Below are 57,671 nucleotides of genomic sequence, written 5' to 3'. Positions count from 1 at the left end.
CTTTTTGCACCGGACAGGAGCTGGTGGAGCGGTTGCAGCAGCAAATCTCCCCCTTCAAGCCCACGCTGCACTTGGGCCAACAAGTCAGCCAAATTGAACGCCAAGCCGACCAGCGCTTGGCCGTCACGACCGATTCAGGTCAACGCTTTCTCACCTCGACCCTGTTGATCGCCGCTGGCGTCGGTGCTTTCGTGCCTCGCCGCATGGTGCTGGACGGCCTGAGTGCTTTTGAGGGAACGCAAGTTTTTGCCGAACATCCTGCCCCCGAACGCTGGGCAGGCTTGCACCTCGTGGTGGCAGGCGACGGCGACGAAGCCCTGCAAACTTGCCTCAATGCCTGCCAAGGCCCACAAGCCGCTGCCAGCGTCACGCTGCTGCACCGCCGCGATCAGTTCAGTGCAGCACCCGAATCGGTCGAAAAAATGCGCCAAGCCTGTTCCGAAGGCCGCATGCGCTTTGTGGCGGGTCAGCCCACGGGCCTTAGGACTAAACAAGGCCAATTGCAAGCGCTGGAGCTGCTCAACCCACAAGGCGAAACCGAGTGGCTGAGTCTCGAGGTCCTGCAAACTTGCTTGGGCCTGTCCCCCAAGTTGGGGCCTGTGGCGCAATGGGGCCTGGCCATGGAGCGTAAGCAATTGGTGGTCAACACCGAAAACTTCGCCACCTCAGAGCCCGGCATTTTTGCGGTGGGTGACATCAATACCTATCCCGGCAAAAAGAAGCTCATCCTCTGCGGCTTTCACGAAGCCACCTTGGCAGCCTTCGGTGCAGTGACCCTGCTGCGCCCCGCAGAAAAGACCCTGCTGCAGTACACGACAACCTCCACATTGCTGCAACAGCGCTTGGGCATCGCCTAAAATGCAAACCGCACCGTTCGTTGATCGGTGCATTCGCTAGGGGTGTTGAGGACCGTGAGGCCCTCGACTGAGAAAGTCCCTTTGAACCTGATTGAGGTAATCCTCGCGCAGGGAAGCTTGTCAAAAGAACCGAGCCCCACTCCGGGCTCATCACGTTCCCAGCCAGCCGACCTGCCATTTCGTTGAAGGAAAAACGTCATGGCATTTTTTTCGCCATTTTCACGCCGGTCCACTGAGCGCAGAACATTTCGCGCCAGTCACATCGCAAGCGCCATTACCCTGCTGATACTGGGCAGCGCCCATGCACAAAGCCTGACTGAAATCACCATCACCGATACCGCCCCCTCGCAGGTCAGTGGTTTTGGCGATGTACCGCTCGGCAAAGCGCCCTTCAGCGCCGTCAGCATTGACCAGCAAACCCTGCAAGACATCGGGGCTCAGCGTGTCTCTGACGCCCTGCGGCTCGACGCGAGTGTGGCCGACAGCTACAACTCCCCCGCTTATTGGGACAGCCTGAGCGTGCGCGGCTACACGCTGGACAACCGCTACAACTACCGCCGCGAAGGCCTACCGATCTCGGCCGAGACCATGATCCCCATGGACAACAAAGAACGCATCGAATTGTTCAAAGGCACCAGCGGCATTCAAGCTGGCACCAGCGCCCCGGGCGGCTTGGTCAACTACGTGGTCAAACGCCCGCCTTCGGCCAAGGACGAAACCATTCGCTCGGTCAGCGCCAGCTATGGCCCGGGCCATAGCAGCAGCACCGCTCTGGACTTGGGAGGTCGCTTTGGTCAAGACCAGTCCTTGGGCTACCGCTTCAATGCCGCTTACGAAGACCTGAACCCTTACATCCGAAACACGCAAGGCCACCGCACATTGTTGGCCTTGGCGATGGACTGGCGCATCAGCCCTGACACCAAACTGGAATGGGAGATCGAGCGCAGCGAACGCCAGCAATTGGGGGTGAATGGCTACAGCCTGTGGGAAGGCGCAGCAGGTCTGCCGCCTGTTGTGGATCCCAAAACCAACCTCACTCGGCAATCGTGGTCCGTGCCCGCCATTTTTGGTGCGACCACCGGCTCCATCCGAGTCAAACAAACCTTGGGGCAAGGCTGGTTATGGAGCACGCAGTATGGCGCGCAACACCTGCGCACCGATGACCGCCTTTCCTATGCTTTCGGTTGCGGGGGCAACTGTGACCGCTTTTATGCCGACGGCAGCTTCGACATCTACGACTACCGCAGCGACAACGAACGCCGCCTGACCGAGTCCCTGCAGACCAGCCTGACTGGACAGATGAAAGTGGCAGGTCTCACGCACAACCTGACATTCAGCGCAGCGCGAAGCCGCCAACTTGACCGACTTCAAGCCACCCAGCTCTACAGCTACGCGGGCACCAGCGCAGCCACCGGCAGCGCAGTCCCTGCACAAGTGATCGATCAAACCTACCCCAACGTCAACCGCAGCGAATACAGCACCGAACTGTCCTTGACGGACCGCATCGAACTGTCTGACAAAACGTCTGCATGGTTCGGCCTGCGCCACACCCAAAGTGATCGCAGCACCGTTTCGCTGGATGCCGCCAACCCCAACCCCCAACACCAAAAAACCGGATTCACCACGCCTTGGATTGCGCTTTCTCACGAATACAGCAACGGGTCGACCGCTTATGCCTCTTATGGCGAAGGCGTCGAATTGTTCGCAGCACCCAACAACGCCAACTATGCCAACGCGGGACAGTTTTTAGGTGTTCAGAGAAGCAAACAGGTCGAACTGGGGGCCAAAGGCAAAGTTGGCAACAGCTTGAGCTGGAACACAGCGCTGTTCCACATCGAGCGCCCCGCAGCTTATGACTTCGCGGGCGAACGCGTCGTCGATGGCACCCAAACCCACAAGGGCCTGGACGCAGGTCTTCAATGGCGCCATCAGCAGTGGCAACTTGCAGGTCAGGCGCAATGGCTTGACGCACGCCTCTCGGGTGCGTTGCTCAACACAGCCTTGAACGGGTCCAAGCCATTGAACGTCCCTGCACTGACCTTGCGCGCCTTGGCCCAGTACCGATTCGCCGATGTCCCAGGGCTGCGCACCAGCCTGCGTCTGAGCCATGAAGGCGCACGCCGCGTGACCGAAGACGGCAGCATCCACCTGCCCAGCTGGACCACACTGGATTTCGCCGCACATTACGACACGCGCATCAGTGGCACGCGCGCACAATGGACGCTGGCCATCGACAACCTGGCCGATCGCCATTACTGGCGCGAATCGCCCAAGCAATTTGGCCACTACTACCTGTACCCCGGCGCACCTCGAACTCTGCGCTTGGGTGTGAAAGCCAGCTTCTAAAAGGATGTCACGAGATTTTCAAAAAATCTTCGCCTCCCTCTCAAAACAGGCCAAAAACACCTCTATAATTCAAAGCTATTCCTCGATAGCTCAGTCGGTAGAGCGCCGGACTGTTAATCCGTAGGTCCCTGGTTCGAGCCCAGGTCGAGGAGCCAAAAAGTAAAGCCCCTGCAAGCCATTGCAGGGGCTTTTTCTTTGGGGTTTTCTTCGTCGTTAGAGAACGAAATCAGTAGACACGAGTTTCTGAATACCCATCACCTCAATCTGAAACTCGGCGTCCAAGTCCCGGTCATTGCTGCCGTAAACGATGCCGTTTTCGAACCAAACAGCGCCGTTGGCATTGGCCGAACTGAGCTCCGCAGCACTGCCGATGAACACAAATGCATCGTTGAATCGGGTGCCCAATTTGGCATCGACATTGGACAAATCAATCTTGTCGCCCGTTTCGAAATCAAAGATACGGTCACGGCTGGCCATGTTCGCACCAGATTCGGTGACGCTGTTGATCTTGAAAACATCATCTCCCAAGCCCCCATACAGATCGTCGGAACCAGATCCACCGGTTAGAACGTCATCTCCGTCACCGCCGTGCAGGTCGTCTGAACCCACATCGCCGGACAAGCGGTCATTGCCCTCTGCACCATACAAATCATCGTTGCCCGCGCCGCCGACCAGTTCGTCATGGCCCGAACCCGCGTCAAAATGGTCGTCCCGGCTGCTGCCTTTCCAGTGGTCATTTTGGTCGGGGTCGGAACGACCAGCCCACACGGCACCATCAACCGCTGCGGTGACCTTGGACACTTTCAAAAACAAGCCATCACCGTCGACATCGCTGTAAGTGGTCGTCTCCAAGCGACCGTGCTCCATCTCAGTTTTGATGACGTTGCCGTCTTGCACGGACCAAGACTCATCACGTTCCATGCGTTCTAACTTGGCGCGGCCATTTTTGACCTCATAAACAGCGACCACAACACCGTTCACGATGTTGAATTGGTAAGCTTTGCTGGCATTGTTGCTCATAGGAACCTTTGAAGAGGGGTTGAAGAAAACCCTAATCTAAGGTGCCCAGATGAGTGGGAGCTGAAGAACGGCGTTCTCGGGCCCAGTGTTCAGCTCAACACCTTCACATCAACGCCCCTGCACACAGCCACCAATTCGGCCAAGTCGGGCGTCTGCATTTTTTGCAAGACGATGGCACGGTGCTTCTTGGCAGTGTCGGGCAGGATGTTGAGACGCTCGGCAATCCCCTTGTTGGTGAATCCATCCAACATCAATAGGCAAACATCTCGCTCACGGGCAGACAAGGTCTGCCATTTGCGGCGGATGTCGTTGTGGCGAATGAAGTTCTCCCGATTCATGCCGTCGCGTACCAAGCCCTTGTCAATCGCGTCAATCAAGCTCTGAATTTGAAATGGCTTGAGTAAAAACTCAATCGGTTGGCCTTTCATGGCCAGAATGATTTCTTCTGAGTGGCTTTCGCCGCTGATGAAAATGATGGGCGTTTGGCGTCCCAAGGACCGCATCTCTTGCTGCAGCTCAATGCCCGACATCTGGGGCATGCGCACATCCAGCACCAAAACGGCAGGAAAGATATCCAAAGACTGCTTCAAAAACGATTGGGCGCTCTCAAAACTCTCTACGGTGTAACCCATTTGCTGCAACAAGTCGGTCAAATAAACACGAATGTCCGGGTTGTCATCGACCACAAAAACATGGCCAATGGACAAAGGTTTTTGAGCGCCCATCAACGCTCTCGCAAGGCTTGGGTCACGTTTTGCAGAGGCCGGAACAAGTAAGCCAGCACGCTTTTGCTGCCCGTCTTGATTTCCACCGAAGCCGTCATGCCCGGCAAGGGTTGCAAACGCAAGCCGTTACGCTCCCAGTCGGTTTCGGTGATGCGCACCATCAGGCGGTAATAGCCCTCCTCCAGTTCCATTGCCACACCGGGACGGCGTTGTTTTTCATCGCGCATCGTGTCCGGGCTGATGTGCTCCAGCACGCCCTCCAGCCCACCAAAGCGGTTGTAGTCGTAGGCCGTGAGCTTGACGGTCACTTTCTGCTCAGGCTTCAAAAAAGCCACCTCGGCAGGTTTCACATAGGCCTCGACCAACATTTGATCTTGGGTCGGAACGATCTCCAAAATGGGCATGCCCGCCTGAACCACACCGCCAATGGTGGTGATTTGCACGTTTTTCACAATGCCATCCATCGGCGCCTTGATCACGGTGCGGATGAACGCATCTTCCCGGGCCGAAGCGTTTTCTCGGGTCTGCGACAACTCAGAGTCCACCCGTACCAGCTCGTTGGCCGCATCGGTGGCGTAGCGGTTGCGCCGCTCGGACAACTGCCCGTTCAAGTCAGACTGCTGCCGCTTCAGGCGCAACAACTCCACCTCAGACACCACGCCCTGCTTGGTCAGCGGTTCAGTCATCGCAATTTCGCGGTTCAGCGCCTCCAAAGACCGCCTGAAGCTCGACAACGCCTCATCCAAAGACTGGCGACGGGCCGCATACGCTTGGCGTTCGCGTGCGGCCAACTCTTTCGGAATGTCTTTGCCAAAATCCAAATTGCGGCCATAAGCCTCTGCACGCAAGCGCACAGCCAAGGCTTCAAGGGCCAGTTTTTTCTCTTTGGCCTCACGGAACACGGGGCCCGATCGCTTGTCATCCAAACGGATCAGCACATCGCCTTTTTTAACCACCGCCCCCTCGCGCACAAGAATCTGGCTCACCACACCCGAGTCTAGGCTCTGAACCACCTGCTCACGGCTGGCCGGAATCACCTTGCCCTGGCCCTTGGTCACCTCGTCCAACTCAAACCAAGCGGCCCAAGACAAGGCCACCACCAAAGTCAACACGGTGGACCACAGCAGCCACTGGCTGGCGCGGCGTTCCTCTTCGTCCACCGTCAGGATGCCAAATTCTTTACGGCTCATGCTGCACCTCCAGGTGTGGCAGGGGCTTTCGCAGCAACCGAAATGCCCTTGCTCAGTTTTTCAATCATCTCAGCCTTGGGGCCTTCCACCACACACTGGCCTGCGTCGATCACGGCAATGCGGTCCACCCACTCCAGCAACTGCGTGCGGTGGGTCGACAACACCAACGTACGGCCCTGCAGCCACTGGCCCAGCACGGCAATCACACGGGCCTCGGTGTTCTGGTCCATGTTGGCAGTCGGCTCGTCCATGAACACAATGGCCGGGTCGCGCAACATCAAACGGGCCAAAGTCACCAACTGGCGCTGACCGCCCGACAAACCACCCCCTGCTTCGGTCAAAGGCATGTCCAGGCCTTTGGGGTGCGCCGCCACCATGTTGTACATGTCCAGGGTCTGCAACACCTGCACGATCTTCGCGTCCGAAATCCAGCTGTCCGACAGAATCAAGTTCTCACGCAAAGTGCCCATGAACAACTGCGGGTCCTGCGACACATAGCCAATGCGCGCACGCAACTCGGCCGGGTCCAACTGGCGCATGTCAATGCCGTCCACCCGCACACTGCCGCCCAGCGGGTCGTACAAACCTGCCATCAATCGAATCAAGGTGCTCTTGCCGCTGCCCACACGGCCCAGCAAGGCCAAATGCGAGCCTGCCTCAAGGCCCAAATTCAAACGGCGGATCACCGGCATGCGCGACTCACCCGGATAGGCGAACTCCAAGTCCAAAGCCTCGATGCGCCCTTGCACCTGCTCGGGCACCACATACCTTTTGCCCACCTCGCGGTCGCGTGGCCGCTTGATCAAGCCATCCAAAGTCTCCAGCGCCGTGCGGGCTTGCTGAAAGCGCGAAGCCAGTCCCATGACACTGCCCAGCGGCGAAATCGCACGACCCAGCAAAATCACGCAGGCAATCAAGCCGCCCAGCGTCAACTGGTTGGCGTGGATCAGGTACACGCCCCACACCACCATGGCCACCGTGGCCACCTGCGAGAGCGTGCTGATGAAACCGGTCACCGCGTTCGAGAGCGACCGGATCTTGCGGTACGAATCGGCTCCGGCCAGGTTCGACTGCTCCCAGCGGCGCTGCAAATAGCCTTCAGCGTTGTGTGCCTTGAGCAACTCCAAGTTCAGGACAGCCTCGACCAACACGCTTTGCTTGTCGCCCGACTCCTTCATGTTTTCGCGCATGGCCACCATCAAAGGCTTTTGCACCCACCATGCCAGCAGCAACACCACGGGCACTGCCAAAGCCGGAATCCAGGCCAAAGGTCCGCCCACGATGGCGATCAACAAAATAAACACCAGAACAAAAGGCAAATCGGCCAGCACCACCAAAGACGCTGACGAGAAGAAATCGCGCAGCGCTTCAAAGTCCTTCATTGAGCTGGAAAAAATGCCGATCGACTGCGGCCTGTGCTCCAAGCGGATCGACATGATCTCGCGCAGCAACGTGGCATTGATCGCCAAGTCTGCCCGCTTGCCGCCCAAATCCACCAAGCGCGCCTTGAGCCAACGCATCACATATTCCAGCACGGCCGCCACCAGCGTGCCAATGGCCAAGGTCCAGAGCGAGGCATACGCCTGCGTGGGCACCACACGGTCGTACACGTTCATCGTGAAAAACACGCTGGCCAGCGCCAGAATGTTTGCCACCACCGTGGCCAACATGGACTCGACATAAAAATGCCGAAAGCGCCACAGCGTGCCCCAAAACCAGTCAAACGCCGCGCCCTGCATGGGTGTCAATGTTTGGTCGGCGCGTTGCGGCGGTAGCTTGACCACCAGCACCTCGCCTGTGGCCAGCGCATCCAACTCGGCCACCGGCATCACCAATTCTTGCTGCCCGGTCTCGGGCGACAAAATTTGGGCTTGGCCCTGCTCGATGGTGCGCAGCACACAAGCCCGTCCGTCTTGCAGCGGCACGATGACCGGCAACACATAGCCTGGCACAGCACTGGGTTTGACGCGGGACCAAGCCGCCAACAAGCCATGCTGGCGGGCCAAGTCGGGCATCGACGCCGCAGGCACATGGCCGTTGTCGTCTACCGCAAAGCCCACCCGCAAAGCGGACACGTGCACAGGCAATCCCAACAAATGGGATGCCAAAGACAGGCAATGCAGCAAAGGATCTGCTCCCATTGGGGCCGACGCTGCCAGCGTTTGTTGAGGTATGGCACTCATTGTCATTTTTTTCCCTTCGAAACCATCCAAACAGGCAAGTCGAGCACGACCTGCGCCCCACCGCCATGCGCACGATTGCGCCACAGCAAAGTCCCGCCGTGTTGCACCGCAATGCGGCGAGAAATGGCCAAGCCAATCCCCATGCCGTCTTTTTTCGTGCTCGAAAACGCCACATCGTTGCTGCCAAGCAACTGCGCTGAAAACCCAGGGCCGTCGTCCTCCACCACGACCTGGAGTCGCTCATCCACGGCCAGCACATGAATGCGGATGTGCACAGGCTTGCCCGGCACTTGTGCCTGCACCGCGTTGCGCAAAACATTCAGCAACACCTGGGACAACTGCACAGAATCTCCCATCACCATGGGCGACAGCACGTCGGTGCGCACCTGAATGTCTGCCGCATCTTGGCGCTCATGGGCGGGCAACAGTTGCAGAACATCCTGCACCACGACCAACAAGTTCACAGGTTTGAAATCAGGTTCTGCAGGTCGAATGAAATTGCGAATGCCCTTGAGCACGTTCGAAACACGCTCAATATGAGCCAGGATCTGTTCAACTTGGCTCTGCCTCGAATCATCCACTGCACGCATTTCATGCCGCAACAAACCCAGCTCCACAGTGACCACTGTCAACGGCTGGGCCATCTCGTGGGCCATGGCCCCCGCCAGCTCACCCATGCTGCGCTGACGGTCCAAATTGGCAATTTGCTGACCCAACAACTGACTGGTTTGCTGTGAGCGCATCGCCACTTCGTTGGCCACATACCGCCGCGTAGACCGCTCCAGGTACAAACCCAAAATGGCCACACTGCCAAACACCGACATCACAAACAAACTGGAAGTCGTGAGCACACTGTCCCAATTGACACCCAAGGGATCGGTCGAGCTCATCCCCAGCAACACACGGGCGGCGCGCACCAAAGTGGCCAGGGCACCAAAAACATAAACCTGCGTCAACCACCTGGCGCTGCTGCTGCTTTCCTTCTTGTGTACCTGCCAAGCCAGCCAAGCCGTCCAGGCAAATAAGGTGCCCATGGCCAGCAAAACCCAGCTCAAGCGCAACACCACGCTTTCTAAGCCCAAACGGAAAAACTCCTGAATGCCCAACATCCCCACACCCACCAGCAACGCGATGGGCCATGTAGAGCGCTTTCCCAGCTCCATGCGCAAACCCACCACATGCATCAGGTTACCGCCGTAGAAAAACGCGTTCATCACGCCAAAAGCCACCCACCCCGGCATATCGGGTGTGCGAAACGACAGCAGCAAGGACGCCAATCCCAAACTCAAACTGCCACCACACCAAATACCCGCCGCCAAGGTGCGGCTCTTGCCCATGACCACCCAAGCCGCCAAGGGCATGATCACGTACAAAAAGCCCGCCGCCAAATAGGCCGTTGCAGGGTCAAAAGAAGATGCGTTCATGGTTGGCAATGGTCTGTCCACATGGCACGCAAAGCGCTCTCCATGTCGCGGGTGTATTGGTCCACATCCCAAGCGGGTGCCGCCTGCAAACGCGCACGCAACCCCGCCTTGAGCTGCAACAGCGCTTGACGGTCCGCCGCCATGCGTGCGGCAATCTCCACATAAGCCTCGTCGCTGGCCGCCACCCAATCGGGCAAGCCTGCGGCACGCATGAAGCTCGCCCCCATGCGCGAGACAAAGTTCTGGCCTTCTTTGACCACCACAGGCACACCCATCCACAGCGCTTGCAGCGTGGTTGTGCCGCCGTTGTAGGGCACGGGGTCCAGCGCGATGTCCACATCGGCGTACTCGGCCATCATGTCGGCCAGCCCCACTGGCCCGCGAAACTCAATACGGCTGGCATCAACACCTTGCTGCACAAACCGCTCCCGGAAGATGCGGATCGCCGACTCGTCGCGAAAACTCGGTGCCTTGAGCAGCAAGCGCGAGCCCGGCACCCGCGCCAACACTTTGGCCCACAGAGCGATGGTGTGTGGCGTGAGCTTGGGCACGTTATTGAACGAGCCAAACGTCAGGGGTCGCTGGGCCTGCGCCTGGCCGTACACCGGGTACGGGTAATCGGCTTCTGGCGCGAAGCAAAACACCGTGTTCGGCAAGCGGTGCACGCGCTCGGTGCAGAGCGCATCGTGCGCGGGCGGCACCACCACCGGGTCGGCCAGCAGCCAGTCGATGTTGGGCACACCGGTCGAGCCGGGATAGCCCAAAAACGACACCTGCACCGGTGCGACACGCTGCGACAGCATCAGCAAGCGGTTGTGCGAAGTGTGGCCCGCCAAGTCGATCAGCACATCGATGCCATCGTCACGCATGCGCCGCGCCAGTTGCACCGGCGTCCAACTGGTGGCCTGCACCCAGTGGTCCACGCGGCGTTGCGCCTGCTGCGTCTGGTCGTCGTGGGCCATGCCCACGTTGTAAAGCGTCACCTCAAACTGCGACTTGTCCAGCCGCGCCAGCACCGGCTGCATGAAGATGTTGACCGGGTGCTGGTGGTGAAAATCCGCACTCAGCAACCCCAGTTTGATGCGCTTGCCCGACTCGCGGGCATTGGCAAACTCTGCCACAGGCCGTGCGCCCTTGCCCCAGCCTGCAAACAAGCTTCGGTGCAAATCGGCCACTTCTTGTGCCGTCAGGCTGTCGCTGTAAAGCGCGCTCATGGCCGCGCTGGAGAGCATGGCCGACTCGGGGCCTTCCTCTTCGGCCAGCTCGCGGTACAGCGCAAGCGCCTGGTCGGCATCGCCCAAGCGCCCCGCCACCGAGGCGCGCATCGACTTGGCCCCGGGCTGCGGCGCGATGGCTTCGGCCTGCGCCAGCGTTTGCAGCGCCTCGTCCATCTGCCAGCTCTCCACATAAGAATGGGCCAGGTTCCACAGCGCCAAAGCGCTGCCCGGGTGGAGCGCCACATTGCGTTTGAGCACCGCTTGCGCTTCTTCCCACAGGTTGTGGTGGAACGACTGCATCGCCAGGCGCGTGAGCACCTCCTCGCTGGTGGCGGCCGATGCGCGCTCGAACGCGCGGTGTGCGGCTTCGGTCAGGCCCAGACGCATCAGCGCATCGCCCAGGTCAATTTGCAAAGCCGCCGTCACGTTCACATCGGGCTCAGGCTTTTCTACCCGCATCAAGCCCAGCGCCTGGCGCAGCGACTCCAGCGCCCGCGCCGCGTCGCCCCGCTCCAAGCGGATCTTGGCCATCGAGGCATGCACGCGGCTGACCGGCACCGCCTCGCCCTCGGTGGCCTGCGTGGCCAAGGGCAAAGCGCGGTGGTAGCAAGCCGCAGCCTCGTCCCACTGGCCTGCGGCCTCCAGCGCTCCGGCCAACGTCAACCAGCCTTCCCAATGCGTGGGCGCCACCTGCGTGGCCATGCGGTAGAAATGCATCACCTCTGCTTGTCGGCCCAGCTGGCGCGACAAATGACCCGCCTCCAGCCAGCCCCTGAAATGTGTGGGGTGCTGACGCAGCAGCGCCGCAAAACGCTCACGCGCCGTGCGCACCTCGCCCCGCCGCACCGCACACTGCGCCCACAACAAAGCCACCTCGGGCGAATCGGGGTCTTGCTCTGCGGCTTGCGCCAACGCGGCTTCAGCTGCAGCCAGGTCACCGGTTTGCAAAGCTTGTTTGCCCGCTTCGAGCGGGTTGGTTGTTTGAAGGGTCATGGCATGGACATTGACAAAGCGGCTTGGCGGTTTGTCTCGATGACGCCCCCCATCCGCTCAATGAGTGATTTCTCGTCTGCGCTCAGCAGGTATTGGCGGGTGGCCGTGGCCACCGTTTTGTCCCAAGACTTGCGGACATCTTGGGCCATTTTTCTGAACAGGGCCAGGGTCGGCTTCAAGCCAAAACCACAGTCCTCACACAACGCCTCCCATGAATGCGCGCCGACCGCGGCAAACGTGCTGTCATCGCCGATGAACAGCGCAAGGTCCTGGTCACCATAGGCTTGCACACACAAAAGGTCATAAAACGGTGCCAAAGCATAGCCTTGGGGGGTGACCATCAGTGAAATATTTTTGGCATGTGCGTCGCTGTTACCGATCAAGTAATTGAACATCACCCAGCGCTGCACAGACAGCAGGTCTTTGCCCGACAACTTCAAATCGCGAAACGCGTTCACTATTTTGGGAAGACTCACGAAACCGCCTTGCCGTTCGTACTTCCAATCGGCCCCCACGCCCAGCAACTGGCAAGCGTCAATCTGGTGCAAGCAAACCACCTTTGCACTGTCCACCCGCCGGTCATAACGCTCCACCACATAAACTTTTTCGGGAACCTGCAGCAAATGAACACGCGGCACCGGCAACTGCATGTCATGCGCCAATTTCATGCACAGATACTCGTTGATGGCGCTCGGTTGGTACCTCTCCAGCCTCGAATCGGGTTTGGCAATATGAGTAGTTGGCGCGCCCCCCACGCTGTCGTACAAAACATCCCGCTGGTCGTCGTAACGCAAACCGACTTTGTCTTGCGCCCCAGCAAGCGACATGCGCGTTTGAACGTTGGAGGTCAACAATGGCTTTTGAAGCGCGCGTGACTTGACCCGTGCACTCAACGCCTCTTTGGACAACACGCTGTATTCGTGCTGGGCATTGGGCTGCTGCCCCTCGGGCAACACGCAGAGCACACCCGGCAAATCGGCCCCCATCTCGCCCACCAGCTCAAAAGTGTTGGCGTTGCGAATGGGCATTTGATTCAAGACCTCAGCCAGCGCAGTGCCCTCTGGCAACAAATTGGCAAAGAAGGTCTTGACCGCATCACCTCTGTAAGGCCCCTCGCGCAAAGCCAAGTGAGGTGCAAGGGGAAAAGCCCCCGCATGCGCGATCCACAGCGCGTCGTATTGGAAAAAATACTGCGCCGCTTCATGACCCAACCACCCCATGGGCTGGGCATTGGCCCACACTCGCAGCCGGATCATGAAGCCTCACCTGTCGCAGGGACGATACGCTCGGCCAGGACGCCAAAATCAACCCGCCCAGCCGCGTGGTCCTGGCCTTGCGCTTGGGGCCATCCGGAAACACTCAGGCTCAGTCCCAAGCCGCTGACCAGCCTGACCAACTTGCCAAGACTGCAGTTTTGGGGATCGGACTCTGCATCGCGAATGAAAGAAGCGCTCACCCCGCAAACAGACGCCGCTTCCTCTCGAGAAAGCTTTTGGCGTTTGCGCTCAACGGCCAGCGCCTTGCCCAATTCAAGCAGGTCCGATGTTTCAATTTTCATTTTGATCTCATGGGGTCAAAAAATAACGAATAACTTTTGATATATCAAAAATTATTCCCATGAGGTCAAATTTTACAGATATTTGATGGAATTCAATTTCAATTGACCTCATGAGGTCGATAATTTCGAAAATTCCTGGGTTTAAAGTGCCAAGCACGCCATGTGCTTCCAAAAAGCTCACGGCTCACCCTTCACCGCACGCGCCAGCTCACCCATGGCCGCGGCCAGGCGGATGCGCGACAGACGGTGATCGAATTGGGTTTGCACGGCAGCGGCTTGGTAGCCGAAAGCTTCGTTTTGCACATTCAGCAAATCCAGCAAGGAGCGGCGGGCCAATCGAAACTGCAGGCGGTAACTCTCCACCAGCTTTTGCCCGGCAAGGGCTTGCTCTTGGTTCAGGTTGGCGCGTTGTTGGGCCAGTGCCCAGTCGGCCCACGCAGCGCTGATTTTTTCGCGCAACACCAGCGTTTGCTCATCGAGCGCGTTTTGTGCGGCCTGCACCTGCTCGGCCGCCGAGCGCACATTGGCCTCGCCTGCACCGCCGTTGAACACTGGCATGTTCACGCTCATTTGCTGCAGCGTACTCGCTTGCAGCGACGTGGGGTTCACTTGGCGCGACAGCGTCCAGTCGACTTTGGGGCGGGTTTGGGCACGCGCCACCGCCACACCGGCTTTGGCCGCGTCCAGCTGCGCTGCGGCTTGCACCAGCAAGGGGTGCCTGGGGCTGGCGGCATCCAAAGCGGTGCCCAGGTTGGCGGGCATGGCCAAAACCAAGCTGTCCAAGCCCACAGGCTGGGCGGGCAGTGCATCGGTGTAACGCGCCAAACGGGCCCGGGCTTGTTGCAATTCCACATCGCGCTGAACCACCGTTAGGGCAGCGGCGTTGACCCGCACTTCGGCTTGCCCCAGGTCCACCGCCCTGCCCGCATCGACCGCCACAATTTTGCGCACGTCGTCGGCCATTTGCGTGAGGGCGTCCAGGTTTTGCTCGGCCAGCGTTTTTTGCGCCATGGCTCTCGCCCACAACACATACGCCTCGGCCGCTTGCTGGGCCACATCGTCCAGCGTGCCACTGGCCTTGCCCTCGGCGGCCCGCACCAGCTGCTGGGCCCGCTGCACACCGGCCTCGATACCGCCGCCCGCATACAGGGTGTAGCTCGCCTGAGGCGTGAGCGCCTGTGTGCTGGCCCCTGTGCTCTGCTGTGTGGCCGAAGCACCCACGCCCAGCACAGGCCAACGGGCGGCAGTGGCTTTGTCCAGATCGGCCACCGCGGCGCTCACCTGCGACCTTGCCGCCAACGCCGCCGGGTAACGCACCAGCGCCTCACGCACCACGGCCAGCAGGGCACCGTCTTGCGCCGCAGCCCCTGTGGCTTGGCTGAGCAGCAGGCCCAAAGCCAAACCACCGAGCCAAGTCCTTGTTGGATGCACTTTGAAACTCATGAACCAGACCTTAATTTTTGAATACTTAAATGAACATTATCGGTGAGCACGCAGCCCATCCACAAACAACAAGGCTGGTAAACACCTTGCGGCATCCACCAGCCCTGCGGCCCAGCAAAAGCCAGGCGGCTCTCTCGCTAGTCACAGCGCGTCAGGTCGCAGAGACCGTCAGTGCCGTGTCGATCAACAACTGCGCCGCCAGGCTGTTGTGGTTGTAGCCCGTGTAGGTGTTGTTGTTGATGGTGATCACTGCTCCCGCAGCCGTCCAATTGGCCAAATCGGTCAGCACCACTGCGTCACCGGCATTGCCCGTCACCATCAGCTGGTTGCGCCTGACGGTGAGCCCGAGGTTGCCAGTGCTGCTGTTGCCAGCGTTCCACACGTCAGCGCTGGTGAAGTTCTCCAGCAAATCGCGGGCGGTCAGCTTCAGCGTGTTGTCGCCCGAACCGGTCAGGTCGACTTTTTCCATGTTTTGCATGGCGACACCCTTGACGTTGGCCAGGTCGAGCGTGAGGCCCGTGCCGACCAACTTCAAGGTGTCGATGCCGCCACCGCCGTCGATGCGCATCACGCTCTGGCTGGTGCCCGTCAAAGCCAGCTTGGCCAGGTTGTCGGCATTGACCTGCATGACATCGTGGCCTGCACCACCGTACAGCACGTCTGCGCCGCCGCCACCGACAAGCGTGTCGTTGCCCAAGCCGCCCACCAACTGGTTGGCCCCAGTGGTGCCGGTCAAGGTGTCTGCAGCGGCCGTGCCGATGCGGTCGCCATTGCTCACTTGGAACACAGTGGACTGCTGGTTGCTCACGCCACCAAACACCACATACACCTTGCCAACGTCGGCCAAGGTGGTGTCACCCAAATGGTTGCCGATGATCACATCGTCAAAACCATCGCCGTTGATGTCGCCACCACCGGAGACAGAAACGCCCATGCGTTCGTTCATATACGGGTTGACGATGCGGAAGCCCTCACTGCCATCCAGGCTGGTGACCTGCACAGTGCCGGTGCCGGTTTTGCCAAACACAATGTAAGCCGCACCTGCAGACGCGTTGGTCACTCCGTTGTTGACGTAAGGCGCATTGGCGTGGGTGACGATGACGTCCGTCAAACCGTCGCCGTTGAAGTCACCCGCGCTGCTCACCGCATACGCACCGTAGTTGGTGGTGTCCAAGCCCAAGCCAATGGCAAAGCCCCCCACACCGGCCTCGATGGACGAGACGTTGATCGGGTTGTTGTCGGTTTTGCCAAACGCCACCCAGGCGGCGCCTTTGAGCGTGGTGTTGCCCGCGCCCACCAAGCCCTGGTTGCCTTGCAGCAACACGTCTGCCAAGCCGTCACCGTTCACGTCGCCCACGCCCGCGATGTCGATGCCCGCGTTGCCTTCGCCGATGATCTGGAAGCCCCGGGTGTTGCTACCCGCGGTCAAGGTCGAGATGTCGAGTGAGGTGTTGGTCGCATTGCCGTACACCACATAGGCGCCGCCAGGGCCAACGCCAGTAGAACCCTGGAACCATGCGCCCAATACCAAATCGCTGTAGCCGTCGCCGTTGACGTCACCGCTGGCCATGGTGGTCAATGCAGGGTTGTTGCTGGGCTGGTCGGCCGTGACCATGAAGCCCACGCTGTTGCTAGCGCCAATGGCGGGCAGGCTGCTCACCTCCACCGCCGCGCCCGAGGCCTTGCCGTAAATCAGGTAAGCCCGGCCGTCGCGTGAACCGTAGTTGGGGTTGGCCACCAGCATGTCGTCCAAACCGTCGCCGTTCACGTCGCCTGCATTGCTCACACTCCAACCTGCCGGTGTGGTGCCGCTGGTGTTGATCTTGAAGCCCAAAGCGCTGGCCGTGTTGGTCAGGTTGGTGGCCGCTGTCAGGGCCGTGAGGTTGACCGCCGTGGTGTTGGTTTTGCCAAACACCACATAAGTTTCGCTCGTGGTTCCACTGCTGGCGTATTCCATCGGGTACCAACCGGCACTGATGGTGTAGTTGGCCCTGCTGGCCACCACCAGGTCGGCCAGGCCGTCCCCGTTGATGTCGCCTCCCCCTGTCACGGTAGCGCCGCTCATGCCATCGCCCGGCACGCCGGTGATGACAAAGCCCCGCGTGTTGCCCACTACGGTCAGCTGCGACAGCTGCAAGGAGTTGATCGCTTGGCTGCCACCAAACACCACATAGCTGCGACCCGCGTAGCCTGCAGCTCCGGGAGCCCCCACGATGAAGTCGTCATAACCGTCGCCGTTGACATCGCCTGCGTTCGACACGGCATATCCCGCGTTGTGGTTGGCGGCCTCTCCCACCAGGGTGAAGCCCCGTGTGGCGTCTGTGGTGCCCTCGTTGGCCTGCATGTCAAAGGCGTAACGCACGCCGGTGACCGTGTTGGCCGCGCTGATGGCCGTGCCGCTCACGGCATCGGCCTTGAACTGCTGGACCGACACGTTGAAGGTGCCAAAGCCCTGCGCGTCTACCACCGAGTAAGGAACGGTGATGGTGGTTGGCGTGTTGATTGCCACCGCAGCAGTGAACTTGTAGGTGTACTCCTGGTTACCCCAGGTGAACTTGAGCCAGTCGCCAGCAGCAGCCGCGGTCTTGAGCACCACGTTGACCTGCACACCGTCGAGCGCAGCGCTGCGGTAAATGACGTTGGTGTTGACCACCTCGCTCAAGCCCGTCATGACGCTGGTGGAGCCGTTCACGTTGGAGATGATCGGGGCGTTCAGGGGTGGCGCTGTGGGTGCGGTCACAAAGTCGACCGCTGCGCTGCCCACACCCACAGTGGTGAGTGGCACACCCACAGCGTTGAACACTTGGGCGGTGATGCCCACCGTTTCTTTGGTGCCCGCAGCCGTAGCGGCCAGCAGGGCCGAGGCAGGCACCGCCACGCGGGCTACACCAGCAGCCACGTCTGCGGCCGTGAGGGTGTAGAGCACAGCGGTCTGGTTTTCCCAGTTCACACGCACCTCGTCGCCCACGGCCGCGCCCAGGCCAGCCAGAGACACCAGCACTGGCGTGCCCGCCACGCTGCTGGTGCTGTTGGCGTTGCCCGTGTCTTGCGCCTCGGCCAGCGACAAGAAGCCAAAGCTCGAAAGCAAATCAGCCTCGGGCATCGTGATGGCCGCTGCGGGCAAGAGCACCGGCACCACTTGTACACCCTGCTTGACCAGCACTTGGCTGCGCGTGGTGGCGCTGGTGTACACCTCGTAAGCACCGGCCGTGGTGACGCTGCCCGCATAAGTCAAGCTGCCGGTTTCTTTGACAAAGCCTGCGCCCAAGCGCACGGTGTCGGCCGCGGTGCCGTCCACCACCACCTGGTAGTAGTTACTCGAGCCGTCAAAGCCTGTGACAGTACCTGTGACTGTCCAGCCGTTGGTGGTGTTGAAGCGGTTGTAGTCGCCCACCGTGGCGTTCAGATCCAGTCCGGTTTCGATCTGCAAGGTGCCTCCGGTGGCATTCAAGTCGAAACGCTCCAGGTTCTCCAAACGGGTGCGGGCGCTTTGCAAGCTCAGCACCAGGGGCTCGGCAAAGCGCAGCGTGTCCATGCCGCCGCCGCCGTCCACGCGGGCGATGTTTTGCGTGTCCACACCGATGCGCACGGCCAAAGACCGCACGTTGTCGGCGTTGAGAACGAACACGTCGCTGCCCGCACCGCCCGCCAACATGTCAGCACCGCCTGACCCCACCAAGGTATCGTTGCCTTGACCGCCCACGATCTGGTTGTTGCCGCTGGTGCCGGTCAGGGTGTCATTGGCCCCGGTGCCGATCTGGTCACCCCGACTGCCTTGGAAGACCATGGGGTTCAAGATGCTCGGGCCGCCATAGATGATGTAGTCCACACCACCAGCGGTGGTGCCAGAGGCTTGGCCCACCCCGTTGTTGCTGCTGCTGATGGCGTTGGGAGAGGACACGATCAAGTCGGCAAAGCCGTCGCCGTTCACGTCACCACCACCCGAGACAGCGGTCAGGGCCTTGTCGCCCCCCAACACGCCGTCGATGCGGAAGCCCTCGGACACTTTCAGGTCGGTGATGAACACCGTGCTGGAGCTGGTCTTGCCGTAGATCAGGTAGCCACCGCCGGTATTGGCACCGTTGATGGTCATGGTCTGCTGGGCAAACACGAAGTCGTCCAAGCCATCGCCGTTGAAGTCACCCACCACCCTGGCCTGGGTGAACAGGTCGGGCGTGCCCGTTGTCACGCCTTGCACCATGAAGCCATTGCTGCTGGTGCCACTGTTGAGATCTGTGATGTTGTAGTTAGCTGACGTGCTCTTACCAAAATTGACGTACACAGCAGGGCCACTGACCGACATGACCATGTCGGCCTTGCCGTCGCCGTTGATGTCACCGGTGCCAATCATTTGGCCATTCAAACCCCCGAGACCCGAAATTGTGTAACTTTGGCCTGCAGCGGTGGACAAGCCCGAGGCGCTGCCGAAGTATACATAGGCGTAGGTGGTGGTACCGTCTTGGGCATAGGTGCCACGCAATACCAAATCGGTGTAGCCGTCGCCGTTCACATCGGCGCCGGTGGCGTAGTCCTGATAGCCAGTGGTAGTCCCCCCATTGTTATTGAGGCGGAAATTACTGCCCACGCCGTTTTGGATGGTCATGCTGGTAGCGTCGGCCACCCCGTACTGCGCTTGGAATTCTCTCCATTGCGAATACATGGACACGATAAACGCGCTGCCCCAGTCCTGCACGCCGTCGCCGTTGAGATCACCAAGGTTGTTCAGACCAATGCTGGCGTTGACCTTCAGGCCGTTGCTGTTGGCCGTGGTGGTCAAGCTGCTGACCTGCACTGTGGCCGTGCTGTTGGAGCGGCCATAGACGATGTATTGCCCGGAGTCCGTTCCCGCAAAACTGATGTCATCCAGACCATCGCCGTTGAAGTCACCGTGGTCGATGTTCAAACTGACCGAATAAGCAGAAGTCAGACCGGCGACCATGAAACCTTGGGTGGAGTTGCCCAAAGCGATGGCGGAGAGGTCCACGTTTTGCGGTGCAGAACTGCCAAACACCACAAAAGCCGCTGCGCTGGTGTTGTAGGTGGTTTGACCAGCGCCAATCACCATGTCGTCGAAGCCGTCACCGTTCACATCGCCGACCATCACTGTGCCTGGCGCGTTTCCTGCACTCTTGGCTCCGATGTTGTCGCTGGGGCGACCGTTGATGCGGTAGCCAAAGTTATCACCTGCCACACCGCCAGTATTGGCCAGCGGCAAGTCAAAGAAGTAGGTGGCGTTCAAGGTGGCCGAGCTGGCCTCCAAACTGGTACCCGTGACCAAGAGCTTGGCGCTAACGGTGACGCTGCCAAAGCTTTGCGCACTGATCACGCTGTAAGGCACCGTCACATCCACATAGTGGTTGGTGATGTTGGTGGCACTCAGCGTGACCTGCGTGGTGGTGTCAGGGCCCCAGTTCAGTTGGATCACGTCACCGGCCACGGCTGGCACCGCACCTGTGCTGTAAGGCAATTGCACACGCACTACGGTGCCTGCGGTGTTGGTGGGGGTGCTGGCCTCGCTGTACCAGAGGCGGTTGTCAATCACGCCACCAGCAGCGCTGAAAGTGGTGCTGTTTCTGTCGAAATAAGCCTCTTGCACACCGGTCAGGCTGCTGAGGTTGCCAGGGCCAGAGGGTGTCCACAAACTGGCGCTGATGGTCGGTGGCGTCGGCACGATGGAAATTTCCGCGCTGCTCACGTCGCTGCGTGAAAGCGGACTGCCGCCGTTGGGCACGGTGGTGGTCACGTCGACGTTGTAAGAGCCGGCAGTGGTGAACACGTTGGCAGGAATGCCATCGACTCCACCCAACGTCCATGTGCCTGTGGTTTTACTGTAGCTCAGCTCGGTGTTGGCGTTGACGCCTGTACCGCCCGTGCCGGTGGTGACCGCGTTGGGCCCCACGGTCAGGGTGTAGGTGGCCAAGGTCGAACCCGCATTGTTTTTGAGCACCACGGTCAACACATCGCCACCCTCCAGCGCAATGGTGGCATTCGAGTTGTTGATCTTGTTGGCAGTGCCCGTGATGATGGGCACCAAGGTGGTGATGTTTTGCTGGTTGTTCACCGTGGGCACATCGGGCGGTGCGATGTTGACGACCACACCATTGTTGGTGTCGGTGCCGGTGTTGGCGGCGGCATCGGTCACGCTGGCCGTGATGGCGTAGGTGTTGCCGTGGTTGAGCAGCTTGGCGTCGGCGTCGCTCAGGGTGTAAGACCAAGTGCCACCAGTTTGCACGGTGGTGGTGTAGGTCCTGCTGTTGAGCGTGAGGGTGACGGTGCTGCCTACATCGGCGTCGGTGGTGCCGCTGACCACAGGTGGCGTGGCCACCGTGGTGCTGAGCGTGTAGTCGTTGCCGTTGATGCCGCGCTCGCCAATGCTGAAGGTGCCGTTGCCAGAAGCGGCCACGGCATCGCCGGCCACGCTGGTGATGGTGATGGTGCTGGCGGTGTCGATGGTCACAGGCACCGTGGCGGGGCCGGTCACGCTGCCCGAGGGGCTGGTGGCGGTGATGCTCAGGTTCTGCAAGCCTTGCGCCAAGGCGGTGGTGGGCGTGATGACCCAAGAACCGTCGGCCAACACCACGGTGGTGCCCAAAACGGTGGAGCCATTGGCTGCGAAGAGGCGGATGGTGTCACCCGGCTTGCCAGTGCCACTCAAGGTGGGCGTGGTGTCGTTGGTGCGGGCATCGCCGCTGATGCCGCTGTCGCTGCTGGCGTCGAGTCGGCCCGCCAACAAGGAGGTCACGACGCTGATTTCACCGCTGCTGGTGTCGCTGCGGGTGTTACCCGCCAAGTCGGTCACGGTGGCAGTGACGCTGTAGGTCTGGCCCGCCGTGAAGGTGCCCAAAGCGCCACTGACCGGCGTGGCCGACGAGGTGTCGAGCGTCCAGGCGCCGTTGGTCACGGTCACGTTGTAGGTGGCGCCGTTGACGGTCACTTGCAGGGTGTCGCCGTTGGCCATGGTGGCCGTGCCGGTGATGATCGGACGGCTGTCGCCGGTGACCAGCGGGGTGACGACGGGCGCCGCAGGCGGCGTGGTGTCGATGGTGACGGGCACCAAGGTCACCGGGCTGGTGTTGCCAGCCGTGTCGGTGGCGGTGACACGCACGTCGGCCGTGCCGTTGGCCAGGGTTTGTGTGGGCGTCACGCTCCACACGCCCCCTGTGACCGTAGCGGTCAAGACTTCGCCTGTTCCCGGCATGACCACGGTGATGACATCGCCGTCGGTGCCCGTGCCACTGATGGTGGGCGTGGTGTCGTTGGTGATGTTGTCGCCGGTGTTGCTGCCGCTGTCGCTGGCTGTGGCCACATCGGCAGGGGGTGCTGTCGGCGCCGTGGTGTCCACCAGCACTGTTTCGGTGTCGGTGCCGGTCACGCCATACCGGTTGGTGACGCTGGCGGTGGCGGTTTGGGTACCGTCGGCCAAGGCTGCGACAGCCGTGCCAGGCACGGTGACGGTAAAGGTACCGTCGGCTTGCACCACGGTGGTGTAGTTGTTGCCACCGATGTTGACGGTGACCGTGGCCCCCACAGGCGCGTTGGTTGTGCCGCTGATGGGCAGCGCCTGCGTCTCTTCAGCCAAATTGATCGTGCCGCCGCTGATAGTGTTCAGCATGATGGTGGGCGGGCTGTTGTTGATGTGCAGCTCTAATGAACTGATGTCGGTTTTGGTTGCTCCGCCCGTAATGGTGCTACCACTCAAAGTGCCGCCGGTGTTGGCTGTCACGTTGACATGGTGATCTCCAGCGGCGATGCTTGCACCAATGACCAAGGACCACGTCCCGCTGGCATAAGTGAGGCCTGCGGGTGAAGAACTCCCGCCGATGACCAGGCTGTAGGTTTGCCCTGCTACTGCGATTTGCAAGATGTCGCCATTGGCAAGGTTGATGTAATTGGTTCCATCGTATTTTCTAGCGCTGCCAGTGATGGTGGGCGTGCTGCTGTCGGTGTACAACTCGACGACGGTCGGTGTGTCTGGCATAGCAATGTCAACCACTACGCCGTTATCGGTGTCTCTCCCTGTGTTGCCCGCCGCATCACTGACGCTGGCGGTGATGGCGTAGGTGCTGCCATGTTTCAAGGCAATGGCGTCGGCGTCCGACAAGGTGTAGGTCCAAGTATTTGGATTTGCACCGGTGCCAGCTACCACGGTTGTGGTGTAAACCTGACCATTTAACGTCAAGGTGACTGTGCCCCCTGCTTGAGCATCGGTGGTGCCGCTGATCACTGGCGAAGTGGTTGGTGTGACGTTAGGCAAGCCGCGCTCGCTGACGCCAAAGGTGCCGTTTTGCGAACCTGTGACGGCATCGCCAGCGACACTGGTGACGCTGATGGAAGGCGCGGTGGTGTCCAACACCAACGCTTGGGTCGCTTGTGTTGCGGCCGTGCCCACCAGGTTGGTGGCATCGGCGGTCAGGGTGTAGCTGCCGTCAGCAGGCAGGTGCGCTGCCGGGATGTTGAGGGTGTAAGTGCCGTCGGGCTGCACGATAGCGGTGTAGCTGCGCAGTTCGGTGCTGCCCTGCATCAGTTTGACAGTTACCGTCTGACCCGCTTCAACGAAAGTCACGCTGCCGCCCACGGCCACAGCGCCAGATTTTTCGGCTTCATTGACGGTGTCGTCACCCGCCACGTTGCCAATGGTCACGGTGGGGGTGTTGGCCGCCAAGTTGAAACCATCGGTATCGGCGGGGCTGGTGTTGCCTGCCGCATCGGTCAAGGTGGTGCTGGTGGTCCAAGCACCATCCAGGTAGCTGGTTGAAGGATGCAGCGTGCTGTAGGGGATGGTCTCGCTGATGCTGCCGGCGGTGATGTGTCCCGCGTTCAAGGTGGTCGTCAGGGTGATGGTGGCACCACCTGGGCCTGCCACAACCGTGGTGACCACGTCGCCCACAGCGGCCCCTGCGGGCAGCGTGATGCTCAGCGCAACGCCATCGGCGGCTTCAGCAGCAATGACGCCGTCTGTGGCCTCTAGGATGGCGACTGTGGGTGCGGCTGTCGCCGTGGCATCGATGGTGATGGCCAGGCTGGGGCTGGCGGCACTGGTGTTGCCAGCGGTATCGACCAAGGCGTAAGTGATGGTGTGTGCGCCGGCTGGCAAAGGGTCTAGGGGCGTGACTTCGCCGTTGGCGTAAGTGGCGGGAACGGCCAGACCATCGACATAGAGCACCACGTTGCCGCCAGCGGGCGGCGCAGACACAGCAAAGCTGGGCGTGGTGTCGCTGGTCAGGTTGTCGGTGTTGACGCCGCTGTCGGTGGCGGCGGTCATGTCGGGCGCGGCGGGTGTGGCCGGAGCTGCCGTGTCGACGGTGACCGACAGTGCGGCACTGGCGCTGCTGGTGTTGCCAGCGGCGTCCACCAGCTGGTAGCTGATGGCGCGCACGCCGTCGGCCAAGGGGCTGTTGGGCGTGATGGTGCCGGTGTTGGGGTCGTAGGTGGCCGCAACCGCCACACCGTCGACCAACAACACCACACTGCCGCCCGTAGGCGGGGCCGTGACGGCGAAGTCAGGTCGGTTGTTTCCGGTGACGTCGTCGCTGGTGTTGCCACCGCTGTCGGTGGCCGATGTCAGGTCGGGGGCTGGTGGCGTGGCCGGGGCAGCGGTGTCAATGACGATGGCCAATGGACCGCTGGTTTCACTGACAAAGCTGCCCACTTGCACGGCGTAGGTGATGGTGTGCGGGCCATCAGGCAAGGCGCTGTTGGGTGTGAGCACGCCGTTGGCATAAGTGGCCGCAACGGCCACACCATCCACATACAAGATGTGTGTGCCGCCTGCAGGGGGCGCCGTGACGGCGAAGCTGGGCGTGTTGTTGCTGGTGAGGTTGTCGGTATCGCTCGCGCCAGTGTCGGTTGCAGCGGTCAAGTCAGGGTCTGCGGGGGTGGCGGGAAGGCTGGTGTCGATGGACAGTTCGCCCGTGCTGACGTCGCTGGTGCTGTTGCCTGCAGCGTCGGTGGTGGTGGCCGTGACGTTGTAGGTCTGGCCGTTGGCAAACGGGGCCAAAGTGCCGCTGGTGGGCACAGCCGTTTGGGTGTCCACGCGCCACTGGCCCTGGGCGTCGGGCACCACGGTGTAGGTGGCACCGTTGACGGTGACGGTGAGGGTCTCACCAGGCTGCACGCTGGCCGTGCCTCGGAGGACAGGCGTGGTGTCTGAGGTGAGAGAGGTGGTCACCGTTGGCGCAGCGGGCGCTGAGGTGTCAATGGTCAAGTCCACCGTCGAAGCGGGGCTGGTGTTGCCCGCCACGTCGGTCGCGGTGACCGACACACTGGCCACGCCACTGGGCAGGGCCTGGGTGGGTGTGACGCTCCAGCTGCCGTCGCTGGCCACGACGGTGGTGAGCACTTCGCCGGTGGGCAAGGTCACCGTGATGGTGTCGCCTGCACTGCCCGTGCCACGGACGGTCGGGGTGGTGTCGTTGGTCAGGTTGTCGGTGTTGCTGGCGCCGTTGTCGCTTTCTACGGCCACGTCGGCCACAGGCGCTGTGGGCGCGGTGGTGTCAATGGTCACCGGCACCAGGGTGGCGGGGCTCACGTTGCCCGCCGGGTCGGTGGCGGTCACGCTGACTTGGGCGGTGCCGTTGGCCAGAGCTTGAGTGGGTGTGACGTACCAACTGCCGTCTGCAGCCACCAAGGCGGTCAAGACTTCGCCAGTGCCGGGCATGGTGACGGTGATGGTGTCACCAGGCGTGGCTCCACCACCACCGATGGTGGGTGTGTCATCGCGGGTGATGTTGTCGATGTCACTGCGGCCGCTGTCGCTGGTGGCCAGAACATCGGCTGCTGGGGCTGCGGGGGCCTGGGTGTCGATGACAAGCGCCACGTTGGCTGGGGCGCTGGTGTTGCCCGCCAAGTCGGTGGCGGTAACGCTGACGTTGGCGCTGCCCTCGGGCAGGGCTTGCGTGGGTGTGACGCTCCAGGTGCCGTCGCCCGCCACCACGGTGTTGAGCACTTCGCCGGTGGGCAGGGTCACGGTGATGGCATGGCCTGCCGTGCCGGTGCCGCTGAGGGTGGGCGTGGTGTCGCGCGTCAGGTTGTCGGTGCTGCTGGAGCCGGTGTCGCTGAGGGTGGCCACATCGGCCACTGGAGAAGCGGGGGCGGTGGTGTCGATGACCAAGGCCACGGTGGTCGCGGCGCTGGTGTTGCCCATGGGGTCAGTGGCTGTGACCAACACGTTGGCCGCGCCGTCGGGCAAGGCTTGGGTGGGTGTGACGCTCCAGTTGCCATTGGCGGGCACCACCACTTCGAGCACTTCGCCCGTGGGCAAGGTGACGGTGATGGTGTCGCCGGGTGTGGCGCCTGTGCCGCTGATGACAGGCGTGTTGTCGCTGGTGTTGTTGTCGGTGCTGCTGCTGCCGGTGTCGCTGGCGGCGGCCACGTCAGCCGCTGGCGCTGCGGGGACCACCGTGTCCAGGGTGAAACTGCCGGGCGTGGCTGTGCCGTTGTTGAGCTTGGTGCTGGTGGTCCAAGCGCCGTTGTTGGCGTTGGTCAGCTCGCTGCTGGGGATGATCTGGCTGATGGTGCCCGCGACGATGTCGGTGGCGCTCAGCGTGGTGGTGAGCGTGAGTGTGCCGCCACCGGGCTTGGTGACGATGGTGGTGACCACGTCGCCGGCCACAGCGCCAGATGGCAGCGAAGACACCACAGGCGTGCCGCCCGCGCTGGTGGCTTCTGCGGCGTTCACGCCATTCGATGCTTCGGGCAAGCTGACGGCGATGCGACCGACGTCGATGCTGAGCTCGCCGGTGCTGACGTCGGTGCCCACGTTGCCTGCGGCGTCGGTGATGACAGCAGTGACGTTGTAGGTGTTGGCCGTCGCCAAGGACAATGCACCGCTGGTGGGCGTGGCGGTGGCCAGATTGAGTGTCCAGACCCCTTGATCGTTGGGCGTGACGGCATAAGTGGCTCCGCCCACAGTCACGGTGAGGCTTTCGCCGGGGGCCAGGTTGGCACCGCCGGTGAGCACGGGCGTGAGTGTGTTGCCCAAAGTGGGTACGACCGTGGGCACGTTGGCCATGGTGTCGATGGTGACAGGCAAGTCGGCCGGGGCACTGGTGTTGCCCGCCGGGTCAGTGGCCGTGACTTTCAAGGCATTGAGGCCTTCTGGCAATGCGGCTGTAGGTGTGGCGCTCCAGGTGCCATCGGCTTGCACGGTGGCCGTGGCAATGACGTTGCCCGCAGCGTCTTTGACGGTGATGGTGTCGCCGGGCTCCCCTGCCCCACTCAAGGTGGGGGTGGTGTCGCTGGTGGTGCTGTCACCCGCCAAGCCCGTGTCGCTGGCGCTGTTCAAAATGCCCGAGGGCGCAGCAGGCGCAGTGGTATCGAGGGTGAAGCCGCCCGCACTGGATGGGCCGGTGTTGCCAGCGGTGTCGGTGATGGTGGTCGAGCTGGTCCAAGCACCGTCGACCGTCAGCGCCGAGGTGGGGATGAGCTGACTGATGCTGCCGGCCGTGATGTGGGCGGCAGTGAGCGTGGTGCTGAGCACTTGCACGGAGCCATCCGGTGCAGTGACCACGCTTTTGACCACGTCGCCGACTTGCGAGCCAGCGGGCAGTGTGATGTTGAGGGCTGTGCCGCCCGAGCTGAGCGCTTCGGCAGCGTTGACCAGGGTGCCTTCAGGAATGGCCACGGTGGCCGCACCAGGTGCGGTGGTGTCGACCATGAAACTTTGGGTGCCATTGCCCGTCACACCATAGGCGTTGACCACGCTGGCGCTGACAGTTTGGGTGCCATCGGCGATGGCGGCCACAGCCGCGCCGGGCACGGTCACGCTGAAAATGCCACCCGCTTGCACCACGGCGGTATAGGTTTGGCCATCCAGGATGAGTGTGACCGTGGCGCCCACAGGCGCATCGGTGGTGCCGGTGATGGGCAGGGGCTGGGTGCTTTCAGCGTCGTTGAGGGTCCCGTCGCTGATGGGGTTGAGGGTGATGGCGGGGGGCACATCGTTGATGTGCAGCTCGGTGTTGGAGATGTCGGTCTTGGTGATGCCACCGGCGGTGACACTGACAGCGACTTCGTAGTGGCCGTTGGGGATGCTGGCGGGCAGCAAGCTCCAAGTGCCGTTGGTGTAAGTCAAACCTGCGGGGCTGCTGGTGCCGCCCACCGTCAGGGTGTAGGTGGCGCTGTTCACCGTCACGGTGAGCACGTCACCGTTGGCCAAGTTGATGTAGGTGTTGCCCCCCGCGTCTTTCATGGCGCGGCCGATGATGGTGGGCGTGTGCAGCGCGGTGTATTGCTCGACCACGGTCGGGATGTCAGGGGCCGCAGTGTTGACGACCAAGCCGTTGTCGGTGTCGGTGCCGGTGCCGGTGTTGCCCGCCACGTCGCTGACTGTCGCGGTGATGGCGTAGGTGCTGCCGTGGTTCAGGCCGAGCGCATCGGCGTTGCTGAGCGTGTAGGTCCAGACGCCTCCGTTTTGAACGGAGGTGGTGTAGGTTTGTCCGTCCAGCGTGAGGGTGATGGTTTGGCCCACCTCAGCGTCGGTCGTGCCGCTGATGACCGGGCGTGTGGTGACGGCGTTGGAAGTCAACGCACCGCGCTCGGCGGCGTTGAACTCGCCGGTGAGGTGGGTGGGGTCGATGGCATCACCTGCAATGCTGGTGATGGTGATGACTGGCGCGGTGGTGTCAACGGTCAGCGCACGGCTGGCCTGCGAGGCAGGCGTGCCTGCGGCATTCGACACATCGGCCTTGAGGGTGTACGAACCGTCTGCGGGCAAATCGGCAGCGGGAATGTTCAGGCTGTAACTGCCATTGGCTTGCACCACGGCGGTGTAGGTGCCCAGCACGGTGGCACCGTTCACGAGTTGAACGGTCACGGTTTGGCCTGGCTCGGCCGTGGTGGTGCCTGCAACGGGCAAGGCGCCGCTGGCCTCTGCGGCGTTGACCGTGTTGTCGCCCGCGACGGTGGCGATGCTGATGCTGGGCGGCGTGGCCGAGAGTGTGAACCCATCGGCCATGGCGGGGCTGACGTTGCCTGCGGGGTCGGTGAGCGTGGAACGGGTGGTCCAGTCGCCATCCAGGTAGGCGGTGTTGGCACCTGCAGGTTGCAGTGTCAGAAGCGGCACAGTTTGCGTGACGGTGAAGGGCCCGCTGCCGATGGCGGTGCCGCCATTGGCAGTGGATACATCGGCCGCCAACACGGTGTATGTGAGGGTGCTGGTCGTGCCGTTGGGTGCTGTGACCACGGTGGTGACCACATCGCCCACGCGGGCGTCTGCCGGCAGTGTCACTGAGAGTTGCACGCCGTTGGCGGCTTCTGCGGCGCTCACGCCACCTGCCGCTTCAGGAATGGCGACGCCCGGTGCTGCGGGTGCGGCGGTGTCGATGACGAGCGCCACCGTGGTCGGTGCGCTGGTGTTGCCTGCGGGGTCGGTGGCGGTGACCAGCACATTGGCTGCGCCGTCTGGCAAGGGTTGGGTGGGCGTGACGCTCCAGTTGCCACCGGCAGGAACCACGACTTTGAGCACTTCACCCGTGGGCATGGTGACGGTGATGGTGTCGCCCGGTGTGGCCCCTGTACCACTGATGGTGGGGGTGTGGTCTGAAGTGTTGTTGTCGGTGTTGCTACTGCCGGTGTCGCTGAGGGTGGCCACATCGGCCGCTGGTGCGGCCGGTGCCACGGTGTCGAGCGTGAAACCGCCGGGCGTGGCTGTGCCAGGCACACCGTTGTGGTCAAGGGTGGTGCTGGTGGTCCAAGCGCCGTTGTTGACGTTGGACAGCTCACTGCTCGGGATCAGCTGGCTGATGCGGCCCGCCAGGATGTCTGCGGCGCTGAGCGTGGTGGTCAAGGTGAGCGTGCCGCCACCGGGCTTGGTGACGGTGGTGGTGACCACGTCACCGGCCACGGCACCCACTGGCAACTGAGAGACGACGGGCGTGCCGCCTGCGCTGGCGGCTTCGGCTGCGTTCACACCCAAGGGCGCTTCAGGCAAGCTGACCGCGATGCGACCGGTGTCGATGACGAGTTCGTTCGTGCTGATGTCGGTGCCCACGTTGCCTGCGGCATCGGTGATGACGGCGGTCACGCTGTGGGTCCCGTTGGCCAAGGTCAGTGTGCCGGTGACCGCCGTGGCGGTGGCCAGGTTCAAAGTCCAAGTGCCTAGGGCATCGGGCACCACAGCGTAAGTGGCGCCGCCCACGTTGACGGTGAGGGTTTCGCCCGGGGCCAGGTTGGCACCGCCGGTGATCACTGGCGTGAGGGTGTTGCCCAGTGTGGGCACCACCGTGGGAACGTTGGCGGTGTTGTCGATGGTCACAGGCACATCGGCCGGGGCACTGGTGTTGCCTGCCGAGTCGGTGGCGGTGACCTTGAAGGTGTTGAGGCCCTCTGGTTGCGCCGCTCCGGGTGTGATACTCCAAGTGCCGTCGTTGGCGACCGTGGCAGTTCCTAACTCGGTGACGCCATCGGGTGCGTACAGCTTGATGGTGTGGCCGGGCGTGCCGCTGCCCGTGATGGTGGGCGTGGTGTCGGTGGTGATGTTATCGGTGTTGCTGGTGCCCGTGTCGCTGCCAGCGGCCAAATCGGCTGCAGGTGGCGCAGGGGGTGTGGTGTCGATGGTCACGGGCACGGTGGCTGGTGCGCTGACATTGCCCGCTGGGTCGGTGGCGGTGACGCTCACATTCGTGGTGCCTTCTGGCAACGCTTGGGGGGGTGTGACGCTCCAGCTGCCGTTGCCAGCCACCACCGCAGTGAGCACCTCGCCGGTGGGCAATGTGACGGTGATGGTGTCGCCTGCAGTGCCTGTACCGCTGATCTCGGGCGTGGTGTCGCGGGTGATGTTGTCGGTGCTGCTGGTGCCGGTGTCACTGGCAGCGGCCACATCGGCCGCAGGGGCAGCTGGCCCAGTGGCGTCGATGACCAACGCAACGGTGGTGGCCGCGCTGGTGTTGCCCGCCGGATCGGTAGCGGTGACGCTCACGTTGCCAGGACCTTCGGCCAAGGCTTGGGTGGGGGTGACGCTCCAGGTGCCGTTGACGGCCACCACGGTGGTGAGCACTTCGCCTGTACCGGGCATGGTCACGGTGATGGTGTCACCGGGCGTGGCGCCGGCACCGCTGATGGTGGGCGTGGTGTCGGTCGTCAGGTTGTCGGTGTTGCTGGTGCCGGTATCGCTGAGGGCGGCCACATCAGCCGCAGGGGCAGCGGGGGCCACGGTGTCGAGCGTGAAACTGCCAGGGGCGGCGGGACCTGCAGAGCCGCCATTGGGGGTGATGGTGGTGCTGGTGTTCCAGACACCGTTGACTGTCAGATCAGCCGTCAAGATGATTTGTTCAATGCTGCCTGCATCGATGTCTGCCTGGCTCAAGACCGTGGTCAATGTGAGCGTGGTGCCATCGGGCTTGGTGACCACGCTGTTGACCGTGTCACCATCTTGCGCGTTTTGGGGCAAACGAATGACCAAGGGCGTGCCGGTGTTGCTGCTGACTTCAGTGGCGTTCACGCCTTTGGGGGCTTCGGGCAGTGTGACGCTGGGTGCACTGGTGTTGATGGTCAGCTCGCCGGCCGAGGTGTCGATGCTGGTGTTGCCAGCGACGTCGGTGGTGGTGGCGGTGACGCTGTAGTTGTTACCGTCTACAAAGGTGCCCAGCGTGCCGCTGGTGGGTATGGCCGATGCCAGATCCAGAGACCAGAGACCTTGCGCGTTGGGCGTCACGGCGTAGGTGGCACCGTGAACGGTGACCGTGAAAGTTTCGCCTGCCGCCACCACCGCTGTACCCGTGATTGTGGGCGTGAGTGTGTTGCTGGTGAGTGCGCTGACCGTAGGGACGATTGGCGCTGCGGCATCGATCGTGATGGGAACTTGTGTGGCTGGGCTGGTGCCAGAAACATTGCTCGCGGTCACGCTGGCGGTGGCGGCACCATTGGCCAGCGGCTGCGTGGGCGTGACGCTCCAGCTGCCGTTGGAGGCCACGGTGGTGGTAAGCACTTCGCCGGTGCCGGGCATGGTCACGGTGATGGTGTCACCGGCAGTGCCTGTGCCGGCAATGGTGGGCGTGTTGTCGCTGGTGATGTTGTCGGTGTCGCTGACGCCACTGTCGCTGGCTGCGGCCATGTCGGCGGCCGGAGCTGTGGGCACAGCGGGCGGTGCTGGTGGCGCAGGCGGGGCCGGTGGGGTAACAGGCGTCAAGGCAAAGGGGATTGCAGCAGGTTGAACCAAGCCGTCACTGCCGGTAAAGGGCAAAGTGGCCGTACCAACCGATGCGGGCAAGTTGACGCTGAAGCGGCCGCTGGCATCGACTGCGGCCTGAACGGTGGTGCCGTTTGGCAAGGTCACGGTGACGGTGGACAGCGGCAGAGCCGTGCCGGTGACGGCCACATTGGAGCCACTGGGCGTTTGGCTGGTAACCAGCACCTCGCCGAGCAGCCAGCGGTTGAGCTGGGTGTCTTGGGTGAAGGTTTTTTCAGCGGTGGTGGGTGCAGCCTTGAGGGCGTTCAACGCGGTTTGACGGCCTGCATCGACCAAGGTGGCCCCTGCCGAGTTGAGGCTGCCGGTGCTGACGTCGATGTTGGCGGTCAGCTGATTCAGGCTGCTGGCCAGGCTGCCCGTGTTGCTGTCCACGCCCGAGAGTTTGGCCAGGGCCAAACCGTATTTGAGGTCGCCGGTCAGGGCCACACTGCCGTTGGGCTGCACCAAGGGCGCAGCGTTGAAGCTGCCACTGTTGGTGGTGGTGGGGGCTGTGGCGGTGATGTCCACACCCGCCAAGCCGAAGGCTTTCGCGACAGCAGCATTGGTGGCCAGGACGACAGAGGCTGCGGGCGGCACATCTGCACTCACACCAACTGCTTTGCGAACGGCCAACTCGGTGATGGGGGTGATGTGGATGGTCAGTGTGGAGGTGGCAGGCACAACCACAAATTGGGCGGACCCCACCTCGGCCACGCCCATGGCGCGCAAGGCGGTGTCAAGCGACTTGGGCGAAGCGCTGACTTCGTCCAGGTAGTTGGTAGCCACGCCGTTCGCATCGACCACCTTGACCAGCACAGTGCCCCGGTAGTCACCCATGCCCGCACGCACGACCCGGAAAGTGCCGTTGTCAGCAATAACCGATTGGCCCAGCAAAGTGCCCGTGCTGTCGTAGACGAACACATCCGCTCCGTCAGACACAGGTCCTGCGGCCACACTGCCTTGGACAATCAAATCAGGCGGAGTGCCGGCGATGATCGTGACCGGCAAGGTGGCAGGCGCGCTGGTGTTGCCTGCTGCATCGGTGGCCGTGACCACAAAATTGTTCAGCCCCAGAGGCTGCACTGCTGCGGGTGTGATGCTCCAGCTGCCGTTGGGCGCGACCACAGCAGTGCCCAGCAAAGTGGTGCCATCGGGCGCGTAGAGCTTGATGGTGTCGCCAGGCGTGCCTGTGCCCGTGATGGTGGGCGTGGTGTCTGAGGTGATGCTGTCGCCCACCACACCGGTGTCGCTGCTGGCTGCGAGCGCCGCTGCAGGTGCTGTGGGTGCCACGGTGTCGATGGTGATGGGCAGCGGCACGGCAGGACTGACGGTACCGGCTGGGCTGGTGGCCGTGATGCTGAGGGTGTTCAGACCTTCTGCCAAAGGCAGAACAGGGGTGACACGCCAAGTGCCGTCAGCAGCCACGGTGGTGGTAGCGATAACTTGGCCTGCGGCGTTTTTGACGGTGATGGTGTCACCAGCCGTGCCCGTGCCTTCGAGAACGGGGCGGCTCACGTTGGTCAATTTGTCCGTGTTGCTCGCGCCCGTGTCGCTTGCGGATGCCAACTGAGCGGTGAGCTGAACAACGGCCGGTGGAGGCGCTGTAATAACCGGAGCGTTGCCACCAGAACCACCGCCACCACCGCCAGCGGCAGCGGCCAAGCCCGCACCGCCCGCCAACCACCATGGGTTGAACCAAACCACGTTTTCGACCAAGGTGATGGGCGTCACTTCCGAAATCAAGGTGGTCAGCGCGGGGCGGGTGCCTTCGTCGATCACGTAAACGCTGATGTCGCCTTTGGGCAAGCGGCCAGTCAGGCTGTCTTTGGGGAACTCGACGATGGCTTCGTCGTAGTACTGCTCGATGATGATGTCGGCTTTGACCGAGCCTTCAAAGTAAATTTCGAGGTCACGGCCCACGCGCTTGGCGCGCACTTTTTCAGGGGCACGCTCGCTTTTGAGGTCGCGCAGCTCGTATCGGGTGGCCATTTCGGCCTGGATGCGAACCGGTGTGCCGGCATCGCCATCACCAGGATTCACGCTGTAGCTTTGCTCGTTTTTGGTGCTGCGGCTGGACTTGGCCAACAAGAGTATTTTTTTGGCGGAGGCTTGGGCAATCACGGTCATGTTCTATCTCTCAGGCAAAGCTTCGCGTCAAAAGCACTGACGCATGTTTCAACAAAATTTGAGGGGAACTCCAAAACCTTTACTTCATCGAACCTTGGATGATCAAGTGAAAAAGTTACTTTTAGAGTTAAATAAATTCAGATATCGCAATAATGAAAAATTGTTGCGAAGTGTGTTGAAAGTATCAAATTTCAAGACTTTGAACCATTAGCTCTTGGGCTAGGATGAAGCACTGCTGCTCGCCAAAACGCTACTTATTAGCTCTAAAGCCAATATCCTCAAAGCCAATAGCCTATTAGGATGAATGAAAGCCAAACAAACGAACCATTCATGAAGCACGTCTACGTCATCGATGACAACGCAATCGTTGGAGAAACTCTGGGGAACACGTTGTCCCGTCTGGGATACAGCACAGAGGTTTACAACGACCCCCAAGCGTTCTTGCAAAACGCCCTGCCCGTTTCGCCCGCTACGATCTTGCTGGACATGCAGATGCCAGGCATGTCAGGAGTGGCCTTACAAAAGCAGTTGGCCAGCATTGGGCGGAAAACGCCCATCATTTTCATCAGCGGCGAATGGCAAGCCAGCGAGATCGTGCTGGCCATGAAGCAAGGGGCCGTCGACTTTTTGTTCAAACCCTTTAATTTGGAGGATTTGTTGACCGCCATCGAATCGGCCCTGAGCAAAGACCTGCAGGAATCGACCAAGGCCATGGTGAAGGTTGACCTGAGGACTCGCTACAACAGCCTGACGCCTCGCGAAAAAGAGGTCTGTGCTTTGCTGGTTCAAGGTCTGCTCAGCAAATCCATTGCCCTGAATTTGGACATCAGCAACGCCACCGTCAAGGTGCACAAATCGCGCATTCTCGAAAAAATGCAGGTAACGTCGCTTCAGCAATTGGCCCTTTGCATCACACAACTGGGCTTGAATTGAAAAGACGAATCTGGGCTCACCGAGCTCAGATGAACTTGTCGGCGAAAAAAAAGACCTCTAACCAAGTTGGTTAGAGGTCTTTTTCAGATTGATTGGTCGGCGTGGCGGGATTCGAACTCGCGACCCCTTGCACCCCATGCAAGTGCGCTACCAGGCTGCGCTACACGCCGACAAGCTGAAAGTATAACCGGATAAATGACACTTAAAGAGTCAGCATCGCTCTAATTTCTACCAGTTCTTGCTGAAGCGAATGCCCCGCTCCACTCGCTTCACCCCAACCGGCGGGCAACAAAACTGGCCGCACTGGAGCGACGCCCATCAACTCTGGGTCCATCATTTCGGAATCGTCCAAATCGACCTCCATTGGCCCCTCAGAACGACCCGCACGGTCAGATTGCACCAACTCTTGCAAGCGGTTACGCGCTCCGCTGATGGTGAAGCCTTGGTCGTAGAGCAAGTCTCTAATGCGCCGAATCATCAGCACTTCGTGGTGCTGGTAATAGCGGCGATTGCCGCGGCGCTTGACGGGCCTCAACTGCGTGAATTCTTGCTCCCAATACCGCAAAACGTGCGGCTTGACGCCGCACAATTCGCCCACTTCACCGATGGTGAAGTAGCGTTTGGCAGGTATGGGGGGGAGCAGACTGTCCATGAACGACAACAAGTTGCGTGGAAAACCTCGTAGCTTACTGCAACTCAGTCAGTCATGCGAGCCAAATTCCAACATGGCTTCTCAGAATTGAATCCAACCAAGAAATGCTGCTTCTGGATCCATCATTTTTCAGCAACAAACCTTGGAAAGGTCGGCTGTGCTTGTTGGATGCAACAAGCCTTAAGCGGTCAACTGTTGCGGTGCACCAGTTCCACGATGACGGCCAAGATCCCAAAAAAGGCCGAAAAAGCTGCGATGCCAACTGCGTAGTAGCCTGCAGAGAGACTTTTAATTTGGGAAATTTTCAATTTATTCATGATTTGCCTCGCAGTATTGTTTTACACGAGCATTGTGACCCTGAAGTCCTTCCATGTACATACCGTTGTTGCAAACCGACGACTGTGAGCAGCCTGACAAACGATGGAAACGCTGCAAACTCAAGCCTTGGTATCGGCCATGACCTTTTCGACCAAGGCGACCAGGTCTTTGCTTTTGAATGGTTTGACGATGCAGGCTGTGGCCCCAGGGACGTGGATCGTATCGATTCCCAATCGGCTGGTCACCGAATCAGGGCTACCCGAGGCGACGATGATGGGCAGACTGGGGTGTTTGATCCGAACTTGCTCGATGAAGGCCACACCGTTCATTTTGGGCATGACCAAATCCGTGATGATCATGGAAATGGGCGTTTGCTCCAACCAATCCAAGGCCTCGATACCGTCTCCAGCACCAATGACGGTGTAGCCATAAACCTCCAGCGTTTCTTGAACGCCTTCACGCAACAAGACCTCATCTTCAACGAGCAAAATAGTAGTCATAAATAGAGGTTGGAGGTTTGCAGATTCAGAAATTTATCGGTTATCAGATCTTCAAAGCATTTTACCAACTGATGGTGAAAACAAATCTCAAAAATTAGCATTTATTTGCACCCACGAAGTTTCCTCGCAAAACAGGTGTATTCCCCATTTTGAGATGATCAAAACGCCAATACGATCAAGGCCATGGCTCAAAAAACCGGTCTCATCCTCTCTGGCGGCGGCGCCCGCGCGGCTTACCAAGTAGGCGTGTTGGCAGCCATAGGGCGCATGCGGCGCGAAGCGGGAGCCGCCCAAGGCAACCCTTTCCCGGTGATCTCTGGTACGTCCGCTGGCGCCATCAATGCCGCTTTTCTGGCCAGCAATGCCGACCGATTTGACCTGGCCTTGGACGAGTTGGTCGATGTCTGGAGAAATTTTCAGGTCGAACAGGTCTACCGCTCAGACGTTCTGGGCATGATCCGATCTGGCGCACGCTGGATTTCTTTGCTCTCACTGGGCTGGTTGATTGCTCAAAAGCGCATTCGCCCCAAATCACTGCTGAACAACGACCCCTTGAGTGAACTGTTGGCTCAACGCATCGATCTGCAGCGCTTACCTGCTTTGATGGAGCAAGGCCATTTGCGCGCTTTGGCCATCACGGCCTCCAGCTACAGCACTGGCGAACATGTCACTTTTTATGACAGCCAACATGCGGTTACCCCTTGGGTTCGCAACCAACGACTGGCGCAACACGGCCGCTTGTCAAACGAGCACCTGCTCGCCAGCTCGGCCATTCCTTTCATCTTTCCGGCCATGCGGCTGGATGGACCTCAGGGAAATGCGTATTTTGGTGACGGCTCCATGCGGCAAACAGCGCCGATTTCACCCGCCATCCATTTGGGCGCTGACAAAATATTGGTCGTAGGCGCAGGCCGCATGCTCGAGCCTCCCAAAAAGGATTCGGGTGAACCCAGTTACCCCTCGCTGGCCCATATTGCTGGTCATGCCTTGTCGAGTATTTTTTTGGACTCACTGGCTGTGGACGTTGAACGCATGCAGCGCATCAACCAAACCTTGGCGCTGATACCGGAGGACAAACGCCATTCCACCCATTTGCGCCCCGTTCAATTGCTCTTGATTGCCCCCTCTCAGCGTTTGGATGTGATCGCAGCCAAGCACGCCGATGCCTTGCCCGCCACGGTCAAAAGCCTGCTGCGCACCTTGGGCGCCAGCCTCAACACGCTTCAGGGCCAAGGCAATGCACTGGTGAGTTATTTGTTGTTTGAAGCCGCATACACCCAAGAACTCATTGCCTTGGGTGAAGCAGATGCCATGGCGCAACATGAAGACATTCACCAATTTTTTGGGTGGTGTGCCCAGAACTGAATCGGTTCTGTCAGGCCATTTGTTGCCGAGTAGCGAGTGTTGATGGGGCCGAGAAGGCCTTCAACTCAGGCATGTGGGTCAAGGCCATCAGCGCATGGGCTTGTGCCGTGTTCGCGGACAGCCATTGGTCATGCAAGTGCGGCGCCATGACAACGGGTGTGCGCTTTTCATCGCCAGGCTTGTGAAATTGACGCATGACGGGGTGCTCGTCGGCGTTGACTGTCAGCATGGAAAAACTGACCAGCACTTCACCTGTCTGGGGATCTTTCCATCGGTCCCAAAGACAGGCAATGGCAAACGGATCACCCGAGGCAAGCTGAATCTTCCAGCGCACGGCTTTGCCAGATTCATAGCTGGGTTCGTAAAAATCATCGACCAACACCAGCCCAAATTGACGTTGCCGCCAGGCGGTTCTGTAACTCGGCTTTTCCGTCACCGTCTCGCTGCGAGCGTTGTAGGTGTGACGGCTGATTTTGTTGTCTTTGGCCCAAGCAGGGATCAAACCAAATTTGGCCAAACCACAAGCCACTCGCCCAGACTGGTGACTTTTGACAACCAAAGGGGCCGCGTAACCAGGGAAGGCTTCATCGGGATAGCCGGATGGCAAATCAACACCGAAGTTGTCCCTGACCCACTGGCTGCGTTTGATTGGCGTGAAATTAGTGCACACCCGTGAAGTTTACAAGTGCCTGTCAAAGCATTCACTGCAGCATGCCCTCTGAACAAGCTCTTAAAGTCATCGGACGAAACAGAACAAACAGGAGCGCCCCAAAACCACCAAATACGTCAGTCTTGCCAACAGTCATCAATTTTGATAACTTGCAGTTTTTGATTGGCTCACGGAAATCTCATGCACAAATTGATCGCCCTGCTCTCGCTCGCCATCGTGACCTTGAGTTCGCCTGCCTTTGCCGCTACCTGCGATGCACAAGCCTCAGAGAAAAAGCTCGCAGGAGCAGCCAAAAACAGCTTCCTCCAAAAATGCGAAAAAGATGCCGCTGCAGCGCTTGCAACAGCCACCACCACCTGCGAAGCGCAGGCCACTGAGAAAAAACTGGCTGGCGCTGCGAAAAACAGCTTCACCAAGAAATGCATCAAGGATTCAACTGGCGGCTGATGTCCTTGAAATGCCCAGCCCGCTGAGTTGTCGCGGGAAATGCACGGAAAAAGGTGTTCAAGGTTTCCGCATCGTGCCCCTTGAGACGGTCCGTCAGAAATAAGGGGTCACATCATTTTTTCGCGCCTGCTGCTGCAGGTGCAGGTGCAGCTGCGGCGACTTGGGGTGCCGCGCCAGCAGCTGCTTGCTGGACGGGTTTAGGCGCCAGCTGGCCTTGTGCCGCAGCAGGCGCCAAATTGGGTTGCACCAGCGGTTGGACCACGGGTTGGGCCATGACAGGCTGCTGGTTGGCTTGCGCCAGGTTGGGAGGCCTGGCCTTTGCCACTGCACTGACTTGGGAAGATGCAGCGTCATCGGCGCCCAAAGGTTTGCTGGGACTTTGGGCGTTGGTCATGTTGATGTGCTTCAGCTCATTGATGCGATCAATCATGGCGACAAAATTCGGCGAATCCGCATGGCCCAACCAAGTGTTTCGATTGGCACTGATCAAGGCAATTTGAAATGGCGAACAATTGGGGCCAAATTTTTGAAGCCAGCCTTTGGCCCTCACGCCCCGCTCATGAACATCATGAGTTTCTAAAGCAATGGCCTTCAAATCTGCAACGATGCAAGTTGCATCGGCTGTGATGGGGAGCGACCCGTTCGATTTAGGATTGTTTTGAGCTTGTGCGCCTGAAACCACAGCGAGCCATAAAAGCCCCAAACAAGTTCCGCTGACTGCATTCATTTGACAAGCCATTTGTTGATCCAATCTGATAATTAACAAATTCTAGAGCTTTTGATATTAAATGTAAGGGGCAACCCAATAACCGCACGCCATTCCAAATAACCAATCAATCCTAAACGGACAATACAAAGACCGAAAGAAGGCGAACAAAGACCGCAACAACCTCAATGGCCATGGCGTGCTTTGCCACTAGAATCAGATTTATCAATTCATAGCACCTGTTTACCCAAAGGGGCATCGGCATGGATCTCAATCAAGCGATTGGTTTGCGCAACCAGCTAAGAACTCACAAAGTCATCATGGCCTACAACGGTGCCATTTCAGATGAACTGATGTTGACATTGGCCGATTTGCTGAAAAGTCGAATGTTGGCCCAAGACGATCCCAAACGCTCCAAAACCATTTTTTCGGTTTTCATGGAGGGCGTGCAAAATTTGATTTGGCACGGTGGGGACGACTCAGACACATCGGGCATGATTTTGATCACCCAAGACCAAGGGCAAGTCACCATCATGTGCGGCAACCGGATTGCGCAAAAAGACACCCTTGAGTTGAGAGAGCGACTCAGCCAAATCGTCAACGCTGACAAAGAAACCATCCGTCAACTTTACCGTGAAGGCATGTCCAGCTCAAACGAACATGAAGGGCCTGGCGCTGGTTTGGGACTGTTGGAAATTGCCCGACGATCCAGCCAACCTATCAATTACGCCTTTGTGGATGTCGACAAAGACACTGTTGATTTCATTTTGGCCGCGACCATTTAAGGAAAAAAATGTTGCTGAACATTGCCGCCACCGACCGCACCCCTGAAATTGTCTTGAGTTCTCAACCTGCCAAGTTGAGCATCAAAGGGGAGTCCTACCCTGAGGACGTCTCAGCCTTTTATGGCCAAGTTATCCAGGCGGTCAATTCTTTGGTTGAGTCTCCAGCTGGTGAATTGACCGTTGAAATCCAACTCATCTACATCAACAGTTCCAGCATCAAAGCGATATTCAGAATCTTTGAGGGCTTCGATGAATATCGAAAAAAGGGCCAAAAGGTGGCCATCCAGTGGTTGGCTGATGAGGACGATGACATCATGCAAGAGCTGGGTGAGGATTTCATCGACCGCTTTCCCAATTTAACCATTAAGACGCTGTCCACTTGAGCAAAGATTCTTTTGACCTGTACGACCGAGAAAAGGCTCTGATTTCAGAGGGCTCAACCTTGCTTGAGTCGCAGGACTTGAAAACCCTCAAGCCTTTCGCCCAAAGGCTGTTTGATGGTTTTGTGAGCTTGTTCAATGAAAATCAAAATTTGCTGAGGCATTCTGACCGGCAAGAGCAGCGGCTGGTGAAATTGAACCAGAATTTGAAGGCCCAAACACAAGAGCTGGAACTCAAAAGGCAGACGCAAGAGTTGCTCTCGCAGCAATTGGCCAAGTATTTACCGCCTCAAATCATGTCGGCTTTGTTGTCGGGCACCTACCAATCAAAGGTCGCCACGCAAAGAAAAAAACTCACCGTTTTTTTCAGCGATATTCGTGACTTCACAGCCACTTCAGATCTGCTCCAACCCGAAGCCTTGACCGAGTATTTGAACGAGTACTTCTCGGAAATGACCGAGATTGCGATGGCCCACGGCGCCACCATTGATAAATACATTGGCGATGCGATGATGGTCTTCTTTGGCGACCCAGAAAGCAAAGGCCACCAAGAAGACGCGCAAGCCTGTGTTTTGATGGCAATGGCCATGCAAGCGCGAATGAAAGAACTGGCGGTCCGATGGAAAAACAAGGGGTTTGAAAACCCCTTTGTGATTCGGATTGGCATCAACACGGGTTACTGCAATGTCGGTAACTTCGGCAGCGACCAGCGCCTCAGCTACACCATCATTGGCGGCGAGGTCAATTTGACCCAACGCTTGGAATCCCACTCAGATCCAGGCGGCATCTTGATGAGTTACGAAACCTATTGCTACGTTCAAGATTTGGTTGAGGTGGAAGAACGCCAGCCGGTCAAAATGAAGGGCATTGCCCGTGATGTGAAAACCTTCGCGGTCTTGGGGCCCAAGCAAATCCAGACCCCTAAATCCGTGGCCTTGAACCATCAGGCTGGCGTCAACATCGATCTGGACGTGTCCACTTTGACACCTTCCGAACGCCAGCAATTGGCAGAACAACTGCGCGCTGTGGCGAACCAAATTTCGTGAAAATTGCCCAACATCTCCTTGGGGAGCCAACACATGATTAATCCAGCGAAGTCTTCGTTCGAGGTTTCTGGGGCCTTCTTTGCGGCAGCGGTTGAAACGCTCAAAGAATTCAACCACTTGGGTCAGTCGGTTTTGGCCAAACACAACATCGACTCGATTGATCGAACGCTTTTTTATCCCAATCAGCTGCGCGTCGATTTGTTTGAAGCTGTTTATGAGCGGTTTGGTGATGCTGGATTGACCTGGATTGGATTGGAGTCGCCCAGACAGTTTTTTTCGCCAGAAGAACTCGCTCGCTCCCCACTGCAGCTTCGACTCAACGAGCCCGAGTACCAGTTCGAGGGGAGGCTTCATTCCAACCCTGTTGAGTTGGAGCAATTTTTTCAAAATTTTTTGAACGCCTATTGTGAGGAAGTGACCAAGATTCTGGTGGCTTCGACTTTGCAAGCCGATTACCCTGTCGGGCAGTTTTTACGTCGCCATCCATCGGGATTGCCTCTCCATTACCTCATTCAACTCAACTCCAAATTAGCCAAGCCTTATTCGCTCTGGTCACGAGGCACCATTCAGTTCAACTTGCGCTTGCAATTACCAGATGGTTGGGACTTTCAATTAACGCTCAACAAAGAACTGACCCACGAGTTGGTGTCTCATTCGGAGTATTTCTTTGATTTGGTACTCATGCCCATGGCGCCTGATCAAAATCGGGCCTATTGCGTGTTGAAAGATCGGCTCGAATGCAGAGAGGCTCTTCTGAAAGCCGCATTAGACCAAACCTTCAAGCAAGAACAAGCCCTCAAACGAGTCCATGATAAAACCATGGAGTCAATTCGTTATGCAGCAGCAGTTCAGCTCAATCAATTGCCCAAAGTGAGCCCAAGGCACGGATTCAAAGACTTTGCCGTCCTTTGGGAACCCAAGGACACCATTGGAGGCGACACCTGGTGGTTGTCTTCAGAAGATTCGCCAGGACCTGTGACACTGGCCGTGATCGATTGCACTGGACACGGTGTGCCAGGGGCCATGACGGCCATGTTGGTGAGCAACACTTTGACCCGATTGTTTGCAGAGGATCCTTTTTGCACTTTGGAGACTGCAGCCGCTGGCATAGGCCAGTCCCTGGTTCAGTCCTTTGGTAGTTTTGACCAAAACAGCGATGTGGCCAACGGCTGCGATTTGGTTTTGATTCAGCAGGTGCCTCAGTCCCATCAACTGCGACTGGGGCTGGCGGGCATCGATGTCATGCACTACCGAAACGCCCAAAAGAAGCTCGATTGGATAGAGTCGCCCCGCAATGGCATTTCAGCCAAGCCCAGCGCAGACCTGCCAATGGCGATTCGTCACATCGACTATTCAGTAGGAGACCGCTTACTCATCACCACCGATGGCCTGACCGATCAAGTGGGGGGCGGTGAAAGACTGCGTTCATTCGGTTATGGCCGAACCAATGCCATTTTTGAGTCAACCCACGACAAATCGGTCAATGAGGTTTTGGAAAGTCTGATGATCGGCATGGATACTTGGCGTGGCACTCACGAACGCCGAGACGATGTGACGCTGGTTTGCATTGACCTTTGAATTTGTTTGAATTTCCAAATACGGCCCATACTTCTCTAAACCAATAAAAAAAGCACTTAGAGGCATCTCTAAGTGCTTTTTTAATTGAGAAATTTTGGTGGGCGATGCAAGTTTCGAACTTGCGACCCCTGCAGTGTGAAAACGCCAACATTTCACCTTTTTCCCCATTAAAAACAACAACTTAGCTGATTTCAACAGGGTCAAAGTAGTATACTTGTAGTATACCAATTTAATTATAAAGTGATATTTTAAAATTTACTTTGTGACGCCGACTGTAAACCAGTGTCATTTCTTTTTACGGTGCTAGTTTTTTAAGCACCTCTCACATGTCATTGTTGCTCAGAAACGGCTCAATGTATATAGAGTTTTTGCACGGGCTGGCTCAATGTGTATAGAGTTTCAAGCCACAGACCGGCAATGTGCATGGAGTTTTGGTTCGCACTGGCCAATGTATATAAAGTTTTGATGGCGACGATTGAGCACCCTCTTCCTATGAGTTGGGCGCCGCAGGATGGGGATTGATTTGTGCGCGCTCGATCCAACGTCAATGTACAGAATTTGATGTCAGTTAAATCGTCGGAACAATTCCATAGCTGTGATCAAGTGTCATTTTTTTACGCTGAGAAATTTTCGAGCCACAACTTTCAAGCGAGTCACACGTAGAGCCGTCGATCAATGTATATAAATTTTTTGTTTGAAGTGCCCGATGTGCATGAAGTTTGTGATTTGTACTTCGACCTACCCCCTTCGCTTTGCTGACGATTAGCGGCAGGGAGCTCATAAATTTCACCTGCGCCGATGACTCACCAGGTTATTTTTTATAACTGCAATGCAGCGGTAGCTGTCGGTCAGAGTTGATGCTTGACTAGCTGCTGCCGGCCACATGCAGCCCGCTGCACTGCAAAGGCCCGTTCGGGCCGAACGTGGCCATGAGCACGTATCCGCCGGGCTTGACTGAGCCTCGTACCAGATCAACATATGCCTGCCGAGCGGCTGGATCGGTCAAGAAATGAAACACCGCACGGTCGTGCCAAAGGTCAAACTTCTTGTCTCCGAAGTTGTAGCGCGTGATGTCCCCAACATGCCAGTTCACTTGCTGAGCTTTCGCGCCTAGACGGCGTTTGGTGAAATCGATCGCAGCTGCGGAAATGTCGAGCACCGACAGGTCAAGGCAGTGACGGTGCAAAAGATCATCCACCAAGGTGGACTCACCTCCACCAACATCGACAATAGCCGCAGTCTTGTCTGGACACAGTTGTTCAATCAGGCGCAGTGACTCGCCCAGATGAGGCGCGTACCAACTCACCGCATCAAAACTTTTACTTCGATAGACGTTTTCCCAATGGTCGGTTGGATGAACCATGTAGCACCTGACTGTGGATGCGTTGCTTGAGCAATAATATTAGACATCGCTTATGGAATATGCAACTATGAAAAAACTACTCTGCACCGCAATGCTCATCCTGTTGGCTGGTGCGCCTGCTGTCGCCAATGACAAAGCCAAGCTGATGGACGAATTGTCAGGCTACCTGGAGTTTGTGGATTACGGTGGCGGCACCATTTTTGCAGAGCAAATTCCCAAGAGCGAGTACAGCAAGATGATGATCATCGACGCACGGGACGCCGCGCAATTTGCCAAAGAGCACATGCTTGGGGCGGTCAACATCGAGTGGCGCCAGGTCCTGGCCAAGAGTTCAAGCATCCCTAAGGACAAAGCTGTGCTGATTTATTGCAACACAGGCAGTCTGTCTGCCCAGGCAGGCTTTGCGCTGCGCGTGTCGGGCTGGGAAAACGTCAAGATTCTCCAGGGTGGATACGCCGAGTGGAAAGCCAAAGGTGGTCTTGACGCCAACGCACGAGCCAGTGGTGCAGCGCCCAAGCACTGACTTGATCGCTCAAGACTAACAGTTATTGACACGCATGCGTGCAACTGATCGCTCGCATGTCTTGGCTATAGCCTTCAGCTTGGGACTGCATGCGGCGGTCTTCGCTCTGGCCAGTGGTTATCAATTTGGCTTTCGCACCACACAGAAAGCGCCGCCTGATACCCAAGTCGTCTTCATGCAAATCTTGCCGCCGCCGCAAGAGCAAGTGCCTTCCAAGGATCAAGAACATTCGCCAGTGGCGAAGCCATCGGCCGAGAAACCACCAGTCATTACTGAAGCCGCTGACTCGCAAGATAAGCCACCGCCAGCTAAAGAACCAGCCCGCATGGCTGCCCCGCCCGCGCCCACGGCTGACGAATGGGCCTTTGCGGCCAAATACACAAACAAAAACAGCAAGGGCTACCGCTACAGCTGGGGGCAACAGGTTCGCAGCATGATGGGGCCGGCGGTTGAGGGCCCTGATCAGGGCTTCGTGCGTTTCAGAATAGAGATTGCGCCTGATGGCACGCTCGCCAAACTGGAAACGCTGTGGACGACCTCTGAAGTGGCCGAGCGATTGGCCCGACAGGCAGTCGAGTCCATGCCTGCCTTGCCTCCTACTCCTACCGGTAAGCCCTTGATATTTGAAAAAACTATTTCGTTCACACCCTTCGCATCAGACGGTCCTCCAAGCTACAAGGAAGACTGCTTGCCAGACCCGCCTGTATTCCGTAACCCGTTCGCATGGGATGGCAAATCACCTCAAGTACGGGCAAAGCCGCAAAAGGTCGAAAAGCTGGACCCGCAGGCTCTGGAGGAATGTTTGAAGCAACTTCCCCAAGACTCGATTGAGGCTGAAACAGCGCGCGACCAGCGCATCATGGATCAATGGGGTAGCAGCAAAACTGGTCGCTAATGTTTTACAAATAAAACGTAGCTCTCCTAAGTTAATCAAGAGAGCGTCCCTCACCTTTTTCCTCCACCGTCTGTCCATCACGAATGTGATAGATGCGCTTGAAGGTTGGGATGATCTTTTCGTCATGTGTCACCACGATGATGGCCGTCTGTGCAAGACGGGCCATGTCGTTGAGAATTCGAATGACAGACAGCGCCCGCTCACTGTCAAGAGGTGCGGTTGGCTCATCAGCCAAAATCACTGGCGGCTTGTTTGCCAATGCACGGGCGATTGACACTCGTTGCTGCTCACCACCAGATAGCTGAGAAGGTTCAGCCTTTGCGCGATGCAACACATCCAAAGAGGACAACAATTCAAGTGCTCGTTTTCTAGCAATTTCATTGGGAATGCCAGCCAGCATAGGCAGCAATGCGACGTTATCAGTGACGTTCAAAAAAGGAATGAGGTACGGCGCTTGGAACACAAATCCAATCCGATCGCGTCGTAAGGTTCGTAAGTCTGGGATCTTCCAGCCGTCTTCGAAAATCACTTCGTTGCCTAAAGTCATTCGGCCCGACGTAGGCTCGATGATGGCGCCTAAACATTTCAGTAAAGTACTTTTGCCTGAGCCAGATGGTCCAACAAGTCCAACCACCTCACCTGGAGAAACTTGCATATTGACGCTTTTCAAAGCCTCTACAGCCGTGTCTCCATGTCCATAGACTTTGCGCAAATTCTCGATACGGATGCCACCTGTTTGGTATGTCATGTCGTACGCCTCAACTGATGGCCTGCGCCGGATCAACACGCAAGGCCACTCGAATAGCCATCGTGCTGGCCAGTGCACAGATGAGCATCGTTGCCCCAAAACCAACAATCGCATCTTGCGTCAAGAGCAATACAAACTTAGGAAACACTGGTGCCCAAATCGTGGCAGCTACCTTGCCGACCACAAAGCCGATCACCCCTAGGCCTAGTGCCTGCTGCAAGATCATGGCCGCAATGGTGAGGTTGCGGGTGCCGATCAGCTTAAGCACTGCGATCTCGCGGATCTTGCCCAGCGTCATGGTGTAGATGATGAACGCCACAATCGCCGCACTCACCACCGTCAGGATGGCCAGAAACATGCCGATTTGTTTGGCCGAGGTGGCAATGAGTTTGTCCACCAGGATGTCTTCCATGTCTGCACGAGTGAACACGGTCAGGTGCTTCCAGTGCTGGATCGGCTCGGCCACACGCTCTGCACTCCAGCCATCGGCCACTCGCACCAGCACGGCATTGACGTTGCGGCTGCTGGTCTGCAGGTTCTGTACTGCATCAAGCATGCCCGGCACTGCCGGCCGATTGAAGGCGGGGTTGGCGGCTGTGCGCACCCGGTCGTTCACGATGGCGTCGTTGTCCTTGAGGAACTGCGCTTCCTGCGCGTCCTTGATGGGGATAAACACCATCGGATCCCCTCCGGATGAGACCATGCGGCGCGTCAGGCCTACCACCTCGTAGGTGTGACGCCGGATTTGCACCTTATCGCCCAGCGTCAGTCCGGTCTTGATGTCCACAACTGCCTCGTAGTGGCTGCGTGTGAGATGCCGGCCTGCCAACAAATGGCCCGGTTGTCCAGGCAAACCGGCGATTCCAGGCGCGATCCCTACAACCATGGCCCGGGCTTCCTTGCCCCCCACGGCCTTGACCTGCATGGTGAAGTAAGTGATGTTGGCCGCCATGGCCACCCCTGGCATGCCCGCAATGCTGCGCACCACATCGTCCTTCAGGCTGGACGATTCTGCGTACGGCCCCTGCGTATCCTTTTGAACCACCCAGAGGTCGGCACCGCTGTTGTTGAGCAGGGCCTGCGCATCGTCAACCATGCCGCGAAACACACCTGCCATGGTCAACGTCACGCCAATGAGCAAACCCAGCCCCAACCCGGTGAGCACGAACTTGGCCCAGCTGTGCTGAATGTCGCGCGCAGCCAGGCTGATCATGGCTGGGCCTTGTTAACCAGCGAGTTCACCACCTTGAAGCGGGTTCCGACCGACAAGGGCCTGTCGCTGTAGACCACCACCGTGTCGCCCGAGGCCAGGCCGCTCAGTGCCTGCACGCGACCGTCCGGGCTGGACGCGCCCCACTGAACGGACACAAAGTTCAGCGCGCCGTCTTTAAGCCGCCACGCGCCTGTGCGGCCTTGGTGCGTCTGCACACTGGCCTGCGGCACCACCAAAGCCGGGTCTGTCTCTTGTAACTGAAGCGTGACTTCGGCCATCTCACCGATCGACAGCGCTGCTGGAATCTGGTCGAACATCACTTGTGCGATGCGCTCCTCGGTCACTGCATCGGCCTGCAGCTCCACCCGCTCCACCCGGCCGGCCAGCACCTGCTGCATCCGCGAGCGTAAGGTGATCTGGGCCGGCAAACCCACTGCGAGACCGCTTGAGCGCGCCTGGTCCACACGCAGCTTCACCCAGAGGCTGGCGGGATTTGCCAACCGGACCACGGCCTGGCCCGCCACCACCGTGCTGCCGGCTTCGGCATCGCGGCTTAGCACCACCGCATCGGCGGGGGCGATCAAGCGGGTGTTCTGTTTTTGCTGCACGGCGGCAGCGCGCTCGGCCTGCAAGCGCTGGGCGTCCTGTCGGCTTGCTTGCAAGTTGGCCTGGGCTGCTTCGAAGGCAGCCTGAGCAGACTTGAGTTCCTGCTCGCGCCCCTCTAGCGCAGACGGGCTGATGAAGTTCTGACGGGCCAGTTCCTTTTGCCGGTTCAGATTGGTGGTGGCCAGATCGCGCCGTGCTCTGGCATCGGCCAGTTGTGCCTGAGTTGCTGTCTGCACACTGCTGGCCTTGGACAAGGCAGCTTCTTGCGCCTGCAGGCGCTGGTCCAGGTCCACCGGATCCATCTCGGCAAGAAGCTGACCTGCTTTGACCGATTGCCCCACATCGACATGCACGCGCAAGACACGCCCAGCCATCGTGGGTCCCATCAACCAGCTCTGACGAGCTTCGACAGTGCCAACACCGAAAATTGAGGGTCTCAAGCTTTCACTCTTGACTTGTATTACTGTGACATTGATGGGGGCGAGTGGCCCCACATTAGTCGCAATAAATCCTACAGCCATGAGCACCATCACTACACCGGTCGCGACCAAGACTTGCCGCTTATTGATTTTTCTGAATGTCATCGGTGCTACTTTCGTCAGTTTCTTTGTTTGGGCAAGAGACCTGCCTCATAGAGGTTGAATACGGCTTTCCCCTGGCTCGCTAAGTCGCGCAGCTTGCCAGTAACCAGAGACTGAATGACGAGTCCCTGAACTGCTCCCATGAAGAGGACCACAGCTGACGCGGGGTCCACCTCGGATGCCAGTAGACCCTCTTCACGGGCTCGGGTCAGCAATTGGGCGATCAAAGTCCGGTAGTCGGCCATAAGGTGCTGCACCCTTGTCTTGAGCGGGGTGGTTTTGGCATGCTGCAGCTCCTGAAAAACAAGACGTGGAACGCCCGGGTACTGCTCCACAAAATTGATGTGGGCCATGAACACGGCCCGCAGAGCCTGCAAAGCGTTAGCCTGACGAGTTTGAGCTGCTTGCTGTAGCCGCTCCATCAAGGTCTCGTGCGCCCAATCGACAACAGCCAGCCAGATGGTCTCTTTGCTGTCGAAATGCCTGAAAACTCCCCCTTGGGTGATGCCGATTGCCAAAGCCAGATCACCCGTGGTAATTTCGGTCGGGCTGCGCTCAGCAGCTAACTCCAAGGCCGCCTGGATCAGTTCTGCCTGGCGGTCTTCGGTTTTGAGCTTAACTCTTGTAGGAGGGATCATAAATAAGTAATTGATGAATTACTTTAGCATAATTTGCGAGCCAAGCAAAATTAGCCTAGAAGCACACTAGCGAATCAAATTGCAGTGGGGCTTGATATGCCTTCATAGAAAAGGACCGCGCGATTGACTGCTTTGTCGCAGCCCCGATGACGGCTTGGGGTCGGCTACTGCCCGTCATCGGGCTGGACTGGGTGCCTGCTTCCAGCCTGAAGAAGCCACTTTATTGGGATTTGATTTCAATCCTGGCCTGCTCTTGCGATGCAACTGTCATCGAAGGACCATGTCGGGTTGAGCTGCGCTGTTGAAGCACTGACCGATTGCCACCGCACTTGTTGTGCCTCCAGAAGTGACATGTGATCCAGGTGGCCATATCTGCGGAGCAACATGGTCTGATCCCGATGCCCGAGAATTTGAGAGGCCACCCCAACACCCACGCCATTCCTCAACAGCGATGCAGCGACCCAATGTCGTATGTCATGCACGCGTAAATCTGGACGACGCAACATGCTCGTCATGCTGCTCCACTTCTTTCGATAGCAAATGGGCGTGATGCCGTTCTTGCCCGCAAAGATCAATCGATCCCCAGAACCCGCAGTCAATGCAGGTTTCAAACGTTTGGCCAATGCCATTGTTTCTGGCGTAAAGAACAGTGTGTGTGAATCCCCGTTCTTGGTCCTGGGCACGATGAGTTTGCCGCCAACGATATCAAGTTCTTGCCATGACCTTTGAAGCAGCTCACTCTTGCGTGCGCCAGAGTCCACCAGCATCCAAACGAACAGCGTGAACAAGCGATCCCTGCCCATTTTTGCGGCCAGGCGCAAAGACAAAATATCCTGCTCTGACGATGCAACGTAACGGATTTTTTCCTCAAAGCGCTTGACGGCAAGTGTGGGGGAAATGAATCCTCTTGGAGCCATCCGACGATTCACAACAGCCCATCTATAGACTTGTCCCAGTGCACCGATGTCGCGGTTAACCGTGGAAGTTGCGTACCCTGCCTCAACCAACGCCTCTGCTGCCTTTTGCAGCCGTTCACTGGAAATGGACCATGCCGATTCGTGACCGAAACCATGGACTGGATCGCACCATTTTCTGAGCCGCAGCTCCAGTTCAAGACGGGGTTTTGCAAGCGAATGCGCTTGAACCAGTTCAGCCAACGTGACGTCAACGGGAACCAAAGATGAAGCCGCATCCGCTGCAGCTTTGAGATCGATGGGGTGTTTGAATTTGGGCATGGGGTTTCCTAGAACACTGCCTTAGAAAACCTAAAACAAGTGTGAAGAAAACCCTAACAGCCGTTGATTTGGAAGAGGAAATTCCAAAAGTGGTGGGCGATGCAGGGTTTGAACCTGCGACCCCTGCAGTGTGAAAACGCCAACATTTCACCCTTTTCCCCTTTAAAAACAACAACTTAGCTGTTTTCGACTGGGTCAAAGTAGTATACTTGTAGTATACCCATGTAATTATAAAGTGATATTAGAATTTCACTTCTGTGACGCCAGCTGTAAACCAGTGTCATTTCTTTTTACGGTGCTAGTTTTTTAAGCACCTCTCACGGTGTCATTGTGGCTCAAAAACGGGTCAATGTATATAGAGTTTTTGCTCGGGCAGGCTCAATGTATATAAAGTTTTCGCTCGAACAGGCTCAATGTATATAAAGTTTCGCGCCGCAGACCGCCAATGCATATGGAGTTTTGCAGACCACCACCGCCCTACTCTAAAAGTCAGAACTACACGCCTCGCCCAACAACCATGTCAGCTTAAACCAAGCTTTTGATCGACTGCCCGCGTGATCACTACTTTTCATGAAGTCACGTGCGATGCAGGTGAGCCTTTCATACGCTAAGTTTGGCCTTGAAAAGGCCCAATGTATATAAAGTTTTGTTCATCGAACCCGGAGAGTATCGAACTTCTAAACTGCACCACTGGCCCACATGCAGCCCTACATCCAGGTTGACGACGAGTTTTTCAGAACATATCATGCAGCATGAACGCATGAACCTTAAGGAAACCGCAATGTCCAACACAGCAACTGACAGCAAGATGGTCAAATCCATCGGCGCAAGTGGACAAATCTCTTTAGGCAAAGAGTTCGCGGGAAGACAAGTCCTGATTGAGTCGCCAGCTAAAGGTGTATGGATCATTCGGACTGCCACCATAACCCCCGATCATGAGCCTTGGCCTGAAGAAGAAAAGGCTCAAACTGGACTCAAAAAAGGCCGTACCGGCAAGACACCATCACCCGATCAAACGTCACGAAAAAAATCTCAGGCCTGAGGGCATCCAAGGTTTTTACAAAAATGACATTTGTCCATGGAGCAAGATAAAAATGATTGACCTGTTCGCCGCTTTAGGCTTTCGCTGGAACCGCGAAAAAATTCCTCAACAGATTCCTACCCATTCGATTGATCGGGTGACTTTTCATTTCCATCGAATGCTCACTACGTATGTTTGGGACGCATCAGTGCTTGAAGGCAATCCCTTTACGTTTCCAGAAGTCAAAACTTTGCTTGAAGGTGTGACGGTCGGTGGCCGGAAAATTTCCGATCAAGAACAAGTACTGAACTTGGCCGAAAGCTCCAAATACCTGCTGTCACTTGTCAAAGCTGGAAAGTTCAAGCTGGACAAAATCACATTCACCCAGCTACATGGACTGGTAGCAAAAAATGAAGCGCTGGAATGGGGACATTTTCGTGGAGAAGGTCTAGAGACTAACTACACACCCGACGTTGGCCTAGGTCCTGAAGGTCGCTACACGCCACTACCCACTGTGCCCGGAGCCCCTGAGCTCAACCGTGTTTTTTCCGAAGGCCTGGAAGCGTTAACCAATACAGTCGAAAGTCCATTTGAAAGAGCTGCTGCATTTTTTCTGTTCGGAGCCTTGCAGCAGTTCTTTTTTGACGGCAACAAACGCACATCACGCTTCATGATGAATGGAATTTTGATGTCCTCCGGTATGGATGCCATCAGCATTCCAGCGGCAAAAGCGCAAGACTTTAACGAAAAAATGGTCCGTTTCTACATGGCCAAAGACGCCACTGAAATGATGGAATTTTTAGTTAGCTGTCATCCAGATGCCATCACCATTCAACAAAACAATCCGCAAGTGGATTGATTGCTTTAAATTGAAATGCGATTTAAGACTTCTAGCTTTTGTTCAAGCGTATAGCCCACCGTGCCGTAGTTATTGAACTCAGACCCACCACTGGAGTGGCCTGTGATGCTCTCTGCCAAACGCGTGGGAATGTCATTACAGGCCTTCATTCTGTCGATCAGACCATGACGGAACATGTGGCTTCTGAAGTCTAGGTCGGCCAGGTATTTGTTCATGATGGCCGAGCAACTGTTGCTGCCATGGTAGTGCGCATACTGCGGCACCAGCCATTCACTGCCTTCGCACTTGGCCATCTCCACCAGTCGCTTGGCCGCAAAAAGCGACACCCCAACCAACGGTACAGCCCGGATGCTGCTCTTGTTCTTTCGATTGGAGAGTGCATTTTTGCGGATCCAAATGTGCGGAATTGGGTGATCAAAAACACAATCCTCAACACGGGCGTACACAGGTTCAGACAATCGCAAGCCAGTATTCAACTGGATCAGCCCAATGAACTTGTAGGGCTTGAACCGCGTCATCAACTTTTGTTTGACTGCCAATAACAAATCATGGGTAATGACAGGCATTGGCCTGCGCTCATCTTCGCCGGAAATTTTCAGAGCACGGAATGGGCTCAGTCTGTCTATGTCCAGACATCTGAATGCAACATTGAGCATTGCGTTCAATATCGCTGTTTGCTTGCGGACCGTCACGGGTTTCAAACCCAAACTCAGCAAATGGTCGCGAAAAATGCAAGCATGTGCATAACGTAGATCACATAGGTACAAATCACCCACTAAGGACGAAAAGCGCCTGAAAACATGCAAGACATCGCCCTTGAATTTACGGCCGTCACCTGCATCACTTTCATGGAGGTAAATCGCCACGGCATCCGAAAGTTTAGGTTCGGCATGCATTTCTTTGCGGATGAAATAGTTGCCAATCAGCTCTGCAACGAACGATTCATCGAAGTCAACACCCCTTACTCGAACCAACCGCCGTAAGACAGCTTCCGGAGTTGATTTAACAATCTCGAAGTGGCCGTTACTCATGCTCAAAATGGTCAATTTGCATCCAACAAATTTAATGTCAAAGACGCAGATGGACAACCGGATTTAGATGAATTTCCAGGACGATCTGGACAGAAAATCCACGAAATTTTCCGCCCTAAATCAGCCCTAGAACACCACTCATATAGGCCTTGGATCCGTGTCGATACCGGAATCCAAATCAGCTGCGCAGCGCTGGTTTTGTGCGTGGCTAGACGCCAGTCCTGTTGAATACCCATGCCGTCACGTTGACCAACCCATGGCCACCCCCAAACCATTTTTGCTATGCCTGTCATCCCCATGGCCAGTGATTTGCAAAACGGCCATATTCGGGGCTAAAACCCCGCGTTTTCGGGTCTTTCGACGGTTTATCGTGGCATGTTGGCCTGGCCTGGCCCCATCGATTGTTGCTGCAACCCATAGGCATCGGCCTGGCTGAAGCTACTTGAATGTGTGGGCCTGAGTACTGGCTGTGAGCTGGGCAGTGGTGGGGGCCTGTTGGGGGTCACTACCCTCGCCTGCTGGGGTACTGGACTTTTGGGTGGGGGTGGTTTCGGGGCTGGTGGTTTTGGCTTGGGGGCTGGTGGCTTTTTCGGAACAATCTTTTTAGGCTTGATCCTTTTAGGCTTGGGGGTGGCAGCAATTTGCGCCTTGAGCCTGGCCTGCTCCTTGGCCTGAGCTATCACGGCAGACCATACGTTGTCTGATATCAATCGCCAAAGAGCAAGTTGATCGTCCGCACTGGCTATTTCGTTAAATCGCATAGTTGCTCTCCTTTCTCTATATTTATTTAGCAAAAAGACGAGATCTCGTCCCCTCAATTTCGATCTGCTCATAAATAAAAATATGCGGATCAACGAACTCATCAAACCTAAGTCTCCAGAGCAATTGAAGCTGGACCAACTTCGCGCCACGAGGGAACGCGCCACCACTGCCGTTCAACAAGAACGGGAACGACAGAGAACACAGCGTGCTCAAAAAGCACTGCAGTTGTTGACCAAGCCTAAAGCCCCAACAGCCAAAACAACCAAGCCCATTGGCACCATCAAACCAATCGCGCCAATCAAATCAATCTAGTCAAAAGAAAACCGACACTGGAATCCAGTGTCGGCCATTGCTTGAAGCAGTGATCGCTTGCGTGGCGGCTTTAAGTGGCAGGCTTAACGGGCAGCTTCAACCTCCCTTTTTTCACTACGCCCTCCTCCTTGCCAAATGCAGCTTTGACCAAACCACTGACTGCTTCGATGCGTGCATCCAGCTCTCCGGCATTTACAGCAGCACGCAAAACTTCAAGCGTGGTGATAACGCCTGCGATGGTGTCAGTCTCTATGGCGTTCTTACCTTCGACCACATCCAGAGTGCGTGCGCCATAGCGTACGGTGATGCACATTTTGCCGTTATCTCCAGACCACCACCATGGTTTCAACCGCTTGGGAATTTCAACTCGGCGCATTTCGCCGGTGGCGTCGTCTCGGACTGTGCGAATCTTCACTGGTACAAACTCGGTACCTGACTGAACGGCTTTGGCCATTTGAATCTGCTCATGCAGCTTGGCGCTGAGCTTTTGCCGTCTTGCATGCGCTGGGCTTGTGCCCTGCTGACGCTTGCTGGCGATGAATTTCAATGCGTTAAGACCTGACATTTGCTACTCCTTGTGTGTTGCAGGAATAACAAATTTATTGTCAGACCGTGGCTCTGGGCAACCGAATCATTGGTAACCCGACAGTCTGGAAGGACACCACTCGCAGCTTCAACCAATCAAGATGTTGGGAAACACCGATTTGTACCCTTTGGCCAAAGCTTCCTCTTGAGCAATCCTTTTCTTGTGCTCGTTTTCCTCGGTAGCAGCGTTCAAGGAACGCGGTTTGTAACGCTCCAGCTGCTTAGGGGTCAAATGCCAATAAGGATTACCCGTTTGCTCGCGCATCTGCATTTCAATCTCGGTCTTGAAATCCACGCCCAACCGCCGCTTGAAGAAGATGGCGTCATGAACATTGGCAATCGGTCTGTGACCTTTTGTGAGTGCTACGCGTCTGACGATGTCCATGACCTGCGTCTCACCGTGTTGATACAGGTAAGCCAGCACCTTGGCCTTACTGGGCCTGCCACTGTCGGTTTGAAGGAAGCTTTCTTGCAATAAGTCTGGACGGTGTTTTTTAACTAGTTCGAACAGGTAGTCGTCCAAGGCGTTTTGTTCTTTGATGAAAAGCTGCACGGTTTTGTCGGCCAGAAATCGCTTTCTGTCGTCCCCGTTTTTCAAGATGTCTACCAATGCTGGATTGGTCCAATTTCCCGAAGCATCCAACCAACCATTCGCGGTTTGGCGAGCACCAAAGCAAATAGCGGTAAACGCTTGCTTGAGCAAGGCAGGTTGAAGGTCTTTAGGTACCGGGCTGGCATCTCCAAAAGTGAAATACCTGATCGTGGCCATTAAGTCGACCTTGTCTTCCAGGTACAGCAAAGTGGCTGGGAAATGCTTGCGTAGATCCACATCCAATCCCGAATCGCACAGCAGGCTTCTGGCGTAACCCATCTTCCATGCCACCACACTGCTGCGGATGTCGTACTCCCAACAATTGCCCAGCATGGCACGCCTCAAGTCTTTGTTGACGTTTTGGACGCTGGTACCTTCGTAGTAGGTCCGCCCAAACTGACTGGGTTTGACCCGTTGTACGTAATAGCCCTTGGTGAGTGTAGCAACGCCAATGATCGTCAAGGCTTGGCGAAGAATCGTATCTTTTTGAGCGTCCTTGATGTGCGTAGATTCAATTTCTACCCAGTAAAGGTAGGCCTTGACGGATTCGATGTCTACTGGCACCCAATGGAAAAGCTCAGCTAGTTTTTCCTCTTTCCACTCCTGACCGTATTCAGGATAGAGGTGATCGAACAAGGCTTTGTTGGATGCAGGGTCACCACTGAGGTACGCATCAATTTCTTCATCCGTGGTTGCAGCCGCAATTGATCCGGAAGGTACGGTCAATGTGTTCTGCATTGTGATCAAGGGTGACAGTTTGACCTGTGAGTTCTGACCGGTGAATTTGCTCCCAGGCACCACCGTTTCTAAAAGCTCCAGATTGTTTTCGCGTAACCATTTATGAATGCGAATTTTTTTAGGACCGATCTGACCACCTTTATTGGCCAGTTGCTCCATGGAAACCGCGTACAAATCAAACTTGAGTTGTTCAGGGGTTCTGCCATGCTGCAAAGCGTCGAACAGCATGGACTCGACAACAGCAACGTATTTAGCCAATGCACGTGCAGCTGAGGCTGCTGGCCTAGGAAACGCTTTTTGCAAAGCGGACTCGACAGATTCATGAACGGTGACTTTGATCAC

The 57,671-nt window shown here is 57.8% G+C and carries 38 protein-coding genes, 2 tRNA genes and 1 riboswitch (1 of these 41 cut by a window edge); of the genes, 15 read left to right on the top strand and 25 right to left on the bottom strand.

The features are described 5' to 3' along the window. From SWE17_RS04565 to SWE17_RS04555, 3 genes are all read left to right on the top strand, one after another. On the top strand, positions 1-857 hold the 3' portion of the coding sequence (locus tag SWE17_RS04565) for an NAD(P)/FAD-dependent oxidoreductase (RefSeq protein WP_322991922.1). The gene continues 181 nt to the left of window position 1, outside the view; only the last 857 of its 1,038 coding nucleotides appear in the window; its start codon lies beyond the left edge, outside the window; it ends in the stop codon at positions 855-857. 28 nt (positions 858-885) lie between these two features. Next, positions 886-988, top strand: a riboswitch (TPP riboswitch). A gap of 67 nt (positions 989-1,055) precedes the next feature. Next, positions 1,056-3,203 carry a TonB-dependent siderophore receptor gene (locus SWE17_RS04560; protein ID WP_322991921.1) on the top strand — a complete coding sequence of 716 codons (2,148 nt, stop codon included), beginning with the start codon at positions 1,056-1,058 and terminating at the stop codon, positions 3,201-3,203. Positions 3,204-3,282: 79 nt separating this feature from the next. Then, a tRNA-Asn gene (locus tag SWE17_RS04555) sits at positions 3,283-3,358 on the top strand. Positions 3,359-3,416: 58 nt separating this feature from the next. Here SWE17_RS04555 and SWE17_RS04550 read toward each other — a convergent pair. The 10 genes from SWE17_RS04550 to SWE17_RS04505 all read right to left on the bottom strand — a co-directional run bounded on the left by SWE17_RS04550 (position 3,417) and on the right by SWE17_RS04505 (position 34,247). After that, a complete protein-coding gene (locus SWE17_RS04550) occupies positions 3,417-4,223 on the bottom strand; it encodes a hypothetical protein (protein WP_322991920.1) in 807 nt (268 codons plus the stop codon). Between the two features lie 89 nt (positions 4,224-4,312). Then, complete coding sequence (locus SWE17_RS04545) at positions 4,313-4,948, bottom strand: response regulator transcription factor (protein WP_322991919.1); 636 nt, start codon at positions 4,946-4,948, stop codon at positions 4,313-4,315. Then, complete coding sequence (locus SWE17_RS04540; RefSeq protein WP_322991918.1) at positions 4,948-6,138, bottom strand: HlyD family efflux transporter periplasmic adaptor subunit; 1,191 nt, start codon at positions 6,136-6,138, stop codon at positions 4,948-4,950. The genes SWE17_RS04545 and SWE17_RS04540 overlap by 1 nt, the downstream gene beginning before the upstream one ends. After that, positions 6,135-8,321, bottom strand: coding sequence for a type I secretion system permease/ATPase (locus tag SWE17_RS04535; protein ID WP_322991917.1), 2,187 nt, complete (start codon positions 8,319-8,321; stop codon positions 6,135-6,137). Before SWE17_RS04535 ends, SWE17_RS04540 begins: the two co-directional genes overlap by 4 nt. Positions 8,322-8,323: 2 nt before the next feature. Then, positions 8,324-9,745: a HAMP domain-containing sensor histidine kinase gene (locus SWE17_RS04530; RefSeq protein WP_322991916.1), complete on the bottom strand. Its 1,422-nt coding sequence runs from the start codon at positions 9,743-9,745 to the stop codon at positions 8,324-8,326. Continuing rightward, entirely contained in the window at positions 9,742-11,955 is a 2,214-nt protein-coding gene (locus SWE17_RS04525; protein WP_322991915.1) for a tetratricopeptide repeat protein, read from the bottom strand. The genes SWE17_RS04530 and SWE17_RS04525 overlap by 4 nt, the downstream gene beginning before the upstream one ends. After that, positions 11,952-13,211 carry a HipA domain-containing protein gene (locus SWE17_RS04520; protein WP_322991914.1) on the bottom strand — a complete coding sequence of 420 codons (1,260 nt, stop codon included), beginning with the start codon at positions 13,209-13,211 and terminating at the stop codon, positions 11,952-11,954. The genes SWE17_RS04525 and SWE17_RS04520 overlap by 4 nt, the downstream gene beginning before the upstream one ends. Then, positions 13,208-13,513 carry a helix-turn-helix transcriptional regulator gene (locus tag SWE17_RS04515; protein ID WP_322991913.1) on the bottom strand — a complete coding sequence of 102 codons (306 nt, stop codon included), beginning with the start codon at positions 13,511-13,513 and terminating at the stop codon, positions 13,208-13,210. Before SWE17_RS04515 ends, SWE17_RS04520 begins: the two co-directional genes overlap by 4 nt. 177 nt (positions 13,514-13,690) lie before the next feature. Then, positions 13,691-14,956: a TolC family protein gene (locus SWE17_RS04510; protein WP_322991912.1), complete on the bottom strand. Its 1,266-nt coding sequence runs from the start codon at positions 14,954-14,956 to the stop codon at positions 13,691-13,693. A gap of 151 nt (positions 14,957-15,107) precedes the next feature. After that, entirely contained in the window at positions 15,108-34,247 is a 19,140-nt protein-coding gene (locus SWE17_RS04505; RefSeq protein ID WP_322991911.1) for an Ig-like domain-containing protein, read from the bottom strand. 330 nt (positions 34,248-34,577) lie between these two features. Here SWE17_RS04505 and SWE17_RS04500 point away from each other — a divergent pair, with 330 nt between their 5' ends. After that, the gene (locus SWE17_RS04500) at positions 34,578-35,180 is read left to right on the top strand and encodes a response regulator transcription factor (protein WP_322991910.1); all 603 of its coding nucleotides are present in this window, start codon (positions 34,578-34,580) and stop codon (positions 35,178-35,180) included. 93 nt (positions 35,181-35,273) lie between these two features. Here the strand turns inward: SWE17_RS04500 and SWE17_RS04495 are convergent. The 4 genes from SWE17_RS04495 to SWE17_RS04480 all read right to left on the bottom strand — a co-directional run bounded on the left by SWE17_RS04495 (position 35,274) and on the right by SWE17_RS04480 (position 36,650). Further along, positions 35,274-35,350: transfer RNA gene (locus tag SWE17_RS04495), tRNA-Pro, on the bottom strand. A 32-nt stretch (positions 35,351-35,382) separates the two neighbouring features. Then, positions 35,383-35,832 carry a MerR family transcriptional regulator gene (locus SWE17_RS04490; protein ID WP_322991909.1) on the bottom strand — a complete coding sequence of 150 codons (450 nt, stop codon included), beginning with the start codon at positions 35,830-35,832 and terminating at the stop codon, positions 35,383-35,385. A 188-nt stretch (positions 35,833-36,020) separates the two neighbouring features. Further along, on the bottom strand, positions 36,021-36,149 hold the full coding sequence (locus tag SWE17_RS04485; RefSeq protein WP_322991908.1) for a hypothetical protein: 129 nt from the start codon (positions 36,147-36,149) through the stop codon (positions 36,021-36,023). Positions 36,150-36,269: 120 nt separating this feature from the next. Next, on the bottom strand, positions 36,270-36,650 hold the full coding sequence (locus tag SWE17_RS04480; RefSeq protein WP_322991907.1) for a response regulator: 381 nt from the start codon (positions 36,648-36,650) through the stop codon (positions 36,270-36,272). Positions 36,651-36,833: 183 nt separating this feature from the next. On the opposite strand from SWE17_RS04480, the gene SWE17_RS04475 reads away from it, so the two are divergent. Next, positions 36,834-38,015, top strand: coding sequence for a patatin-like phospholipase family protein (locus SWE17_RS04475; protein WP_322991906.1), 1,182 nt, complete (start codon positions 36,834-36,836; stop codon positions 38,013-38,015). A 10-nt stretch (positions 38,016-38,025) separates the two neighbouring features. On the opposite strand, the gene SWE17_RS04470 is transcribed toward SWE17_RS04475, so the two are convergent. Continuing rightward, a complete protein-coding gene (locus SWE17_RS04470; RefSeq protein ID WP_322991905.1) occupies positions 38,026-38,622 on the bottom strand; it encodes an SOS response-associated peptidase in 597 nt (198 codons plus the stop codon). Between the two features lie 243 nt (positions 38,623-38,865). Here SWE17_RS04470 and SWE17_RS04465 point away from each other — a divergent pair, with 243 nt between their 5' ends. Next, complete coding sequence (locus tag SWE17_RS04465) at positions 38,866-39,132, top strand: hypothetical protein (protein WP_322991904.1); 267 nt, start codon at positions 38,866-38,868, stop codon at positions 39,130-39,132. A 112-nt stretch (positions 39,133-39,244) separates the two neighbouring features. On the opposite strand, the gene SWE17_RS04460 is transcribed toward SWE17_RS04465, so the two are convergent. Then, positions 39,245-39,562, bottom strand: coding sequence for a hypothetical protein (locus SWE17_RS04460; protein ID WP_322991903.1), 318 nt, complete (start codon positions 39,560-39,562; stop codon positions 39,245-39,247). 539 nt (positions 39,563-40,101) lie between these two features. Between SWE17_RS04460 and SWE17_RS04455 the strand changes: the two genes are divergently transcribed. From SWE17_RS04455 to SWE17_RS04440, 4 genes are read left to right on the top strand one after another with little or no spacing between them, the layout of a single operon-like run. Then, on the top strand, positions 40,102-40,623 hold the full coding sequence (locus SWE17_RS04455) for a SiaB family protein kinase (RefSeq protein ID WP_322991902.1): 522 nt from the start codon (positions 40,102-40,104) through the stop codon (positions 40,621-40,623). A gap of 8 nt (positions 40,624-40,631) precedes the next feature. Continuing rightward, positions 40,632-41,006, top strand: a complete 375-nt coding sequence (locus tag SWE17_RS04450) for a DUF1987 domain-containing protein (RefSeq protein WP_322991901.1) — start codon at positions 40,632-40,634, stop codon at positions 41,004-41,006. Next, positions 41,003-42,049 (top strand): adenylate/guanylate cyclase domain-containing protein, encoded by a 1,047-nt coding sequence (locus SWE17_RS04445; RefSeq protein WP_322991900.1) that lies wholly within the window; start codon positions 41,003-41,005, stop codon positions 42,047-42,049. The genes SWE17_RS04450 and SWE17_RS04445 overlap by 4 nt, the downstream gene beginning before the upstream one ends. A 33-nt stretch (positions 42,050-42,082) precedes the next feature. After that, positions 42,083-43,627 carry a PP2C family protein-serine/threonine phosphatase gene (locus SWE17_RS04440; RefSeq protein ID WP_322991899.1) on the top strand — a complete coding sequence of 515 codons (1,545 nt, stop codon included), beginning with the start codon at positions 42,083-42,085 and terminating at the stop codon, positions 43,625-43,627. Positions 43,628-44,492: 865 nt separating this feature from the next. Here the strand turns inward: SWE17_RS04440 and SWE17_RS04435 are convergent. After that, entirely contained in the window at positions 44,493-44,990 is a 498-nt protein-coding gene (locus SWE17_RS04435; protein ID WP_322991898.1) for a class I SAM-dependent methyltransferase, read from the bottom strand. Positions 44,991-45,057: 67 nt separating this feature from the next. On the opposite strand from SWE17_RS04435, the gene SWE17_RS04430 reads away from it, so the two are divergent. After that, complete coding sequence (locus SWE17_RS04430) at positions 45,058-45,513, top strand: rhodanese-like domain-containing protein (protein WP_108312933.1); 456 nt, start codon at positions 45,058-45,060, stop codon at positions 45,511-45,513. A 34-nt stretch (positions 45,514-45,547) separates the two neighbouring features. Further along, positions 45,548-46,408, top strand: coding sequence for a hypothetical protein (locus SWE17_RS04425; RefSeq protein ID WP_108312934.1), 861 nt, complete (start codon positions 45,548-45,550; stop codon positions 46,406-46,408). Positions 46,409-46,439: 31 nt separating this feature from the next. Here SWE17_RS04425 and SWE17_RS04420 read toward each other — a convergent pair whose 3' ends face one another. The 5 genes from SWE17_RS04420 to SWE17_RS04400 form a co-directional block, all read right to left on the bottom strand. Continuing rightward, positions 46,440-47,156, bottom strand: coding sequence for an ABC transporter ATP-binding protein (locus tag SWE17_RS04420; RefSeq protein WP_108312935.1), 717 nt, complete (start codon positions 47,154-47,156; stop codon positions 46,440-46,442). A 10-nt stretch (positions 47,157-47,166) separates the two neighbouring features. Beyond that, positions 47,167-48,369 carry an ABC transporter permease gene (locus SWE17_RS04415; protein ID WP_108312936.1) on the bottom strand — a complete coding sequence of 401 codons (1,203 nt, stop codon included), beginning with the start codon at positions 48,367-48,369 and terminating at the stop codon, positions 47,167-47,169. Beyond that, on the bottom strand, positions 48,366-49,505 hold the full coding sequence (locus SWE17_RS04410) for an efflux RND transporter periplasmic adaptor subunit (protein WP_322991936.1): 1,140 nt from the start codon (positions 49,503-49,505) through the stop codon (positions 48,366-48,368). The genes SWE17_RS04415 and SWE17_RS04410 overlap by 4 nt, the downstream gene beginning before the upstream one ends. A 68-nt stretch (positions 49,506-49,573) precedes the next feature. Then, positions 49,574-50,194: a TetR/AcrR family transcriptional regulator gene (locus tag SWE17_RS04405; RefSeq protein WP_108312938.1), complete on the bottom strand. Its 621-nt coding sequence runs from the start codon at positions 50,192-50,194 to the stop codon at positions 49,574-49,576. 236 nt (positions 50,195-50,430) lie between these two features. Then, on the bottom strand, positions 50,431-51,429 hold the full coding sequence (locus SWE17_RS04400; RefSeq protein ID WP_322991897.1) for a site-specific integrase: 999 nt from the start codon (positions 51,427-51,429) through the stop codon (positions 50,431-50,433). Between the two features lie 745 nt (positions 51,430-52,174). On the opposite strand from SWE17_RS04400, the gene SWE17_RS04395 reads away from it, so the two are divergent. Together SWE17_RS04395 and SWE17_RS04390 are read left to right on the top strand one after the other, a co-directional pair. After that, a complete protein-coding gene (locus tag SWE17_RS04395; RefSeq protein ID WP_322991896.1) occupies positions 52,175-52,471 on the top strand; it encodes a hypothetical protein in 297 nt (98 codons plus the stop codon). Next, positions 52,365-53,309 carry a Fic family protein gene (locus SWE17_RS04390; RefSeq protein ID WP_322991895.1) on the top strand — a complete coding sequence of 315 codons (945 nt, stop codon included), beginning with the start codon at positions 52,365-52,367 and terminating at the stop codon, positions 53,307-53,309. The genes SWE17_RS04395 and SWE17_RS04390 overlap by 107 nt, the downstream gene beginning before the upstream one ends. 5 nt (positions 53,310-53,314) lie before the next feature. Here the strand turns inward: SWE17_RS04390 and SWE17_RS04385 are convergent, their stop codons facing one another. Beyond that, positions 53,315-54,340 carry a tyrosine-type recombinase/integrase gene (locus tag SWE17_RS04385; RefSeq protein WP_322991894.1) on the bottom strand — a complete coding sequence of 342 codons (1,026 nt, stop codon included), beginning with the start codon at positions 54,338-54,340 and terminating at the stop codon, positions 53,315-53,317. 843 nt (positions 54,341-55,183) lie between these two features. On the opposite strand from SWE17_RS04385, the gene SWE17_RS04380 reads away from it, so the two are divergent. Then, positions 55,184-55,414: a hypothetical protein gene (locus SWE17_RS04380; protein WP_158235693.1), complete on the top strand. Its 231-nt coding sequence runs from the start codon at positions 55,184-55,186 to the stop codon at positions 55,412-55,414. A gap of 70 nt (positions 55,415-55,484) precedes the next feature. Here the strand turns inward: SWE17_RS04380 and SWE17_RS04375 are convergent, their stop codons facing one another. Together SWE17_RS04375 and SWE17_RS04370 are read right to left on the bottom strand one after the other, a co-directional pair. Further along, on the bottom strand, positions 55,485-55,979 hold the full coding sequence (locus tag SWE17_RS04375; RefSeq protein WP_322991893.1) for a DUF6641 family protein: 495 nt from the start codon (positions 55,977-55,979) through the stop codon (positions 55,485-55,487). 108 nt (positions 55,980-56,087) lie between these two features. Further along, positions 56,088-57,671: a hypothetical protein gene (locus SWE17_RS04370; RefSeq protein ID WP_322991892.1), complete on the bottom strand. Its 1,584-nt coding sequence runs from the start codon at positions 57,669-57,671 to the stop codon at positions 56,088-56,090.

It is taken from the genome of Limnohabitans sp., from assembly GCF_034680285.1.
Taxonomy (GTDB): domain Bacteria; phylum Pseudomonadota; class Gammaproteobacteria; order Burkholderiales; family Burkholderiaceae_C; genus Limnohabitans_A.
This window is presented reverse-complemented; position numbering and strand designations above follow the sequence as displayed.

Excerpts from the sequence above, each read along its gene's own strand:
- SWE17_RS04560 (WP_322991921.1), top strand. The coding sequence starts at position 1,056 with ATGGCATTTTTTTCGCCATTTTCACGCCGGTCCACTGAGCGCAGAACA.
- SWE17_RS04550 (WP_322991920.1), bottom strand. The coding sequence starts at position 4,223 with ATGAGCAACAATGCCAGCAAAGCTTACCAATTCAACATCGTGAACGGT.
- SWE17_RS04545 (WP_322991919.1), bottom strand. The coding sequence starts at position 4,948 with ATGGGCGCTCAAAAACCTTTGTCCATTGGCCATGTTTTTGTGGTCGAT.
- SWE17_RS04540 (WP_322991918.1), bottom strand. The coding sequence starts at position 6,138 with ATGAGCCGTAAAGAATTTGGCATCCTGACGGTGGACGAAGAGGAACGC.
- SWE17_RS04535 (WP_322991917.1), bottom strand. The coding sequence starts at position 8,321 with ATGAGTGCCATACCTCAACAAACGCTGGCAGCGTCGGCCCCAATGGGA.
- SWE17_RS04530 (WP_322991916.1), bottom strand. The coding sequence starts at position 9,745 with ATGAACGCATCTTCTTTTGACCCTGCAACGGCCTATTTGGCGGCGGGC.
- SWE17_RS04525 (WP_322991915.1), bottom strand. The coding sequence starts at position 11,955 with ATGACCCTTCAAACAACCAACCCGCTCGAAGCGGGCAAACAAGCTTTG.
- SWE17_RS04520 (WP_322991914.1), bottom strand. The coding sequence starts at position 13,211 with ATGATCCGGCTGCGAGTGTGGGCCAATGCCCAGCCCATGGGGTGGTTG.
- SWE17_RS04515 (WP_322991913.1), bottom strand. The coding sequence starts at position 13,513 with ATGAAAATTGAAACATCGGACCTGCTTGAATTGGGCAAGGCGCTGGCC.
- SWE17_RS04510 (WP_322991912.1), bottom strand. The coding sequence starts at position 14,956 with ATGAGTTTCAAAGTGCATCCAACAAGGACTTGGCTCGGTGGTTTGGCT.
- SWE17_RS04505 (WP_322991911.1), bottom strand. The coding sequence starts at position 34,247 with ATGACCGTGATTGCCCAAGCCTCCGCCAAAAAAATACTCTTGTTGGCC.
- SWE17_RS04500 (WP_322991910.1), top strand. The coding sequence starts at position 34,578 with ATGAAGCACGTCTACGTCATCGATGACAACGCAATCGTTGGAGAAACT.
- SWE17_RS04490 (WP_322991909.1), bottom strand. The coding sequence starts at position 35,832 with ATGGACAGTCTGCTCCCCCCCATACCTGCCAAACGCTACTTCACCATC.
- SWE17_RS04485 (WP_322991908.1), bottom strand. The coding sequence starts at position 36,149 with ATGAATAAATTGAAAATTTCCCAAATTAAAAGTCTCTCTGCAGGCTAC.
- SWE17_RS04480 (WP_322991907.1), bottom strand. The coding sequence starts at position 36,650 with ATGACTACTATTTTGCTCGTTGAAGATGAGGTCTTGTTGCGTGAAGGC.
- SWE17_RS04475 (WP_322991906.1), top strand. The coding sequence starts at position 36,834 with ATGGCTCAAAAAACCGGTCTCATCCTCTCTGGCGGCGGCGCCCGCGCG.
- SWE17_RS04465 (WP_322991904.1), top strand. The coding sequence starts at position 38,866 with ATGCACAAATTGATCGCCCTGCTCTCGCTCGCCATCGTGACCTTGAGT.
- SWE17_RS04460 (WP_322991903.1), bottom strand. The coding sequence starts at position 39,562 with ATGATTGATCGCATCAATGAGCTGAAGCACATCAACATGACCAACGCC.
- SWE17_RS04455 (WP_322991902.1), top strand. The coding sequence starts at position 40,102 with ATGGATCTCAATCAAGCGATTGGTTTGCGCAACCAGCTAAGAACTCAC.
- SWE17_RS04450 (WP_322991901.1), top strand. The coding sequence starts at position 40,632 with ATGTTGCTGAACATTGCCGCCACCGACCGCACCCCTGAAATTGTCTTG.
- SWE17_RS04440 (WP_322991899.1), top strand. The coding sequence starts at position 42,083 with ATGATTAATCCAGCGAAGTCTTCGTTCGAGGTTTCTGGGGCCTTCTTT.
- SWE17_RS04435 (WP_322991898.1), bottom strand. The coding sequence starts at position 44,990 with ATGGTTCATCCAACCGACCATTGGGAAAACGTCTATCGAAGTAAAAGT.
- SWE17_RS04430 (WP_108312933.1), top strand. The coding sequence starts at position 45,058 with ATGAAAAAACTACTCTGCACCGCAATGCTCATCCTGTTGGCTGGTGCG.
- SWE17_RS04425 (WP_108312934.1), top strand. The coding sequence starts at position 45,548 with ATGCGTGCAACTGATCGCTCGCATGTCTTGGCTATAGCCTTCAGCTTG.
- SWE17_RS04420 (WP_108312935.1), bottom strand. The coding sequence starts at position 47,156 with ATGACATACCAAACAGGTGGCATCCGTATCGAGAATTTGCGCAAAGTC.
- SWE17_RS04415 (WP_108312936.1), bottom strand. The coding sequence starts at position 48,369 with ATGATCAGCCTGGCTGCGCGCGACATTCAGCACAGCTGGGCCAAGTTC.
- SWE17_RS04410 (WP_322991936.1), bottom strand. The coding sequence starts at position 49,505 with ATGGTGCTCATGGCTGTAGGATTTATTGCGACTAATGTGGGGCCACTC.
- SWE17_RS04405 (WP_108312938.1), bottom strand. The coding sequence starts at position 50,194 with ATGATCCCTCCTACAAGAGTTAAGCTCAAAACCGAAGACCGCCAGGCA.
- SWE17_RS04400 (WP_322991897.1), bottom strand. The coding sequence starts at position 51,429 with ATGCCCAAATTCAAACACCCCATCGATCTCAAAGCTGCAGCGGATGCG.
- SWE17_RS04395 (WP_322991896.1), top strand. The coding sequence starts at position 52,175 with ATGCAGCATGAACGCATGAACCTTAAGGAAACCGCAATGTCCAACACA.
- SWE17_RS04390 (WP_322991895.1), top strand. The coding sequence starts at position 52,365 with ATGAGCCTTGGCCTGAAGAAGAAAAGGCTCAAACTGGACTCAAAAAAG.
- SWE17_RS04385 (WP_322991894.1), bottom strand. The coding sequence starts at position 54,340 with ATGAGTAACGGCCACTTCGAGATTGTTAAATCAACTCCGGAAGCTGTC.
- SWE17_RS04380 (WP_158235693.1), top strand. The coding sequence starts at position 55,184 with ATGCGGATCAACGAACTCATCAAACCTAAGTCTCCAGAGCAATTGAAG.
- SWE17_RS04375 (WP_322991893.1), bottom strand. The coding sequence starts at position 55,979 with ATGTCAGGTCTTAACGCATTGAAATTCATCGCCAGCAAGCGTCAGCAG.